The sequence below is a fragment of the Deltaproteobacteria bacterium IMCC39524 genome (assembly GCA_029667085.1).
In the GTDB taxonomy this organism is placed as follows: domain Bacteria; phylum Desulfobacterota; class Desulfuromonadia; order Desulfuromonadales; family BM103; genus M0040.
Window position 1 is genome coordinate 230,686 of sequence record JARUHJ010000005.1, and the last position, 57,671, is coordinate 288,356.

Here is a 57,671-nt window from a genome sequence, read left to right on the forward strand (position 1 = left end):
GTGGATAACCAGAAAAGAGATATACAAAAGCGGGCTCGTCTTACATAGACAGAGCCCGCTTTTAGTTTCAGGGAAGAGCAAAAACTTTCAGGTGTGATTAAACTCAACCTTAACATCCTGGCGGTGTTCGGGGTCGATTTGCCACAAGGTACGCTTGGCAAAGTTAAAGAGGCTGGCAATGATGACATCGGGGAACTGCTCGATGCGGATATTGTAGATATTGACCGACTCGTTGAGGAATTCGCGACGATCGGCAATCTGGTCTTCAAGTTCGGTGATCCGGTAGCCCAGCTGTTGGAAAGACTTGTCTGCCTTCAATTCAGGATAACGCTCGACCACCATAAAGAGAGACTTCAAGGTATCGGTCAGCATGTTCTGCGCCTGCATTTTCTGCTCATCGGTCCGCGCCTGCCCCGCCATGGAGCGCGCCTTGATGACCGCCTCCAGGGTTTTCTGTTCGTGCTGCATGTAGCCTTCACAGACCTTGATCAGTTTGGGAAGTTCATCATAACGCTGCTTGAGGAGCACATCGATGTTGCTCCAGTTGCGCTCAATGTTGTTCTTCAGGGCAACAAAACCGTTGTAGATGGTGATGACATACAACACCAGGCCAACCAGGATAAAAACCAGAACACCGAAGACAATCCAGCCCGTCATAATGAAACCTCCTGAAAGAGAACTACACGTTTATAAATTTGAGTAATTGATACAGAGCGAAACCTGCCAGGATCAGCCCTGCAGCCATAAGTGGGAGGCTGAACAAGCCATAGTTACGAACCAGGTGAGCTTCCGAAACCGCTTCAGCGATCACAAAAGGCATAGTGCGCTGAGGGGGGTGCGTGATCACAACATGCTCCTCCTGGCGTTTGCGCTGCGTCCCTTCAGCCAGGTGCTCCTTGAGCGCTGTCTGCTCTGCGTCACTTCGCGCCTGCTGCCATTCGTCCTCGCTGATCTGGCCGTCGCCATCTGCATCGTAACGATGCAGAGCCTTGCGGTCAAGTTTGAGTTCACGCAGTTTCTCAACCGTACGTTCACGCAAGCTCCGCCGCTCCGCCCTCAGCGGTTGGGCAAAGCCAAGGATATAGAGGGTCGTTCCTTCGTAGATAATATCTTCAACCCACTTTTCATTTTCATCCGTGTTGTTGACCGCAGTGAACGTCAAGGGTGACTGCCCAGGGGTGCCACTCTGACGAGTCTTTGCCTTCACCGAGGCGCCTTGTGGCGCGACAACCACAGACCCTGTCCCGTCGTCGACGTGAAAAGACACGTGACTGCTGTCGACATCTTTCACCAGCTTCCACTTGTTATTCTTGTCGCGTCGGTATTTACGCAAACGATAATAGACACAAGCGGCCTGGGTCATCGGGGCAACCAGCGCGTACTGTCGCCTGGCCCGCCCATGCACTTCCACCATCCCCATCGCCAGTGAACGAACCTTGCTTGTCGGGGTGTTCTCTATTTTGCGTTTCAGTCGGATATAATGAAGGCCCGACCAGAACAGAAAGGAAGCGACCAAGCCTGCTAAAATGCCTGTCCCGACTCCGTACTGAACAATGGAGCCCAGCAGGGAGTTGTTCCCCTTAAGCGCCAGAAAAAAAATCCCGAAACCGAGAAAGGTTCCAACGGTTGCCAGCATTCGGCCCAGAGACATTCTGTTTTCTGGCCGTTCCGGTGGTGGAGGGAGATCTTTCTTTACAGGCTTGTCCACAGCCCTTTCGGCAGGACCTCCTGCTCCCTCTTCAGCAACAAAAGCGTCCTCTATCTCCCGGGCAACTTCTTTCAACCCCGGGATAGACCCGGCAACACCATCGGCCCCCATAACCGCGCCAAGCGCCGGTTGGCCAACAAGAGCTGCAGCTGCGACTCCAGCGACCAGGGATGCCTCATCGACACCTGACAAAGAGGCCTCTTGCGAGTGGCCGTTTCCCTGCAACCGGGCAAGCAACCAGCCATAATGAGTCAGACTCTTGAGATTATCCTCGATCGCCGAGGGCGAGTCTTCGAGACGCTGCACCTGGCATTTAGGCAACTGGCTCAAACCAAAGTCACAATGCAATCGAAAACCCTGTGCATATTCCTCAACAAGACCCAGCATCGCTTCCAGGTTGCCCCTCGCGCTAAGGGAGCTTCTCTCTCCCAGGCCCGCATGATTAAACCGGCCGGGCAACACCCTGACCGCCTGCTGAGGCTGCCCCAGGTTGTCGAGCAGATAAAAATCAAAAACGGCTAGGCCCTGAAAGATGGCAGTAAGGAGTTCTTCATGAGAGAGCGGTTCAAGAGCATCACGCCCCCGGTAGGTATTCTGGCCTAACAGGCGCTTGACGTGCTTGTCGATCAGCGCCCCTGAGATGTCTGCAAAAACCCCAACCGTCGGAGTGCCCCGCTCCAAACGCACCGTTTCACCCTGACACTCGAAGAGGACGTAGTCGTTATGAATTTCCAGACTATGCAGACGGGACGGTTTAAATTTGGGAGGCTCGGACAATGTCTGCCAACAGGCAAAACCATAGCGGTGCAGAAGGGTTGCAATCTGGCCGGTTTTTTCAAGACTCCCCTTGCCAAACAGCACCAGGCCCGGGCCGATCAATCGTTGCCTGGCAGTGTAGGCATCAAGGCCAAATTGATGCTGAAGTTCCTTCAGCAGGGACTCCAGTTCAGAGACGGCAACAGGGATCTGGCGAACGATCAGCTGGTAGATTTTGGTTTCTTCTGACATAGAAAATTAAGGTAGTGCGTAAGTAAGTAGCGAGAAGGAAGCCCCCTCCAGGCTAAGGGTATTTTGATTTTTCAGAACCATCCTGCTGCCAGCCAGCTATTTGCCATAGACTTTTTTGTGGGCGCCGTGCAGCGGCAACCTTTTCAATGTGTCTTCACTGTACCAAGCATATTCACCCGCCTCAGCAACGGTCGTTTTCTTCTCAATCTCAACGCTGAAGACTGTCAGTTCCAGTTTAAAGTGGCTGTAGGCATGGCGGACGGCATCGGCTTCACAGACTTCACCGATCAAGCCCAGGTCGGCGAGCAAAAACTCGGCAGACTGGCGATGGTTCTGCTCAGGGCTCACTTCAACCACGGGAAACTCCCAGAGCCCTCCAAGAAACCCCTCGGTCGGTCGCTGCCTGAGCAAGTAATCACCTGAGCTTTTCACCAATAGAGCAACCTGCTGCCGAACGGGGAGCTTTACCTGCTTGCGCGCGACAGGCAACAGCGTTGCACAGCCTTGCTTAAAAGACTGACAAAGCTCTCGCAAAGGGCAGCTTTCACAAAGCGGCGTTTGCGGCACACAGACAGTGGCGCCAAGGTCCATAATCGCCTGAGCATAATCGTGCGGGTGTTTATCCGGCGTCAAAGCTTCAGCCCATTGCCATAGTTGCTTTTCGGCGCGACTGCTGCGAGGATCTTCTTGCCAGGCAAAGAGGCGCACAAGGACACGGCGCACGTTGCCATCAAGAATTGGCGCAGGCGTGTCAAACGCAATGGAGAGGATAGCACCGGCCGTTGATCGCCCAACGCCGGGCAACGCCAGTAGGCCTTCGAGAGTGTCGGGAAAAGAAGCGTGTTCCGAAACAATCTGCCGGGCAGCACGATGAAGATTACGGGCCCGGGAATAATAGCCAAGCCCGGCCCACAAACTGATGACATCATCAAGCGAAGCGGCAGCAAGGCTTTCGATTGTCGGGAAGCTCTGCAGAAAGCGTTGGTAGTAGGGAATGACCGCAGTGACCGTGGTCTGCTGCAACATGATTTCGGAGAGCCAGATCCGATAAGGGTCGCGGTTTTCACGCCAGGGCAGAGTGCGACCTTCCTTGCCGTACCAGGAGAGCAGACGCTTCGAAACTTCAGCAGGGCTGAAAGGAAGGTTCATAACAACCCCTCCAGAACACGCAACGAAGGACTAGAACCTGACCCAAGGCCTGTTTGCCTCGAACCACACGCCCCACGCCACGCGCACCCTTTTTTCACCCTATCTCTCTCAATGCTTGGAGAGTTGTTTCCATTTCCTCACGGGTACCGATGGAAATACGCAGGCCATGAGAGAGGACCGGATCGCTGAAATAGCGCACCAGGATTTTACGCTCGAAGAGCGCCTCATAAACACGCTTGCCGTAGCGATCAGGAGGAGTGACAAAAAGGTAGTTGGCGCTCGAAGGGATCACCTGATAGCCCAACTGATTGATTCCGGAGCGAAACCATTCCCGGGTCGCGCAGATGCGCTGGACACAATCCTTGAAATAGCCCTGGTCGATCAGAGCCGCCGCAACTGCAGTCTGGGCGAGACGATCAAGGTTGTAGTGGTCGCGGATCTTATCCAGAGCTACGATGATTTCGGGCCTTGCAATCGCCAGACCGAGGCGCATTCCAGCCAGAGAGTAACTCTTGGACAAGGTTCGGGTGACCACCACGTTCGGCTTCTGCCTGACCAGCTCCAGGCAATTGCCTTCAGCAAAATCGGCATAAGCTTCATCAACAACCAGTAACCCTTGGCAACGGTCAGCCAGGGCAGCGACCTCTTCGATACCCCAGCGTATGCCAAGAGGTGCGTTGGGGTTGGTCAGGAAGAACAGCTTTCCTGTGTAGCGTTCAGGGAAATCTTTTATCTCGCCATTCTCCAGCAAGGCAAAAGTCTTGACCCTGGCACCCTGAATCGCTGCAAGAGTTGCATAGTATGAATAGGAAGGATGCAGATAGGCGACTTCTTCACCCTCACCGACACAGGCTCGTATCAGGTTATTGAGCAGTTCATCAGAGCCATTGGCCATGATTACCCAATCGATCGGATAGTCGTAGACGGCTGCTGCCGCCTCGCGACCGGCGCGACTTGGAGCATCTGGGTATTTACGTAAATCATCACCAGTTGCCGCCCGTATCGCCTGAATCACCTGCGGTGACGGCGGATAAGGGTTCTCGTTGGTATTCAGCTTAATCCACTGGTTCTCGTCGGGCGGCTGAAAACCGGGCACGTATCCGGCCATATCGGAAATATTATCACGCAGGTAGCTCATACCGTCTCCCAGAGCAAAGGGTTCTTATTATCTTCTCAAAAACCGAGCGGAGAATGACGTTCCCGGTTGAGAAATTCGTTAATCACCCTCTGTTCCTCTTTGGACAAGTAGGGCGGCTTCATTTGCAGGATATCCTCAAGCTCGGGCACAACCACCAGCCGGAATTCGCGTTTCCAGTCGCTGGCTTTCGGCAGGGGCTTCAAGGTCAGGGTCAGCCTCGGCAGGTTTTTTTCAAGTCCGAAGCTGTCAAACTCCCGGGGCGGTAATTCTTTCCATGAAACCTTACGGGTCAACAGCAGATAACCGGGAACTATGACGCGGACTTCAGCACCGTCACTTTTTACCTCCACCTGATACTCAGCCAGGCCGGCAGCGCTTCCTGTGATAACGTCGTAAAAGTGAACAGGTTCGACGCTGCCCTCAAAATGTTTTGCTTGTTTAATAATGACAATCGGCTGTGAAAGTGCTGCGCCACTGTCGGCATCGACAATTTTAAAGGCAACAGATCTCTCCCAGCTGGTCGTTATGTTGGCGGCGGAAAGATCAGACCTCCATGAGACCAGCAAAAAGCTCACCATGGCCAAAAGCAAGGCGCCTCGCAAAGCGTTCATAACCTGACTCCGATCAATACTCCTCAAGCACTTGGTAGCCTGTGGTCCGTCGACACGGCGTGAACCCTGCCGCTCTGACCAGGTCAACGATCTCCTCCTGGCTCAAGCGAAAATCAACGCCTGCCGCGGCAACAACATTTTCTTCGAGCATGGTTCCGCCCAGGTCATTGGCACCAAAGTAGAGAGCGATCTGCGCCATGCGCGCGCCCTGGGTCACCCAACTGGCCTGAAGGTTCTGGATATTATCAAGAACAAGCCGCGCTAAAGCCAGCACTTTCAGATACTCGACTCCGCTCGCCTGTTCTCCACCGAGTTCGGTATTGCCGGGCTGATAACTCCAGGGGATGAATGCCGTAAAGCCCCCCTGTTCTGCCTGCAGCTCACGGATACGGAACAGATGCTCGACAATATCCTCGGCCTTTTCACGCACACCGAACATCATAGTTGCCGTTGTCGCCATCCCCAGGCTATGGGCCTCGCGCATCACGCCTGCCCAGTCCCGCCAACCAATCTTGCTCGGTGAAATCTCCTGACGGATTTCATCAACCAGGATTTCGGCACCACCACCAGGCAAGGATTGCAGTCCGGCAGCGTGCAATCGAGCAAGACAATCGGCCATCGACAATCCGGACAGCTTGGCGATATGCACAATCTCGGCAGGAGAGAGTGAATGTATCTGTACGGATGGGAAGCGATGCCGTAACTGGCGGAAAAGATCTTCGAACCAGCCGATCTTCAAATCAGGATGCAACCCGCCCTGCATGAGGAGCTGCGTACCGCCGTGATCGACCAGCTCCTGCACCTTACCGAAGATTTGCGCATAGCTGAGCACGTAGGCATCAGGATGCATCTCATCACGGTAGAAGGCACAGAACTTACACTTGGTGGTACAAATGTTGGTGTAGTTGACGTTGCGGTCAACCACAAACGAGACGCAACCTTGCGGATGCATGCGACGGCGAACAGCATCAGCCAACTTACCCAAAGTAAGCAAATCAGCATCGGCCAACAGGAAGAGTGCCTCTTCTCGGTCCAGAGGCTGACCAGCATCGATCTTTTTTTCAATTGCAGTCATCATTATCAACCATGAAGAACAGGAACTCGTATATAGAGAGAACCATTCCCAACAAGCCCATCGAGAGGTTAAACATCAATAGGTTTTGATCTCATTATAGAGCGTATCGCGCTCCACTGGCTGCTTCCCCGCCTTATGAATCAGACCAACGAGTTGCTCCTTGCTCAATTGCTGGGGTGAATCGGCGCCAGCGTCGTGACCGATCTGCTCTTCGACCACCGTGCCGTCAATATCGTTAACGCCAAAGGCCAGCGCAACCTGCGAGACCTTCATTCCAAGCATCACCCAGTACGCCTTGATGTGCTTGAAGTTATCGAGGTAGAGCCGGCTAATAGCCAGTGTCTTGAGGGCATCAACGCCCCCGACTCCCTTGGCCCCCGGCACCCGGGTATTGTCAGGCTGAAAAGCCAGGGGGATAAAGGCCTGGAACCCGCCGGTACGATCCTGTAGCTGGCGCAACCTTGAGAGGTGGTCAACACGGTCGGCATAGCTTTCGACATGACCGAAAAGCATGGTGGCATTCGTCTTCAGCCCCGCCCGGTGAACCTGCTCGGTGACCTCAAGCCAGCGCTCACCAGAAATCTTTTCGGGACAAATTTTCTGGCGTACTTCAGGAGCAAAAATTTCGGCACCACCGCCCGGCATCGAATCGAGCCCGGCAGCTTTCAGCTCTTCAATCACTTGCTGCGGAGACTGTTCTGTGAGGGTGGCGAAATAATCGATTTCAACCGCGGTAAAAGCTTTGATGTGCAGTCCAGGACTGTCGGCCTTGATGGCAGCCATAATCTCCAGGTAAAAATCGAATGGCAAATCAGGGTGCAGGCCACCCACCATATGGATCTCTGTAGCTCCCGCATCCTGTGCTTCAGCTGCACGTTCGAGGATCTCGTTTAAAGCCAGGGTATAGCCACCCTCATCCTCTTCATTCTCGCGGCTGAAGGCACAAAAAGTACAACGGTTGACACAGATGTTGGTGTAATTGATATGACGGTTAACATTGAAGTAGACCTTGTCACCATTGAGCTGACGATTTGCCAGAGCTGCCAGCTCGCCAACGGCAAGCAGATCATCACAAGCAAACAGTGCCAGAGCCTCGTCATCCGAGATCCTGGCCCCGGTTTCAATTTTTGCACCTATGTTTTGTATCAGATTAATCATAGTCAGTTATCGATCGCGAAGGACACAAGGTGAAAGAAAGGATCAAAGCCTTGAGGGGAAACTTCCGTTAGTCACAATCCTCGCCCCAGCGGGTGAAAAGTGAGTGCTGGACATCGAGTTGGTCGAGGATTTTACCAACGACGAAATCAATAAGATCCTCAATCGTTTCCGGGCCATGATAAAACCCCGGCATGGCCGGAAGGATAATAGCCCCTGATTGAGAGAGCCGTAGCAGGTTCTCCAGATGAATATTGTTGAAAGGTGTTTCCCGGGGCACCAGGAGCAGGCGTCTTCGTTCCTTGAGCATGACATCAGCAGCCCGCTCCAGGAGGTTGCCGCTCAAACCGGCGGCTATTCTGCCAAGGGTTCCCATGGAGCAAGGCGCAATGATCATGGCGTCCGCTGCGGCCGAACCGCTGGCGGCGCCGGCCCAAAAATCATCTATCGCCAGGCAATCAACGGCGATACTGGCAAAATATTCCTGAACCTGTTGGCGCTGCACCTTAATCTCTGCAGACCACTCGAGCCCCGTCTCATGATTCATGACCTGGCGTCCAGCAGAGGTCAAAATCAGACTGACCCTCTCCCCGGAGCGCAGGAGTTCACTGATCAGCCTCAAGCCATAAACAGAGCCTGAGGCGCCGGTTATGGCGACAACGAAATGTCTTATCTGAGGGTTGTCTGCAGTCATAGTTTAATTACACCAGCGCATCGACAAGGGTGAACAGGAAAATCGTCACACTGATGTAGCCATTCATATTAAAGAAGGCCGCATCCAGTCGCGACAGGTCGCTGGGCTTGACCAGCATATGCTCATAAACCAGTAACCCGGCGACCACCAGGACACCGACCAGGTAAATCATCCCTAGCCCCTGGCTGAAAGTCAACAGAAGCAAAAGCAGAATCATGACGATGTGAAAGACACGGGTGATCTGAAAAGAACGCTCGACGCCAAACCGTGACGGGATGGAAAAAAGCCCCTTCTCACGGTCAAACTCATAATCCTGCAGGGCATAGAAAATATCAAACCCGGCGACCCAGAAGAGGACCGCGAGCCCAAGCACCATAACCGGCCAACCGATATCTCCGCGCAGGGCAATCCAGGCACCAACAGGCGCGGCGGCAAGACAGACTCCCAGAACGATATGGGCCATCGAGGTAAAGCGTTTGCAGTAACTGTACAGCACCAGAAAAAAGATGGCTACGGGAGAGAGCTTAAGGCAGAGGGGGTTAAGCATCCAGGCGGCCAGCAGGAGAAGGACAAAAGCGCCCACCACCATCATCCAGGCGTCACGGGACGAAACCCTGCCAGAGGGCAGATGTCTTGCAGCTGTACGCGGATTTTCAGCGTCGATACGGGCATCGATAATTCGGTTCAGCCCCATGGCCACGGTACGTGCACCAACCATAGCGATGCAGACCCAGAAGATCTGTGCGAAGGTAGGAGCGGTTCCGTTTGCCAACGACGCCAGAACCACACCCATCAGGGCGAAAGGGAAGGCGAACACGGTGTGAGAGAATTTGATCATCTCCAGCAGCGTCGTTAACTTGCCCCATGCTGTATTCGTTAAAGAAGTATCCATATCTTCGTCAGTCTACAACGCCCTGTCAACAGGTTCAAGCATAGCCGGCCATCCGGCATCATGGCAGGCGATTTTTAAGGGAAAACATCAGAATCAGTCGAGATCAAACTCGGCCCAGATCGGCGCGTGATCCGAAGGTTTTTCCATGGCCCGGATATCGTAATCGATACCGGCACCGACACAAGCGGCCGAAAGAGGAGCGCTGGCCAAAATCAGGTCAATCCGTAAGCCTCGTTGCGGGCTGGCTTCAAATCCCCGGCTACGATAATCGAACCAGCTGAATTGATCATCTGTCTCCGGGTGACATTGACGGAAGGTATCGACCAGTCCCCAGTCAATCAATCGTCTCAACCAGTCCCGTTCCTCGGGTAGGAAGCTACATTTACCTGTTCGGAGCCAGCGTTTGGCGTTGTCAGCACCGATGCCTATGTCGAGGTCCTCGTTGGCAACATTAACATCACCGACCACCAGCAACAGCTCTTCAGGATTTTCGTGATCAGACAGCTGTGCGAACAAATCTTCGTAGAATCTCGACTTGGCAGGGAACTTTGTCGGATGATCGCGGCTTTCGCCTTGTGGGAAATAACCGTTAATGACGCGAACTTTTTGCCCTGATTCGAGGGTGTAGCCTGCAGCAACAAACCTCTTCTGAGCCTCATCAGTATCCGATAAAAATCCATATTGAACATTGTCTGGCTGACGTTTACTCAGGATCGCCACACCATAATGCGTCTTCTGCCCGAACCAGACAGCATGGTAGCCAAGCTTTTTAATATCGGCCTCTGGAAAATCCACATCCTGCACCTTAGTTTCCTGCAGGGCAATGATCTCAGGTTGATGCTTATCAATAACCGCAGCCAGTTGGTGTAATCGAGTCCGGATGCTATTGACATTAAAGGAAATAATTTTCATCTATCATGAAGACCTTTTGAGAATAGTCATATTAAATCGGTTCGGTTTAAATCATACAAATTCAAGAGATTGAATCATAACTGCTCAGCCGTTATTTGGCTATGAGTAAGGCACGAATAACCTGTTTAAGCGGTTAGAATATGATCGGATTTCTTTTTCTTGATTTTCTGGCGTCAATCATCCGCCCTTCAAATAACTCACTTCTCTCCCAACAGTCGGCATTTATGACTTGCCAGTACACCTGCCTGATATCATGTAAATCACAATCTTTATCCAACAGGATGATCATGCGTGCATTTTTCAGTAACTTTGATTGCCGAAGTGACTGATTAATTTTTGAAGCGGTCTCGCCATAGTCATCGATAGAGACAAGCGCAGCGCGGTGGAAGATGCCCTCCAGCGGCAGATGAACGTCGACAACCCAAGGCAAATCGTGCTGTAACAGGGCAAGCAATATTCGTTCATTGGCTAGCGCCAGATAAACGTTTTCCATGGGAGGGGGGCCAACCACCGTACAGGGATAGACTGCGCTCTCTTTTCTATAGACGCTTTGTATCTTCACGACAGGAGCTGGCGATACCTCTGAATAATATCCGGTGTGATTGCCGAAGGGACCCTCATCACTGGTGTCATCAGGAGAAACCAGTCCCTCTATAACAATCTCAGCGTTTGCAGGAACGAGAAGGTCCGAGTGTCTGCACCTTACCAGGTCGATGGAATGTCCGGTCAAGTAACTTGTAAAAGCAGTTTCAGTTACACCGGTGGGCAATGACAGCCCTGCGCACCAGGTGAGCGCTGGCGGACCACCCAAAGCAATCGCTATTGGCATAGCCCTTCCGTAGGCGTGCCAGGCCTGCATATGGTCACCACCCCCGGATCCTGGATGGAACCTGATCAGTGCGGTCTCCTCATCTACGACCTGAAGCCGATACATCCCACAATTTTGTTTTTTGCTGTCCGGGTCTTGGGTGAAGGTCTGCCCCATGGTGATGTATCGCCCACCATCTTCCGGCCATGAATGTAAAACAGGAAGATCGTGTAAACCTTTTCCACAAGTAACGCAGGACGGCAGAGAACGATCGTCGAGATGTTGTCCCTTGCCCGCAGCCTGGGTCAAGCCAAGGAGTGCTTGCCCTGAGTCTTTCTCTGGGCTTCCTTCGAGATCAATTTTCAATTTATTAGCAAGGGTCTCGACACGATCAACACCAAGAGCAGTTGCTGTTCTATGCATCGATCCAAAACTATTAACAACCAGAGGAATACTTGAGCCCTTTACCTTCTCAAAGAGCAGAGCACAGTTATCAACTGAATCCTTGCAGGCTCTGTTCACGATTCCAGCGACTTCCAGGTAAGGATCAACTTGATCTTTAACCCGCTTCAATTCGCCTGTTGTTTGGAGATGATTGATAAAATTTTGCAGGTCAGAGAAATACATAAACACCCATAGGAAGATTTGTTGAGACTTTACTCTGTCAATAATACTTTCCGTAAAGAAGAACGCCAATGACTTTCAAGAAAGAAACCCAAATCAAATAAAAAAGGCTCCGATCAAATGATCGGAGCCTTGATATTGAATCTAAGATATTTCTAGAAGATGGCCATCTTGGCCAACTCCATAACGTCACCAGGAATGATCCCGAGGTAGAAAACACCTATCAAGGCGATCACGATGGAAATCACTGCTGCTGCAGGGAGGGAAACCCATGCGTAATCTTCCTCGGCATCACGGAAGTACATGTAGACCATGATACGAAGGTAGTAGTAAAGCGATACGGCTGAGTTCAGGACACCGATAACGGCCAACCAGATGTAACCAGCCTTAACAGCACCCGCAAAGATGTAGAACTTGCCAGCGAAACCGGCTGTTGGGGGCAGACCCATCAGAGAGAAGAGGAAGACGGTCATGGCGACGCCCAGGAAAGGCCGTTTAAGACCGAACCCTGAGAAACCATCCAACGTCAAATTCTCTTCGCCTTTCTTGCCGGCCAGAACCAGCACAGCAAAGGCACCGATGTTCATGAAAGTGTAAGCGAGCATGTAAAAGAGGATACCTGAGTAACCAATTTCATTCGCTGCAACCAAACCGACCAGAGCATAACCAGCGTGGGCGATCGAAGAATATGCGAGCATACGCTTGAGGTTGGTCTGCTGAATGGCAATCACGTTACCGATGACCATGGTCAGAACAGCGAGGACCCAGAGCATTGCTGTCCACTCAGGCTTGAGGCTGAAGAAGCAGTATTCCATGATGCGCAGGAAAGCAGCAAAGGCAGCAGCCTTGGGGCCAGCGCTCATGAATGCAGTAATAGGAGTCGGAGCACCTTCGTAAACGTCAGGAGTCCACATATGAAACGGTGCTGCTGCGATCTTGAAAAGGAAGCCGGTGGAGAGCAGGACAAGTCCCGCCAGAGTCATCGGATTTTCCAATAAAGAACCATGAGCGTTCAGGTAAATGCCAATCTCTGTCAGCTTGGTAGAGCCCGTTACACCATAAATAAGAGCGATACCATAAAGCAGGAATCCTGTGGAAAAAGCGCCTAACAGGAAGTACTTAAGGCCTGCTTCGTTAGAGCGCAACTGACCACGAAAGAAACCCGCCAGGACATAAAGGGCAATGGACATAACTTCCAGACCGAGGAAGATCGTCAACATGTCGGTGCCTGAAGCCATCCACATGGCTCCCGCTGTGGCAAAGAGTATCAGCGGATAATACTCGCTGACAGGATACCCTTCGCGCGTCAGGTAATCATCAGACACGAGAATCGTCAGACCTGCAGCAAACAGGAAGATCATACTGAAAAAGGCAGCATAATTATCATTTGCAACAGCATCGTTAAAACCATATTGAGGATTTCCCCAACCGGTATAGACGAAGAATCCCGTTACCACGAGGCCGACAACACTGATCCAGACAGCATGCCGCGTGGTACCACGAGGCAGGAATACATTTATCAGCAGTAGTCCCATGCCGAAGCAGGTCAGTACCAGTGACGGTAAAATGGCCGCCATATTGACGTTCTGCAAGGCGATTTCCACCAGGTTTTCCATTGAATGGCTCCTCAGACGCTATAGATAATTATTTAATCGTTGACCGTAATTTGCGTGACGGCTTGGTCCATATCTTCGACCACCATGGCAATCTGCTGCTTGCCCTTGACTTCTTTGATCATGTTTTCAAGAGCGGGGTTCATCTTGTCCAAGAAGGTGTTTGGATAGATGCCGATCCAGAAGATGAAGATCAACAAAGGCATCATGATGGTAACTTCACGGGCTGACAAATCTTTGAGGTTTTCGTTCTTCGGATTCGTCAACTTGCCCATCATGACCCGCTGGAACATCCACAGCATGTAAACAGCTGCGAGGATGACGCCAGTTGTGGCAAACACTGTGAGGACCCGCAGCTCGCTCTCAAAAGCTCCAACCAGGATCAGGAATTCACCAACAAAACCATTGGTTCCCGGCAGGCCGATTGACGAAAAGGTCACAATCAGGAAGATCGTAGCGAAAACCGGCATGACCTTGCTTAAACCTCCGAAATCTACTATCAGGCGCGTATGACGACGCTCATAGAGGAAGCCGACGATGAGGAAGAGTGCTCCGGTTGAAATACCGTGGCTGATCATCTGCAGCAAACCACCAGAGAGACCTTGCAGATTCATAGCAAAGACACCCAGCATAACAAAACCGAGATGAGACACTGAAGAGTAAGCAACAAGCTTCTTAACATCATCCTGCATCATGGCAACGAGGGCACCGTAGATAATACCGATAACGGCCAGCAGTGCCAGGAACGGAGTGAACTGCATCGTCGCTACCGGGAAGAGCGGGAGAGCGAAACGGACGTAACCATAAGTACCCATCTTCAACAGAATAGCGGCCAAGATAACGGAGCCCGCTGTCGGTGCCTCGGTATGTGCATCAGGCAGCCAGGTATGAACCGGGAACATTGGTACCTTGATGGCAAAGCTGAAAGCAAAGGCAGCAAAGAGCCATGTCTGCAGATGTGCAGGGATATCCAATTGAGCAAAATGAGCGATACTGAAGCCATTTTCAAAAGGGACACCCGCCTGAACCGAGTAATAGTAAACATAGATGATGGCAACCAGCATCAGGAGAGAACCGACTGCGGTAAAGATAAAGAATTTAACCGCTGCATAGATGCGGTTCTTACCACCCCAGATACCGATCATGAAGTACATCGGCACCAGCATCAACTCCCAGAAAACATAGAAGAGGAAGAGGTCAAGAGAGATGAATGCGCCGAGCATGCCGGTTTCGAGAAGAAGGGCCAGAGCCATAAAGCCCTTGGTGTTCTTATCGACCGCGTGCCAGGTCGAAAGAATGGCGATCGGCATAATGAAGGTTGTCAGCATTACCAACCAGAGACTGATGCCGTCAATACCGACATTGTAGTTCATCTGGAAGTAATCGCCGACACTGATCCAGTTAGCGAATTCTGTATAGTGCATCGCCGACGAGCTTACAAAAACATCGTCGAACGCCAACGGCAGACTGATGAAGAAAACGATGATCGTTACGACCAATGTAACCGTCTTGATCAGTCGGTCGGCTTCCCGAGGCAGGAAGAGGATAATCAACATCCCCACCAACGGGAAAAATGTCATCAGGCTAAGAAGATGGTCATTCATGGGTCACTGCTCCTTATATCAACGCTTGAACGTTATACCCTTATTTGAGAATAAAAATGGCCAACATGACCACTGTGCCTAGAACCATAGTCAGGGCATAGTTCTGGAACAATCCGGACTGCGTATAACGCAACACTGATGACAGAGCACCGACCAGCTTGGCAACACCATTAACAATGCCATCGACCACCTTGACGTCAAAGCCCCTCCAGCAGAAGATGCCGAGCTTCTTGGTGGTGTTCACGAAAAGCGCGTCGTAGATCTCATCGACATACCATTTGTTAAAGACTGCACGATGCAGTGTAGAAAATTTAGCAGTGAACTTACCTGGCAGCGAAGGATCCTTCATGTACATGACTGTAGCGAGGCCGATACCAGCCAAAGCAACAGCAACCGAGAAGACCATCAGGATGATCTCAGTACTGGCAGAACCATGCGCTTCTATCTTGTAGAGTTCCTGACTGTGATGGAAGACCGGCGCCAGGAATGCGTTCAACTTATTGCCGACATGGGCAATATCAATTGCATGCGGGATACCGATCAGGCCACCGACTGTCGCCAGACCTGCGAGAACGACCAGGGGTAGAGTGATGACCCATGGTGACTCATGGACATGATCCTTCGCTTTAGGATTGGTCTTCTGCTCTCCGTAGAAAGTCATGTAGAGACAGCGGAACATGTAGAATGCGGTCATAAAGGCGGCGACCACCACGATCACCCAGATCACCTTGTTGCCACGGGTCGAGGCGAAAGTCCACCAGAGGATCTCGTCCTTGGAGAAGAATCCGGAGAAGAAAGGCAGACCTGAAATAGCCAGACATGAGATGCCGAAGGTTGCCCAGGTAACAGGCATCTTCTTACGCAGTCCACCCATGTTGCGCATGTCCTGCGCGTCATCATCAAGATGCGCGTGGTGCAGAGCGTGATGCATGGCGTGAATAACAGAACCTGAACCAAGGAAGAGACAAGCCTTAAAGAAAGCATGAGTCATCAGATGGAAGATACCCGCGGTAAATGCGCCGACACCCATTGCAACGAACATGAAACCAAGCTGGGAAACTGTCGAGTATGCGAGAACTCGTTTAATGTCGTTCTGAGCAAAACCGATGGTCGCGGCGAAGATCGCCGTTAAGGCACCAACCAGAGCAACAACGAACATGGTGGTCGGACTCATTGCAAACAGGAGGTTCATACGGCCGATCATGTAAACACCGGCCGTAACCATGGTTGCCGCGTGGATCAGAGCAGAAACAGGGGTCGGGCCTTCCATTGCGTCAGGTAGCCAAGTGAAGAGCGGCAGCTGAGCCGACTTACCGGTTGCACCGAGGAAGAAGCAGAGGGTTGCCACGGTGGTCACGCTGGCACCAAGGACCATGTCTCCGGAGAGCAGGTGAGCATTCTCTGTGATTTCGACAAAATTAATTGTCCAGACACCATGGCTCCCCAGCGCCCAGAAGATGGTAAAGAGACCGAGCAGGAAACCGAAGTCACCAACACGGTTCATAACAAACGCTTTCTTCGCGGCATCACCGGCACTCTTCTTTTCGAAGTAGTAGCCGATCAGCAGGTAGGAGCAGAGACCGACACCTTCCCAACCGACAAACATGACCAGTGCGTTGTTACCGAGCACCAGCATGAGCATGGAGAAAACGAAGAGGTTCAGGTAACTGAAGTAACGGTAGAAACCTTCTTCACCATGCATGTAACCGATGGAGTAGAGATGAATCAGGGTACCCACACCAGTGACAACCATGATCATCAGGGCAGAGAGTGGATCGAGCAAGAAGCCCCAGTCCACCTGCAGGTTGCCAACCGACATCCAGGATGCAATAACATTCTGGTGAGACTTGACGGAATCGCCAAGCAGCTGGATAAAGTACTTGCAGGAGACCAGGAACGAAAGGAACAACATACCAGTACCAATCGCACCGATCAGCTTTTCGTTCTTGATGAACCGCTTGCCAAGCAACCCGTTAATAATTGAGCCGAGTAACGGGAAGAATGGTATAAGCCACAGTTTATCGTACATCTATCTCTCCTCCGAACGAAGTAATCTTCTTAGGGGAAGTGAACGGTTCACACCGCTCACAATTTCATCAGGTTAATATTATCGACGTCGATTGAATCACGGTTCCTGTAGAACGCGATCATCAATGCTAGGCCAACTCCCGCTTCAGCTGCCGCAACGGCCATGACAAACAAGACAAAGACCTGTCCATCCATGTTTTGCAAATGACTGGATAATGAGATGAAGGTCAGGTTGACCGAATTAAGCATCAGTTCGATACACATGAAGATGACAATCGCATTCCGCCGGGTCAGAACACCGTAGGTGCCCATGGCAAAGAGGATCGCGGCAACAGTCATGTAGTGGTAAACAGTTATCATTGGTATGTCTCCCGTAGTCCGCTACGCTTTAAACTTCTTTTTTGGCGAGAACTACCGCACCGACTATCGCCACCAGTAACAGGATGGAGGCAATTTCAAAGGGCAGCAGGAACTCGGTGAACAACGCCTTACCGATCAACTCAACATGACCGAAGCTTTCAACCATGTAAGGTGTGACGTCTCCTTCAGCGCCGGTCACGCGACCGCGCTTTATGAAGTACATCACGTTGAACAGTACCAACAGGCTGGCAATTGCTGACCAGACAATCCCGTGGGTATAACGCTTACGCGCTTCCGTACCCAGGTTGAGCAGCATAATGACAAACAGGATCAAAACCATGATCGCCCCTGCATAAACCATGATCTGGATCGCCGCCATAAAGGGGGCATGCAGCATGACATAAAAAATGGCCAGGCAGAAAAAGGTATTGACCAGACCGAGGGCGCTATTGACTGGGCTTTGACAGCGGATTACCAGGAATCCGGAGCCAATGGCAACCAACGCAATCAGATAGAAAAAAATGAGTTCCATGAAATTTATGCTCCCCTTGGCTTACTTCAGCAGCCGCTCTTTGGTGAACTGAAAGTCTTCACGCTTATAATTGGCCAGTTCGTAAGCACCCGTCATTTCGATCGCCTCTACCGGGCAGGCTTCTACGCAGTAACCGCAGAAGATGCAACGCAGCATGTCAATCGTATAAACTTTCGGATACTTCTCGCCCTTCTCGTTTTCCGCCGATTCAACCGTGATGCATTTGGCAGGACATACCGTCGGACAAAGGTAACAGGCGACGCACTTTTCGCGGTCCTGAGAAGGAACCAGGCGGTGCAGGCCACGGAACCGATCGGACGGCTTGAGTTTAACTGTCGGGTACTGCACGGTCGTTGAGTGACCCGGCAGCAGGTGCTTGAAGGTGATGCTCAGACCTTTGGCAAATTCTTTGAACATGATCAGACCTCTTAAAGACTCAAAGGTAACGGTTATTAGAAAATCACGACCACGAGGCCGGTAATCACAACATTAGCCAGGGCCAGCGGCAACAATACTTTCCAGCCCATGCGCATCAGTTGGTCATAACGGACACGAGGGAAGGTGGCGCGCAGCCACATGAAGAAGAACATCATCGAGAAGATCTTCAGCAGCAACCAGACAAAACCGGGGATCATGGTAAAGATACCGATATTGAGAGGAGCGCTCCAGCCACCAAGGAAGAGTGTAGAAGCAATCGCAGCAATGACGATCATGTTAGCGTATTCAGCCATGAAAAAGAGTGCGTACTTCATGGACGAGTACTCTGTACAGAAACCGGAGACCAGCTCGCTCTCAGCCTCAGGCATATCAAATGGAGTTCGGTTGATTTCAGCCAGGCCGGTAATCATAAAAAGGCCGAAGGCCAGTGGCTGGCTAAAGATGTACCAGTTCGGCACGAAGGAACAGACACCCCAGAGATCCTGCTGCTGCAATGCAACAATTTCACGCAGGCTGAGTGTTTCCGAGAGCATGAAGACTGCAATGATCGACACGCCAGCCGCCAGTTCGTATGAGATCATCTGGGCTGAGGCACGTACGCCGCCGAGCAGAGAGTACTTACTGTTCGATGCCCAGCCGGCAAGAACAATGCCGTAGATCCCCAAACCCGCGAAAGCAAGGATGTACAAGATACCGATGTTCAGATCGGTAATCTGCTGGGGAATCAGGAAACCACCCACGCTCAGATCCGGTCCGAAGGGGATTACGGCAACCGTAATCAGAGCCGGAACCAGAATCATCATTGGGGCCAATAAAAACGGCACCTTAGTTGACTCAGACGGGATGATGTCCTCCTTGAAGAACAGCTTGATACCGTCGGCTATCGGCTGTAGTAATCCGTGCCAACCGGTACGCATTGGCCCAAGGCGGGTCTGCATATGACCGATGACTTTTCGCTCACACCAGGTTGCGTAAGCAACGATGAGCATAGTCACGCCAAAGACAACTACAAGTTTCACCAGCATTATCCCGACAAACAAACCAGGACTGTTAGAGAGGCTCAGCATTTCAGGCGTCATGATCTTCCTCTTCCTCGTATCAGATTGATCTTAGTGTTGCGATTCTATTCACACCGTAGTGCGCTCAAGTACGCAAAAACGGAGCATATCCATAAATTCTATTTGCTGACGGTAACGACGATTACCGGCTCACCTTTATAGAGACGATTCACATTGGCCTCGGCAAAGTGATAAGGAGCGAAAACAACCCCTTTTGGTAGTCGATTGCCAACTTTTACTTTCAGTTGCAGTTCAGTCCCGTTGCCAGCCACCTTGACAAGGTCACCGTCAACAACGCTCAACGTTTTGGCATCTTCACGGCTGACTTCGAGATAAGGCTCAGGAAGAACGGCCATTGGACCTTTAGCCTTCGTGGAAACCGTCCCGCTGTGGTAGAGGGCACTGCCGGTTACCAACTGGAAATCACCTTTGACAGAACTGCATCCGGTAACAGCAATGACTTTTTTGCAAACAGGCTGCAATATCTCGCCACCCCAGACAACGCCTTGCGGCCCAATCTCATTGAAGTTGAACTCAGCGTAAGCTGTTGCGATCTTACCAATCTCGGCGAAGATGGCTTCAGGGCCAGTGAAAGTAACTCTACAACCGAGCTTGGCGGCCAAAGCGGAGAAGATGTCGCCGTCGGTTCGTGCTTCACCAGGGCTCGGAATGCCAGGACGCACCCTTTGAATGCGGCGCTCGGCGTTGGTAAAAGTTCCATCCTTCTCGGCAAAGGAAGCTGCGGGCAGAACCACGTCAGCCTGCTCGGCGGTGGGCGAGAGGAACAGATCCTGAACCACCAGGAAAGGAACTTTATCAAAAGCTTTAGCGATCTTGTCTCGATCGGGGTAACTGCTCAGTGGATCTTCAGCGACAACGTAGAGACCGTCCAACTTACCCTCAGCGGCTGCGTCGAGCATCTGCTGAGCACCTTTACCACCGTTTTGCGGCAGGATGCCGAGGTCAATCGCCCCCTGGCTGTTTGACTTCTCACCGCAGAGATACAAGCCACTGCCTTCGCGACCAGGGATACCGACAAGCAGAGCCAGGTTGGCTGCAGCTATTGCCAGTTCTTTATTAAGACCTTGATACGGCATGCCGTAGGCCATCAAGATTGCACTGTTTTCAGCGCCCGCCAGTTGTCTTGCTGTCGCCTGCAAAGTTTCGAGGTCAACACCAGTACGCTCTGCAACCTGAGCCGGCTCAAAGTCAGCCAGGGCAGCTTTGAGCTCTTCAAGACCTTCAATGCCTTCAGTCTGAGCCAGGCCTTCATCGAGAAGAAGCCTTGCCATAGCATTGAGAACATCAAGCTCAAGACCGGGGCGACTCAGAAGTGTTTTGGCGCCAGGAAGTTTATCAAGCTTGCCTTTTTTGTCAGCGACAATAGCGAGCTTCGCTCCATTGCGACGAATGGCCTGATTGACCACCATGCCGACAACAGGATGGGTTTCGTAAAAGTCTGAACGAATGGCCAGAATGATGTTTGCTTTTTCAATTTGCGGGAAGGCTGCGGTTGAGGCGGCAACACCGATAGTCTCTACCAGGCCTTCGGTGACACCTTTGTAACACTCGCCGCCGGAGTGATCGAGGTTCTCTGTGCCAACCTCTTTCGCGACCTGTTTGAGAAGATAAAGCTCCTCATTGGTCAGGCGTGCTCCCGACAAAATGCCGGCACCTTGTCCCTGCTGCGCTTTGGAAAGGCCATCGGCCACCACCTGCAGCGCCTCATCCCAATCAGTTTCAACCAGCTCTCCGTTCTTACGAACCAGCGGCTTGGTCAGGCGGTCTTCATGGTTGACATAGGAGTAACCAAAACGACCACGCACACAGAGATTGCCGTCGTTGACGCCAATTTTGTCATTGAAACGGATCGTCTCAACCTTATTGTCCTTAACACCCAGGGTAACGGTACAACCATTACCGCAGTAACCGCAGACCGAATCAACTTCCTTGAGTTGCCAGGGGCGGGCCTTAAACTTGAAGGGCCGTGGCAAGAGAGCACCAACCGGGCACATGGAGAGACATTGACCGCAGAATTCACAGTCCAGGCCACGATCATACGCTGTGGCAATTTTGGTCTCAAAGCCACGATTGATAAATGAGTAGGAACCGTAACCAACGATTTCGTCACAGACGCGGACGCATTTGCCGCAGAGTACGCAACGGTTCATGTTGCGTTCGATCAGTGGATTGACTTCATCTGTTGGCAGATCGAATTTCTCACCTTCGAAGCGGTTGGAGATCGATTCGAATTCATACGCCAGATCCTGCAGATCACATTCACCGCCCTTGTCACAAACAGGGCAATCAAGAACGTGGTTAACCAGCAGGAACTCCATCACCGTCTTACGGACCTTCTTGATCTCATCCGAAGTAGTGATCACGACCATACCTTCACTAACCGGTGTCGTGCAGGAAGGAATCAAACGCCCCTTCATCTGCTCAACCTCCACCAGGCAGACCCGGCAGGCGCCATAAGGCAGCAACTTCTTGGCATAGCAGAGAACCGGAATATGGATTCCAGCCTCTTTGGCAGCTTCGTAAATCGTCGCTGTCTTGCTGACCGTGACCTGTTTACCGTCGATTGTCAGGTTAACCATCGTGTCCTCTTATCGTCAGTGATAGACTTAAAATAGTGACTATTCAATCGCCATGAAGCGGCAGGCGTCGTAGCAGGATGTACACTCAGTGCATGCCTCACGGTCAATCACTGCAACCTGGCCCTTTTCCCACTGGATACAGTCAACCGGGCAGACCCGCGGGCAGATACCGCACTTTTTACATTTCTCTTCAATAACTTTGAAATGCAGCAGCGGCTTGCATGCATGAGACGGGCACTCTTTCTCTTTGATATGAGCCTCGTACTCGTGACGGAAATATCGAAGGGTGGAAAGTACCGGGTTTGGTGCTGTTTGACCGAGGCCGCAAAGCGAGCTTTTCTTGATGTCGTAAGCCATGCTTTCCAGCAACTCCAGATCGCCTTCACGACCCTCGCCCTGAGTGATCCGCTCGAGAATTTCAAGCATAATCTTCAGACCGATACGGCAAGGGATACATTTGCCGCAGGACTCTACACGGGTAAAATTGAGGAAGAAGCGGGCAATGTCGACCATGCAGGTGGTCTCATCCATAACAACCAGACCACCGGAACCCATCATCGCACCAGCTTTGATCAGCGAGTCGTAATCGACTTCGGCGTCAAGGGCTTCAGCGGGAAGGCAACCACCCGAGGGGCCGCCGGCCTGAACGGCTTTGAACTTACGGTTATTGAGAATGCCGCCACAAACATCGTAGATGACTTCCTTCATCGTGGTTCCGGCAGGAACCTCGACCAGACCCGTATGCTTGACCTTACCGGTCAGGGCAAAGATTTTGGTGCCCTTGGTGCCTTCGGTACCGATTGAGGAATACCAATCGGCGCCGTTGTAGAGGATATATGCAACGTTGGCGAACGTCTCAACGTTATTGATATTGGTCGGCTTGCCCCAGAGACCTTTGACTGCAGGAAACGGAGGGCGAGGACGTGACATGCCGCGCTCACCTTCGATTGAAGCCATCAGAGCTGTTTCTTCACCGCAGACAAAAGCACCGGCACCAGCCTTGATCCGCATCTCGAATTCAAAGCCAAGACCCATACAGTCCTTACCGAGGAAACCCTTCTCGGTGCAGACGTCAATCGCTTTTTGCAAACGCTTGATCGCCAATGGATATTCAGCTCGGCAGTAAACATAGCCAAACTTACAACCGATAGCATAAGCGGCGATCATCATGCCTTCAATCAAGCCGTAGGGGTCGCCTTCGAGAACCGAGCGGTCCATAAACGCGCCCGGATCACCTTCGTCAGCGTTGCAGATCAGGTACTTGTTCTCACCTGGAGTGGCCTTACAGAAAGACCACTTGACGCCGGTGGGGAAACCACCGCCACCACGGCCGCGCAAACCGGACTTCTTGACTTCCTCAATAACTTCATCGGGAGTCATGGTCACAGCTTTTTTGATGCCGGTAAAACCTTTATTGGCGAGGAAATCATCAAGACTCTCGGCGTCAATCGTACCGCAACGGGAGAAGATGATCCGCTGTTGCTTCTCAAGGAACTTGTTATAGTATTTTCCCGCTATCTTCTTTTCAACGGCCTCGTTCTTGAGCATGTGCTCTTCAACGATCTGCGGCACCAGCTCAGCAGTCACAAAGTCGTAGGTCACAGCTTCCTGGCCAGGCAAGATGACATCAACCAGAACGTCGTTGGCGCACAGGCCGCGGCAACCGGTCTTCTTGATGTCGCAACGCTTGCCAATCTTGGCTTCTACGCCCTGCTTCTCAAACTCTGCTTCAAAAGCGTCTATGACACTCTGGGCGCCAGAGGCGTAGCCACCGGTTCCGGTGCAGATAAGTACTTGGATATTTTCAGCTGTTTCGGCCATAAAATCCTCGGTGAGTTATCAATCCAGCTCTTGGTATTTTTTGATGACTTCGTCCGTCTTCTGGACCGTCAAAGAACCGTAGGTTCCATCATTGACCATAATGACCGGCGCCATACCGCAGGCACCAATACAGGCCACATATTCAGCGGTAAACTTAAGGTCTTCTGTGGTTTCGGCATGACCGACACCCAGGCGCTCCTTGATGATGTCTGCAATCCGACCTGCGCCCTTAACGTGACAAGCCGTCCCCATACAGACACGAATAATGTATTTTCCACGAGGTTCCAGATGAAACTGAGCGTAGAACGTCAGCACCCCGTAAATCTGACTGGTATAGACGTTCAAACGTTCGGCGGTGAGATGTACCGTTGGCTCGGGGATATAACCGTAGAACTCCTGGATTTCCTGAAGTGCCGGCATCAGAGCACCTGGAAAATCAACATACTTGTCGAGAATCTGGTTCGCTCCGGTCAGGTCTGTATCCTGCTCTGCAACAGTTGCTTCGACTGCTTCACTCATGGCTGATTCCTTATCCTCGCAGCAGGTTAGCGGTCGATCTCACCCAGAACGATGTCTAGAGTTCCGATAACCGCAACAACGTCTGCAATCATCGAACCTTCGCACATCTTGGGCAAGGCCTGGAGGTTAATGAAAGAAGCCGGGCGAATCTTCATACGATGCGGCCGGGGCGAACCGTCAGAAACCAGGTAAAAGCCGACTTCACCTTTGGGGTTTTCCACACCGACATACACTTCACCGGCGTCCGGCTTAAAGCCTTCGCTGATAATCTTAAAATGATGAATCAAACCTTCGATTGTATTCACAGTGTCTTGCTTGGACGGAAGAACAATTTTAGGCGCATCAGCCAGCACTGGGCCGGGCTTCAATTTGTCGAGAGCCTGGTGGATGATTTTGCAGGACTCACGCATCTCCCTGAGACGAGCGACATAACGAGCCCATGTGTCGCAGCCCTCTTCGACAACAACCTCAAAATCGTAATTTTCGTAGCCGGAGTAAGGCTGATCACGACGCAAGTCCCAATCAACACCGGAACCGCGCAAGGAAGGACCGGTGACACCGAGATCAATCGCGTCCTCAGCACTGATGACACCGACATTCTGAATACGCTTTTGCCAGATCTTGTTGCCGGTCAACAGACCCTCATAAGTATCCAGATGACCAGGCATCGTGTCGATGAAGTCACGAATCTCTTTATCAAGCCCCTCGGGCAAATCAGCAGAGAGACCACCAACGCGGAAGTAGTTCGAGGTCATCCGAGCGCCCGAAACCTTCTCGTAGATATTCATGATGTGCTCACGCTCGCGGAAGGCATAGATGAAAACGGTCATGGCGCCGATATCGAGAGCATGGCATGCCAACCAGACCAGGTGACTCTTGAGACGGGTCAATTCGGCGAGCAGAACCCGGACAACCTGCGCACGCTCTGGAATCTCATCCGTTATACCAAGCAACTTTTCCACGGCCAGTACGTAGCCGAGATTGTTATGCATGGGAGCCAGGTAGTCGAGTCGATCGGTCAGGGGCAACACCTGGTGATAAGTACGGTGTTCCGCCAACTTCTCTACACCGCGGTGCAAAAAGCCAATATGCGGTGTCGCTTTGCGGACAATTTCGCCATCCAACTCGAGGACCAACTGCAACACCCCGTGAGTTGAGGGATGCTGTGGACCCATATTGATGGTCATGGTTTCATGATTCGCCATATTTCTGCCTCGTCTATATTCAGATACGTGCTTGAGTTTACGCGAAAAGTCTCTTACTGCAGACGACCCTGGTAAGGCTCGCGATCCGGGCCCTGAACCGGGTAGTCCTTGCGTAGCGGATGGCCTTCCCAATCAGCCGGCAAAAGAATGCGTCGTGGATCCGGATGGTTATTGAACGTAATCCCCATCAGGTCCCAGCATTCGCGCTCCAACCAATTGGCCGTTGCCCAGACACCGCTTACGGTATCGATCGTTGTATCAGACTCTTCAACCGGTGCCTTTACGCGAAGACGCGTGTGGGTCCCGATATTGTAGAGCTGGTAGACCACCATAAAGCGGGGGGCCTGACCCATGTAATCAACACCACAGAGATCGGTCAGAAAGTTAAAGCCGACGTCTTCCTTGAGGAAGGTGCAAACAGCTACAATTTCCTCTTTCTTGACAACAACAGTAGTCTCACCGCGAAACTCGATGACCTCGAGCACTGTCTCGCCAAACTTGGCTTTCAGCTTATCAACAGTAGCCTGTACACTCATAACGGTTGTATCCTGTCTATCTGGGTTAAAGTTGCCAGTCAGTCGAAGCGTTTCAGCCAGCGATCCGCTCGCCTACGCCGATAGAAGCACCAAAGCTATTGCGCTCTTTCATGATCTGCTCCTGAAGCTTCATAATGCCGTAGAGCAGACCTTCCGGACGAGGGGGGCAACCAGGCACATAAACATCAACCGGCAAGATCTCATCAACGCCCTGCACCGTGCTGTAGGTATCAAAGACACCACCCGAACAAGCACATGCGCCCATTGCAATAACGTAACGCGGCTCCGGCATTTGCTCATAAACAGTCTGGATAACCGGCACCATTTTCTTGGTCACAGTTCCCGCAATAATAATGACATCGGCCTGACGCGGTGAGGCGCGGAAGAGCACACCAAAGCGGTCGAGGTCGAACCGAGCAGCACCCGTAGCCATCATCTCGATAGCGCAGCAGGCAAGTCCAAAGGTCAGCGGCCAGAGAGATCTGGCACGGGACCAGTTGACGATCGTGTCCAGCGACGTGGTAATAACGTTATTACCTAGAGTTTCCTCTACTCCCATTCCAGAGCTCCTTTTTTCCAAACGTATGCGTAGCCAACGAGAAGAATCAGAATAAACACGCCCATCTCCACGAAACCAAACAGACCGAGACGTTTAAACATAACCGCCCAGGGGTACATGAAGACCACTTCGATATCGAAGACGATAAAGAGCATGGCGATAATGTAGAACTTGATCGAGAACTGCTCATGGGCGGAGCCAACGGGAGGCATCCCGCACTCGTAAGGCGCCAGCTTGACCGCCGAGGGCTTATTCTCTCCGACCAGACGTGAAAGGACGATCACCGCGACAGAAAAACCGAGCGCGATGATGATCAGGGTGAGAATTGGTAGATAACTGTCCAGCATTGATATAATCCTCCTGCCAGGTGAGATTACAAAATCCAATAGTCGCAGGTATAGCTTTTTGGCTTTTTAGCCGACAGCAAGTTAGGACAATTCCACCTCTTTGTCAAGGGAAAAATACAGTATACTGTATGCAATCCAATCGGCCATAAACGCCCGATTTCTGTGGCTTTATGAGTATTTTAGTCAGGAACTTGAAAAGATAAGAAAGCCGTGATAATTGGCTGTCTTAGAGACGATTAATGCACACAAAGGCAGTGTATTAAATGGGCGCAAAGAGGGGGAATTGTTTACTGCTTACGTGCGTCAAACAGGTTCATTCCAGCCAACAAAAGACCCATTGCGATGAATGCCCCCGGGGGGAGGATCATCAAGAGCAACGGCTGATAGGCTTCCCCGAAGACGCTGTAGCCGAGGAGGGTGCCGGAACCAAAGAGTTCACGGACCGCACCGAGGACAAAAAGCGCCAGTGTGAAACCGAGCCCCATGCCAACACCATCAACGACTGCGGGGACAAGGCGGTTCTTTGAAGCAAAGGCTTCCGCACGCCCTAGGATGAGGCAGTTAACAACAATCAGGGGAATAAAAATCCCCAGGGCCTTGTAGAGATCGTAGAAATAAGCTTCCATACAGAGCTGAACGACAGTCACAAAGGACGCGATGACAACGATAAAGGAAGGGATCCGAACCTTCGGCGGGATGACTTTCCGTAATAACGAAACGACGATGTTGGAGCAGACCAGAACAAAGGTCGTAGCCAACCCCATGCCCAGGCCATTCTCAGCGCTGGTCGTAACCGCCAGGGCCGGGCACAAACCCAACAGCAGCCTGAATACAGCATTCTCGCGCCAAAGGCCTTTACGGAATTCACGGCTTAACGTCATTGGCCGCCCCCTTGAGCATCGGCAAGGATCTCGTCACGGTGCTCGTGGTAAAACTCCAAACCTCTCCGCACAGCACCAACAACGGCCCGGGGAGAAATCGTCGCACCAGTGATCTGGTCGAACTCACCACCATCCTTCTTCACCCGCCAGTCAGCATTCTGCAGATTTTTCCCGGTGAAGATATCCTTGAAGCCCGGCAAAGTGATCTTGTCTCCCAAACCGGGTGTTTCGCTATGGTTCAGGATTTCTATGCCGTCGACCGTACCTTCCGGGTCCACACCGACCATCACTGCAATATTGCCACTATAACCGTCCGGGGCAACAACCTGAAAGGCAACCCCGCTCAGCTCAGCCGCTTGTCTACCTCGGTAGAAAGTCCGCAGGACATCCCGACCACGCCTGTCCTGCCCCGTCAGCAACTGAACAGTGTCCTGGTCCGGAGAGTTGTCGCCCGGCGGCAAGACGGCCCGCAAAGCACGCAGGGTTGCCAGGCGACGCTGCTCAGCTATCGGCTCACGTGTCACAGCTTCCACCATAGACAGGATCAAACCGGCGCCAGCAGTAATCAGAGTCAGCACCAGGGCGAGACGCAACATACTGTTCATGACCTCACCCCCTGCCGTGAAGTGCCAAAAGTCTTGGGACGGCTATAGCGATCGATCAACGGAGTCGCGGCGTTCATGAGCAGAATAGCGAAAGAGACTCCTTCCGGATAACCACCAAAGAGACGGATCAGAACAGTCAACACACCGCAACCCACTCCAAAAAACAGCATGCCTTTGGTTGAAACCGGCGTGGTTACCATGTCTGTTGCCATATAAAAGGCCCCCAGAACCAGGCCGCCGGTCAATAGGTGAAAAAGCGGGTTGGGGTACTTGTCCGGGTTGACCAGCCAGAACACACTCGAAAAGAGAACCACCGTACCGACAAAAGTAGCAGGAATATGCCAGGTCAGAATTCGTTTGTAAAAGAGATAGCCCGCTCCTAGCAGCAACGCCAGAGCAGAGACCTCACCTATACAACCGGCCATATTACCAAGGAAATAATCCGCCATCCCAGACTGCAGTTCAGGCGGCATCTGTCCGGTGAGCATGACGGCATTCTTCCACTCCCCCAGAGGGGTTGCGGTGGTAACAAGGTCAAGCCCAGAGCCGAAAGGTGTCGGTGATGACCAGGTTGTCATCTGCACAGGGAAAGAGATGAGGAGCACAACCCTGGCCACAAGGGCCGGATTAAAGGGGTTTGAGCCGAGGCCGCCATAGACCTGCTTGCCGATCGCAATGGCAATCACCGCACCGAGCAAGGTCAACCACCAGGGGCTTGAAGGCGGCAGGTTGAGAGCGAGCAGAACGCCGGTAATGGCTGCACTGCCATCAGCAATAGTCACCGGCTGCCCCATCAAACGCTGACAGACAACCTCCGTGGCAAGACACCCCAAGGTTGCAATCAACAGGACTGTCAAGGCTGCCGGCCCGAAAAAATAGACCGCCACGGCGCAAGCGGGCAGCAGGCTGTAAAGCACAGCACGCATGACCTTGGACGTGGAATCGCCGGAATGTATATGCGGCGAAGAAGACAGGTAGAGTTGCTTGCTCACGGGTTTTATGAGCTCCTCTTTTTGGCAAGGATGGCGGCCTTACCGTAGCGGATCGCCTGCACCAATGGAATCGTCGCAGGACAAACGTAGCTGCAACAACCGCATTCAATACAATCCATAGCGCAATACTCGGAAGCTTCTGCCAGAAGGTCCCGACGCGAGTATGCGGCAATCGTCGTCGGCAGAAGGTGCATCGGGCACGCTTGCACGCAGCGAGAGCAACGAATACAGGGGCCCTCTTCCTGGCGATCAACATCCTCATCACGCAACAACAGCAGACCAGAGGTTCCCCGGGTTGCAGGGACATCAAAATCGAGCTGGGTAAAGCCCATCATTGGCCCGCCAAGCACGATCTTGCCCGGATCTTCAGTCAAGCCACCACAGACTTCAACCAGGTGAGACAGCGGGGTACCAATGCGTATCCGCAGGTTCTTGGGCTCGCGGATAGCAGGCCCTGTCACCGTACAGACTCTTTCGATCAGAGGCCGCCCAAAAAGGACCGCATCCGCAACAGCTGCCGCGGTCGAGATATTATGTACGGCAACACCTATATCCATAGGCAATCCGCCCGAAGGGACCTCGCGTCCAGTCACCGCAGCGATCAGTTGTTTCTCAGCCCCCTGCGGGTACTTGACCTGAAGAGACAGTATCTCGACTGGCGCACCAGCACACTCTTTCTCAAGCAAGGCAATCGCATCGGGCTTATTCGCCTCGATACCGATCACCACCCGCTCGGCACCAAAAACATACTGTAGCAAGGCAACGCCCTGCAGAATGCGCTCGGGCTCTTCAAGCATCATGCGGTGATCAGCCGTCAGGTAGGGCTCACACTCGACGCCATTGAAGATCAGGGTGCTGATTTTTTTCTCCGGTGGAGGCGACATTTTGACATGCGCGGGAAAAGCGGCGCCACCCATGCCAACGACGCCTGCCAAGCGTACTTTTTCAACGATTTCATCTACAGTCAGGCTGCCCGGGTCTCCGGGCTGCAAATCCGTCGACCAACAATCTTCACCATCCGGCTTGATCACAACCGCCGGCAATGAAGTTCCCCAGGGGTGTGGACGGCTTTCGACGGCAACGACCTCTCCGGAGGTTGGCGCATGCACCGGCACTGAGACAAAACCCTTTGCAGAGCCTATCTCCTGGCCTTTGGACACCGATTGACCGACCTCTACAGAAGCAACGGCAGGAGCACCTATATGCTGCGCCATAGGCACGACAAACTCTGCGGGCAAGGGGCAGTCTTCTATCGCCTTGTGCGATGACCACTGCTTGTTGTCCGGAGGATGTATGCCCCCTGTAAAGGTTTTTAATTTCACCAGTCTCTACCTTAAATCAGGCCGCGTGTGGTTTGTCTACAGCGACAGTCAAAAGTTTGCTGCCTTCAGGATAGCCATCGCTGAAGTCCCGAATGCACTTGGTCGGACATTTGCCAATCGCCTCAATCGCTTCTTCATCCTGCCCATAAATAACGGTAGCGAGAAAGTCTTCGACCTTATATGCCTCGGGGATGGTTTTCTTACAGATATGGCAACCAATACAACCAATCTGGCAGTACTTGCGCACTATGGCGCCCTTATCGTGACTGTTGCAAAGCACGTGAATTTCTGACTCATAGGGCGTCATGCGGATCACATTCCTGGGGCAGACAGCCACGCACTTTCGGCATCCGGTACATTTTTCACGGCTGATCACCGCCAGACCGTCATCTGTCATTTCGATTGCGTCAAAGGGGCAGGCACGCTGGCAGGAAGCAAGGCCCAGGCAGCCACCGGGACAAGCCTTTGGCCCGCCTGCGATCTTTTGTGCCGCCGTACAATCGGCCAAGCCCAGGTACTGGTATTTGACCTGCGCCCTGCGATTATCGCCCTGGCACAAGACAACGGCAAGCTGTCTTTCTGAAGCCGAAGCCTCGACACCAAGAATCCGCGCCAACTTTGCCACCACATCGGCGCCGCCGGGAGGACACTGGTTCAAATCGATAGTGCCTGCAACCAGGGCCTTGGCATAGCCGGCGCAACCGGGAAAGCCACAGGCTCCGCAATTGGCTCCGGGCAGAACCTCCATTGCAGCAAGTTCACGTGGGTCAACCTCCACGGCAAACTTCTTGGCGGCAAAGCCAAGCGCAATCGCGGCAACCAGACCGATGCATCCGAGACTTAATATAGCTGCAAGCATAAAACTACCTTGGACGTCATATTATAAGGCCTACCCTTTGACCAGACCGGCAAAGCCCATAAAGGCCAGGGACAGAAGGCCAGCCGTCACCAGGGCAATGGCGGTGCCGCGAAAACTCTGCGGCACGGCACAGAGTTCAAGCCGCTCACGCAAACCGGCAAAAAGGACCAGGGCAAGGGTAAAACCGAGAGCGGCGCCGATAGCAAAGACGATACCTTCCAAAAACGTGTAATCTTTTTGAATACTGAGAACAGCCAGGCCAAGAACTGCGCAGTTAGTGGTAATCAGCGGCAGGAAGATCCCCAGAGACTGGTAGAGTACCGGGCTGACCTTCTGGATAACCATCTCCACCAACTGAACCAGGGAAGCAATCACCAGGATGAAAGCAATCGTCTGCAGGTATTCGATACCGAAAGGAATCAGGACAAAGTACTGGACAAACCAGGTCACCACCGTAGCTACAGTCATGACAAAGGTAACCGCCATCCCCATCCCCAGAGCTGTTTCCACCTTCTTGGAAACGCCGAGAAATGGACAGATGCCGAGGAAGCGCGCCAACACGAAGTTGTTGACAAAGATTGCGCTTACCAAAATGACGAGAAGATCAGCCATACACCTTAAATACCCTACCCTGTAAATTGGTCAGACCAGCGTTTATAAAGCAGTTAACCAGCAAAGTCAAACAGTATACAATAAGAATCTTTTAGTTTTACTTCAAAAGAGAAGAGAAGGCAACCGGCACGAGAATGGGCAAGATTAAAATAAATAAAGGCTTATTTTTACAGATGGCTACAAACCTCACGGAAATATTTTAGTTTGACTAAAACATTAAGAGCTAAGCCAGACCAACCGTTGACCCTATGCGAAAAAGGGCGTTTTCTTGACAGGCTCTGGTTGCTATGTTAACAGGTGTCACCTTGATATAGAGGAGCAACCAGGCCATACGTTCAGACACGTCGAAACGGCAGCTAGGGAACGACCCTAAGGAACCCGCAGCCACCGAACAAAGACCTGTCGAAGCTGTCAACCTTCCCAACGCAAGCAAGTTCTTTAAGGAGCCGCTATGAACCACCAGAAATCTTCCAACCTTTTTGCCAAGGCAAAACAAGTGATCCCGGGTGGTGTTAACAGCCCGGTTCGGGCATTCAAGTCTGTTGGCTGTGAGCCAATCTTCATCTCCCGGGCCGCTGGTTCGAAAATTTTCGACGCCGACGATAACGCCTATATAGACTATGTCGGCTCCTGGGGCCCAATGATTCTAGGCCATTGCCACCCCAAGGTTGTTGAAGCCATTCAGAAAACAGCAGCAACGGGCGCTTCTTTCGGGGCACCTACGGCCCGCGAGACACAGCTTGCTGAGATGGTCTGCGACGCCTATCCGAATATTGAAATGGTGCGCATGGTCTCCTCCGGTACCGAAGCCACCATGAGTGCCATCCGCCTGGCTCGTGGCTACACCGGTCGTGACAAGATTCTCAAGTTCGACGGCTGTTATCACGGTCACGCCGACTCACTGCTGGTAAAAGCCGGCAGCGGACTGGCCACCTTCGGAGTACCGACTTCCCCCGGCGTTCCCGCGGATTTCGCCAAACACACCCTGACAGCCACCTACAACGACCTTGAAGAGACGAAAGCGATGGTGGCCGCCAACAAGGGCGAAATCGCCTGTATCATCCTCGAACCAATTGCCGGCAACATGGGCTGCGTAGCACCAAGAGCAGGCTTTCTCGAGGGGTTGCGTCAGCTTTGCGATGATCAGGGCATTATCTTAATTATCGACGAAGTCATGACCGGCTTCCGGGTTGCCTACGGTGGTGCCCAGGAGCGATTCAAGGTGCGCGGCGACCTGGTCTGCCTCGGCAAGATCATCGGCGGCGGCTTACCTGTTGGCGCCTTCGGTGGCAAGCGAGAGATCATGGAATCGCTCTCTCCTGGTGGTGGCGTTTATCAAGCAGGAACCCTGTCCGGCAATCCGCTGGCCATGAGCGCGGGCATCGCCACCCTGGAGCTACTTAAACAAGACGGCTTCTACGAAACACTCGAAGAAAAAAGCGCCTACCTCTGTAAAGGTCTGCAAGAAGCAGCCGCTGAAGCCAATGTGCCGACGTCACTGCAACGCGTTGGTGCCATGTTCTGCACTTACTTCCAGGCGGAAGAGGTGTTTAACTTCAGCGACGTCAAACCGGAAACGCCTGAGATCTTCTCCAACTTCTTCCGCAGCATGCTCGACCAGGGCATCAACATTGCACCCTCGCAATACGAATCCGGCTTTATGAGTATCGCTCACTCACAGGAAGATCTCGACAAGACGATCGAAGCGGCAAGCAAGGCTTTCAGAGCACTTTAAAAGACATTTATAAGCAATAACGAAGAGAGCCCGACTTCATTTATGAGGTCGGGCTCTCTTCGTTTGCAACAGGGCTACAGAGTTATCCGCTGGCAGAACAACCGCTTTAATAAATCCATCCTTAAAAAGGACGCTGGCTTTTGCCGGGCTGATAAGTTCCTTGAAAGGGAGTCATTTTGATGTGAATCTCTTCGACAAAACTGTCTGTAACTACCTCAATCGGCTCAGGAACCTCTCCACCGTAGATACCGTACGGCTCACCATTAGTCGGCATGTCCCAGGCCTGAATACGGGCCCCCAAGTAATAGGTCCCTCCTTCAGGAAGGTAGAGCGTGAACTGGCCCTGCTCGTCGGAGAGGGTGGAGATAAAATCGGGGAGCCGCTTCATCTCCTGGTTCACATATGCCATGGCAAAGCCTCCACGTACCGGTTGCCCCGCCTGATTCACCAAGACACCTTTGACCCCGGTTTTCGTCTGCTGATCCGTCTGTCGGCTATTAAAGAACATCGGCGCCTTCATCATAGCCACCGGCAGCTTAACCACCACAATTTTACCTTCCTCAACCTTGGTCACCAACCGCTGATGCTCAGAATAATAATCCCCTGGAGACAATGGTCCAGTGGGTTGGCCACTCAGCCGTTTACGAGCGACGACATAATAGACCCCCGGCGACACATCCATTTGGAAATTACCAGCATTATCGGTTGGGATTGACATGAACTTGGAAGGACCAAGCAAATTAGTGACTGCATCAGGATAGATGTTGACATATGCTCCGGGGAGGGGATTACCACTGGCTTCGACATAGACATGGCCACGAATACCTGTTCCTCCCTGACCGTCAACGTACTCTCCGACCCATTCTGCTCCGGGGGCACTCGCCACTACCGGCGGACTCGAAGGCGACATGCCCGACTGGCATGCCAGCAGAGAAACGGACAAGCAAAAAATTAAAGCAACCCGCAAACAAAATTTAAAGCTAAACCTCAACATCGAAACCTCCTGAAGCCATAAGACATGGAAAACCCGAATAATAGTTTAGCTTCCTGAGAGAGAATGTCAAAATCTGAGAGGAAAAAGCAGACACGCCGCGACAATGCATTGAAGGTCCAAAGAGTCGCCAATCAGTTCGCTTTGTTCGGGGCCAATTTTTCGAGATTTTCAATTTGTTGCTTCGCTGTCTTAATTGCAACGTTAGAAGGGGAGTAATCCGGGTAAAACGGGGAAATTTTTTCCCAAACAGCCACAGCTTCAGCCAAGTCGCCTTCACGATAAGCAACCAAACCGCTTTTCATCAGTTCATCCGCGCACTCATCAATCTTCAGCTTGATCGCTTCTTCAGTCATAACTAAAGCTGTTCGAAGTTGTGAACTCTGCGGATAGAGGCCTAAAGTCATGCGGTAGAATCTGCCCGCCGTATCAAAGTGACCTTCCCCCTCAGCTCGGGCAGCCTCACCCAAAAGACGATTCGCCACTTGCGTGTAAAGATCCACCAAAGAGGCTTCCGTGGCGCCACGACCTAAAGCATCACGAAGAGCATCGTGGGCTTTCACCGGGGAGCCTTCGGCCAATAGCCGTTCGATGGTCTTACGGGCCTCCGGGATTAGTTTGTCGGCCTTACGGCCATCCTGGCTTGAGTTGTCCTTCTCAACCACCACAGGGTCAGAGACATTGGTCACGGCAGAACAACCGGAGAACAGCAGAGTGAGGGTCAGGCAACAAACACCTGTAAAAGTTACGATGCGCATAGCGACTCCAGTGGCAACCGATCGTCCACTAACCTGGCGGAAACAACAGGGACGATATCGATAAAGATTTCAGCAAGCTTGGGGTTAAACTGGCTACCGCTACAGCGCCTGATTTCTGCAATCGCCTTTTCCTGGCTGAGACCCTTTCGGTATGGCCTCGAACTTGTCATGGCGTCATAAGTATCTGCCAGAGCAAGGATCTGGGCGTGCAATGGGATCTCGTCGCCACTAAGCCGGTCAGGGTAGCCTGTTCCGTCAAAACGCTCGTGGTGGTGCTTTACACCAGGAATATATTTATGCAACGAAGGTGCAAGTTCAAGGATCTGTGAGCCCAGCAATGGGTGTTGAGCGATCTCCAGAGACTCTTCCTGATCAAGGTTACACTGCTTATTGAGTACAGCGTCTCTGACATGGATCTTGCCTATGTCATGAAGCAAACACCCCATCTCCAGTTCCTTTAATTCCTCGCGGGTAAACTCAAGTCTCTCGGCGACAGCGATAGCAAAACGCGCAACACGGGCCGAATGACCATAGGTGTAATTATCCCGGGCATCGAGAGCCGCGGCCAGAATTCTTACGATATCATTATATGACGATTCCAGATCCTCTGCATAGCCCTGTAAGCTTGCTTTCTGTTGCTGGATCGTCCTTGCCATCTTGTTGAAGTTGCGAATCAACATTCCCAGTTCATTACGTGAACGAACCGGAACATCGCCAACATACTCATCTTTCTGCAGCCTTGAAACGCCGTCGGCCAAACGCTCGATGGGGCGAGTGAAAACCATTGAAATCAGAATCGCGCCGAGCAAGGCCAGGATAGTTACAAATGTGGCGACCGTAAAAATTTGTCGGTGCGCCAAAGCCTTCGAGGCCATTAACTTACTGGCGCTGACAGCAACAACGACACTCCCCACATGCTGGTCTGCAAAATAAATCGGGCGCCTGAATTCAAAGCTATCAACCCCTTCATATTGCCCCCTAACAATGGCAACATCATGAGCCTGTGCTATCGGCTTTCCTGTCAAAGAAGGGAGTTGTTCGCCAACCCGGTCCAGTCGATCATGTGCAAGGATATTTTTTTCAAGATCCAGAATGGCGACATACACCAGCTCTTCCTGGGAGGCTTTTATCTGGGCAACGAGATTATCCATTGCCAGACGATCATTCTCCAACAGGCTGAATCCGGCGGGGACGGCAGCGGCCTGTGTGATAGCACTTCCCCGCTTGACGAGAGAATCCAGCAGGGCGGAATCCAGGATTTGCATAACAATAAACGAGACGCTGAAAGTCGTAACTACAAGCAACGACAGAACGAACGAAACGAGACGGAAACGAATACCCCTGAAAAAATCAGCAGAGGAGCTTTCACTTTGCAACGCGCCGGAGCGCCTGGAGAATAAGGATTGAACGGCTTTAACTAATTGACGCATGACAGTTCAGGGCTTCCAGATACGGAGATATCCTGGGAACAACCATTCAGACCGGGAAGATAGTTTGAAGAGACAGTCTAGAAGAGAACATATCCCAGAAACCGAGACAAGCGCAACCGGGAAGTGCTCATCCCCCATTGAATTAGTAGCTCAGGGAGCACTCGGCAAGAGACTGCACAGATAACGAGTTTTCACAAGAGACGGACCAGAGGAAAGAGAGGAAGGGCGCTTAAGTTAAAAACCATATATACAACTAGCCAAAAGCTAAAAACCCGCCTATCATTATCATCAACGAGAAAAGTCTGAATTCATTAGCAAGGAGAGTTATTAGATGGACATAAAAATTCGTAAATCGTCTCCGCTACAAATAAAAACTTCATGCTTGGTCATCGGTCTCTGCGAGAAGGACTTTGCCTCACCGCTCATGAAAGAGCTTGACCAAAAACTCGGTGGACTGCTCCTCAAGGCAAAACGCAATGGCGAATTCTCTGCCAAAGAGGATGAACAGATCCTCTTTCAACCCGCAGGACATCTGCCGGCAGAGCGGGTTCTCCTCATCGGTCTTGGCCAAGCAGAAAAGATCTCCGACGAAAAGGTTCGTCGGGCAGCTGGACAGGCCGTGAATAGGGTCACAGAGAAAAAGTTCGGGCAGATGGCCTTCGCTTTACCTTTTCAGCGCGAAGAGCGCGAACAGTCCGCTCCGTTCCAGGCTTTGGCAGAAGGGCTTCTCTTAGCCAGCTACCGCTACGACTTGTTCCTCGGAGAAGAAACGAAAAAGGCTCGCAAATTGCCAAAGACCGTCACTCTGGTAATCACAGCGGAACAAGATAAAAAAAGCTGCGAGGTTGCCGTTGAAAAGGCGCGTAAAATCAGCCAGGCGGTCATACTGACGCGAGATCTCGTCAACGCTCCCGGCAACATCAAATCGCCTGAGCACCTCGCCGAACAGGCGCAGTTTGCAGCGCAGCAGAGCACACTGAGTTGCAAAGTCCTCGGCCAGAAAGAGTTAACCGAAGAAGGTTGCGGTGCTCTTCTCGGCGTGGCCCAGGGTAGCGCACGCGAGCCGCGCCTTATTATTCTCGAGCATAAGGGCGGCCACAAAGACGAAGCACCAGTGGCCCTGGTGGGCAAGGGCGTCACCTTTGACTCAGGCGGGATCTCGTTGAAGCCGGGCGAAAAAATGGATGAGATGAAGATGGATATGGCCGGTGGGGCGGCCGTCATCGGCACCATGTTGGCCGCCTCCCTTCTGGAACTGCCGGTCAACCTGGTGGGCATCGTTCCCGCAGTTGAAAATATGCCCTCGGCAACCGCCTACAGGCCAGGAGACATCCTCACCAGCCTCTCCGGCCAGACAATTGAAGTCCTTAACACTGACGCCGAAGGCCGCCTGATCCTCGCCGACGCCCTGACTTACGCAAAACGCTACGAGCCGAGGCTGGTCGTTGACCTGGCGACCCTGACCGGCGCCTGTATCATTGCTTTGGGCCATCAGGCGACAGCGGTTCTCGGCAACGACCAGGAACTCGTGGACGCATTACTGGAAGCCGGCGATGATAGCGGCGAGCGACTTTGGCAGCTGCCGCTCTGGGAGGACTATGACCAGCAGATCAAGAGCGACGTGGCCGATGTAAAAAACACGGGAGGTCGTCCGGCTGGAACCATTACGGCTGCGGCCTTTCTGAAGAAGTTTGCCAAGGACTTCAACTGGGCTCACCTCGACATCGCCGGCACGGCCTGGCGCGACCAGGCAACCCCTTACACACCCAAGGGTGGCACAGGTGTCGGCGTGCGTTTACTGATCGCATTTCTAGAGAATTTGTCGAATACAAACTGACGTCGATTCAGTCATTTACCGCTCCAGCCTTTCACCTTGACAGAGGAGGGGTCGATTGCTAGGTTACTATGTTGTCTTACACTTAAGTATCCACCTCTTCCAAACAGCTATGGGTCTGCGCCATGAGAGTACTCGTTTCTGACAAATTTCCCAGTGAAGGGCTACAGGTTCTCGAACAAGCCGAGGGGATAGAACTTGACTACCAGCCAGGCCTGACGACAGAACAACTTCTGGGAGCCATTGCCGAAGTTGATGCACTGATCGTACGCAGCGGAACGGCTATCACCGAAGAGATCTTTCATGCGGCCAACAGACTGCAGGTTATTGGCCGCGCCGGTGTAGGCACCAGAAACCTCGATCTGGAAGCGGCCAACCGCAAGGGGGTCGTGGTCATGCACACCCCGTTCGGCAGCACCACCACCACTGCCGAGCATACGATCGCCATGATCTTTGCCCTGGCCAGACAGATCCCGGCGGCCAGCCATTCAACCAAGAAGGGCGAATGGGAATCTGATCGTTTTCTCGGCATCGAGGTCGCAGGAAAAACACTCGGCGTTCTGGGCGCAGGAAAAATTGGCCGAATGGTTATTGAGCGAGCCCTTTCCCTGAAGATGAAGCCAATTGTTTACGATCCATATCTGACGGAAGGCACGGTCCGCACACTTGGTGCAGAGCAGGTCGATTTTGAAGGCTTGCTAAGCCGCTCCGACTTTTTAACCCTGCACACTCCGTACAATGCGGAAACCGCCAATATCCTCAACAATGAAACACTGGCACGCATCAAACCCGGTTGTCATGTCATCAATTGTGCAACCGGAGGCCTGATCGACGAAGCCGCCCTGGCCGAGTCAATCAAGGCAGGACGCGTCGCCGGAGCTGCGATCGACGTTTTCAGCAAAGAGCCACCGGGAGCTGACAACCCCTTACTGCAGCTTGAGCAGGTCATCTGTACGCCGCATCTACGCACCGCGACCCGCGACGCACAGGTAAATGTCACCGTACAGGTCGCCAATCAGGTGGTTGACATGCTGACCAAAGGCATCATCATCAACGCGGTTAACGTCCCCTCGATCAGCGCCGATCTGCTGGCAACATTACGTCCCCACCTGGATCTGGCCGAGCGTCTTGGCTCGTTCCTGGCACAACTCTACGGCAAGGGTCTTACAGAAGTTCGCATTGAATATGCAGGGACTGTGACCGACAACCCGACCGAGCCTTTGACCATGGCCGCCCTGAAAGGCATCCTCACGCCGATGGTCGGCTCCGAAGTTAACTACATCAACGCTCCGTTTCTGGCCAAAGAACGCTGCATTCGCGTCACCGAGACCCGCAGCCAATCGACCCGCGGCTTTTCCAGTTTGATCCGCCTCGAAGTGGTCGGCGCTGACGGCGAGAATTCTGTTTGTGGCGCCCTTTTCGGAGAAAACGACTACCGGATCGTGCGTGTTAACGGCTGTAACGTCGAGGCGCTGCCCAACGGCCACCTCCTGGTCCTTTTCAACGAGGATCATCCCGGCATCATCGGCTTTATCGGCCAACTGCTCGGTGAAGCTAAAATTAACATCGCAGGCATGAACCTGACCCGTCATTCGATCGACGGTCAGGCTGTCTCTTTGATTAATGTTGACAGTTGCATTCCAGATGAAACTCTGGAAAAATTGCGCGCCCACGAGCATATCGTCGCCGCACACCAGATTGTTTTATAAATTTCTAGAAGGACGTGAAAGTGCCTAACATCATAGAGACACGACTGCCAACCGGCGTGAAAGACTTCCTGCCGGTTAAAGCGGCCAAACTGGACTACCTGCAAAACACTTTGCGTAGCATTTACAAGGCTTGGGGCTTCCGCCCCGTAGCTCCGGCAATCCTTGAGGACCTGGCCGTTCTTGAGCTCGGGCTGGGAAGTGATCTGCGCGCCAACACCTTTCGCTTTGATGACCGACAGACCGGCCGCCTGGTCGCCTTTCCACCAGACATCACGCCCCAGGTTGCAAGAATTGCGGCGACCCGCATGCGTGAGATGCCCTTGCCATTTCGTCTCTGCTACAACGGCCGCGTTCTAAGGCATACCGAGCAACGCCTCGGTAAGGACCGCGAAATTTTCCAGTCCGGAGTCGAGTTGATCGGGCTCAGCGGTCCGGAAGCCGATGCGGAAATGATTGCCATGGCTGTGAAGTGCCTGCAGTCTGTCGGCGCTACCGAGTTCACTATCGATATCGGCCAGGTCGAATTCCTGCGTGGCGTTCTGAACGACCTGCCCCTGGATGCGAGCCAGGCCCTGGCTCTGCGCACCGCGATCACGGCAAAAGATCTTTCCGGCCTGCAGCAACTGCTCAAGACTCTGCCTCTAAACGATCAGCAACGCACTGAGCTTCTCGCTTTGCCCAGGCTTTACGGTGGCCGCGAGACTCTTGATCAGGCACGCAAGGCGATCTCCAACCCCGCTTCACAGAAGGCTCTGGATGAGCTGGAAAAAGTTCTGGAAGTCCTCACCGTGTACGGTGTTGAAGAACATATCACTTTAGACCTTGGTGAAATGCGCGGTTTCGATTACCATAGTGGGCTGGTATTTCAGGGTTTCCTGTCTGGCTTTGGCAGAGCGGTCTGCTCCGGCGGCCGTTATGATGGCCTGACGGAACGCTACGGCTTCTCATCGCCGGCCACAGGGTTTGCTTTCAACCTGTACAACCTGCTCTTTGCTCTCGACAGGGAGCTTGACGAACGGGCAGAAGAAGGCACGGACTTCCTGCTCTTCTCCTCGGAGCAGGACAAGGCGCCGGCGCAAAGGCTCGCTGCGACCTTGCGCGACCAGGGCTTTTCAGTCGCCCGTGACATAATCGAGCGCGGCCAGGCGGCCAGTCTCGACTATGCCAAACGCATGCATTACCGTTACCTGCTGGTGCTCGAAGCATCACAGGAAGAGCTGACCCTGATCCGAACAGCAGATGGTGAGTCGAGCAGCGTGACTCAAAACGCGATCGAATCGGGACAATTTACAATTTAAAACAACTCGGAGAACAACATGGCAAACGTCGTCATTGTCGGCGCCCAGTGGGGCGATGAAGGTAAAGGTAAAGTTGTTGACATCTACACCGAACATGCTCAGCAGGTTGTTCGCTATCAGGGTGGCAACAATGCAGGCCACACTCTCGTAGTCGGTGATGAAACCATCGTTCTGCACCTGATCCCTTCAGGCATTCTGCACCCTGGCAAACGTTGCATCATTGGCAACGGTGTCGTCCTCGACCCAAAGATTTTCCTAGGGGAGATTGAAGGGTTAAAGAAAAGGGGCTACATGCAGGACGACTCGCAACTGGTCGTTGACAGTAACCTGCATGTCATCATGCCCTGGCACAAGGCGATTGATCTGGCCCGTGAGAAGCACGCTGACCGCAAAATCGGCACCACAGGTCGCGGCATCGGCCCTACCTATGAAGACAAGGTCGGTCGTCGCGGCATCCGCATGAGTGATCTGGTCAAACCCCAGGTTTTCCGTCGCAAGCTCAAAGAGATTCTGCCGGAGAAAAATTTTCTGCTGGAGAACTTTTTTGGTGAGGCTCCTCTCGACGAAGAACAGATCTTTGCCGAGTACTCCGGTTACGCTCAGCAGATCGAAAAATACATCGGCTGCTGCTCGCGCTCACTGAACAAGGCCATCGAAGAAGGAGCGAACCTGCTCTTCGAAGGTGCTCAAGGCACCCTGCTCGATATCGACCACGGCACATACCCCTACGTCACTTCATCATCGACTTGTATCGGTGGCGTCTGCACCGGTTCCGGCGTCGCCGCACGTCACATCAACGGCGTTATCGGCATCACCAAGGCCTACTGCACCAGAGTCGGAGAAGGCCCTTTCCCCTCGGAGCTGCACGATGAGATGGGTGAGAATTTGCGCAAAGCCGGCAGTGAGTTCGGAGCCACGACCGGACGCCCGCGTCGCTGCGGCTGGTTTGACGCCGTCGCCCTGCGAGAGGCCGTCCGCCTAAATGGCATGACCGGTCTGGCGATCACCAAGCTTGACGTGCTGAGCGAGCTGGACAGTATCAAGATCTGCACGGCATACTCCTACAAAGGCGAACTGATCGAGGATTTCCCCCGTGATGCCGACATCCTGCAGGAGTGCACCCCGGTTTATGAAGAGTTCCCGGGATGGGGCAGCGACATCTGTGAGGCCAAGTCAATGGCCGACTTGCCTGATGCTGCCAAAGCCTACCTGGCCAAGCTCGAAGAGCTGGTCAACTGCCCGGCGGTTCTGATTTCTGTCGGTCCTCGCCGAGACCAGACGATTCAGGTCAGCAACCCCTTTGCCTGAGCAAAGAGCGTCTACATAAAGGCACAAAAAACCGGACCGCATTTGAAATTCGGGGCGGCTTGACAGTATGAAAACTTTCTTTTAGCTAACTCGCCTTATCTCACGATTGCAATTTGCATATGAAGCGTCCAACAAAGAAACCCCGCATTTATGAATGCGGGGTTTCTTTGTAGCTTGTGCACAACAACGAGCTGGGCTCATTTGTTAAGGAGAAGAGCTCTTAGAGGACCTTCTTCAACAAATCTTCCAACTGATTCTTTGGTACCGCACCAACAACCTGATCAAAAACCTCACCGTCTTTGAAGAGGATCATCGTCGGGATACCACGAACACCGAATTGCCCCGGGGTCGCAGGGTTCTCATCAACATTCAGTTTGCAGATCTTGACCTTGCCATCATAGTCTTCGGCGACCTGGTCGACAAGCGGGCTGATCGCCTTACATGGCGCACACCAGGAGGCCCAAAAATCAACGAGGACGGGAACCGAGGATTGCTTGACTTCACTCTCAAAAGAATCATCCGTTACATGGACGACTTTATCACTGGACATAAGATTTTCTCCTTTTGAATTGGATCTTTAAAACATTCAGGTTTCATAATAATCCTCCTGCTCAAAAAATCAAGGGCTTATCCTCACTCTTGCCTTGAAAGTTACAACTCTTGACACTTCACACCCCTCCCCCTAAGATGACCGCAAATCTCCAGACGAGGGCGCTATGACTCAGGACAAAATAAGTGCAGCAGTTGAGCAGCAGATTAGCGTGCTCGACCCTTTCCTGCTCACCCAGAAACCTCTTTTAAACAGCCTGGCCGAACACCTGGTGGCAACCTTTCACCAGGGCGGACGGCTCTTTCTTGTCGGCAGTGGGCCCTTCGGTGCTATTGCCGGGATTATCGGTCAGTCCTTTCTGCACAGACAAACCCTCGAGCGACCGGCCCTGCCAGCAATCTCCTTGAGCAACGATGCCGGACTGGCAACATTTCTGGCCAGCGATGAACAGGGCAGCCAGCTCTTCAGCCGCCAACTACGCGCCCTTGCCACGAATCAGGATACGATTCTGGTGCTCGCCGGGACCAACCTGAGCCAGGCAGACCGTGAAGCTTTAAACACCGCAAAGCAGTTAGGTTGTCGCACCATATTGATTTCCAGCGAACAGGCCGAGATCGCCGGGTCTCTGCCGAACACAAGCCTTGCACTGCCCAGCGATTCATTACCAAGGCTGCTGGAAAGCACCCTCTTTATCGGCAACCTGCTCTGCACTCTCGTAGAGGGCGAGCTTTTCGGCACCTGACCCTCGCAAACACAGACCAGTTCGCCCGGGACTGCTTGCCGAGACGATATCAGCATCTCTTGCAAGGAGCAGCCCCTCGTGTTTCCGCGGGATTGACAACTTTTTCTGCGCAGAGCCAAATGTCCTTAACAACCTCGGGCTTTTATCAACAAGAAATTTGACAGACAAGTGTGAAAAATCGTATCCTCACAGGGTTTGATAAGTTTTATAAAATGGCGCTGGCAGAGACGATTGCCGGTGGTCGATTAACAGATTAACAACTTGCTGCTCCGGGTTTCTGGCAAACAGCTTATTGCCCGAAAATTCAGGACTGGTCCTCGAGACGTTTCATCATGACTGCGAATCTGCTGCTATTCAAAATCACCCTGCTGGTCTACTTTGTTGCCACCATCTGCTACCTGATCGGCGTGATCTCGCGCAAGGAGGGGTTCCGGCAGTCAGCCGTCTGGATACTGATCAGTGGTTTCGGTGTGCATTGCGTCACCATCGTTGTCCGTTGGTGTTCAACCGGAGCAGTTCCGGTGGCCAGCATGCATGAGTCGTTGTCCTTTTTCGCCTGGGCGCTGGTCGGCACTTACTTGCTTTTTTATTGGCGCTATCGCACTGTGATGCTTGGAGCTTTTATTACCCCCCTGGCTCTGAGCCTGATGATCATCGGCACCAATCAGTCCGCACAAGCACCAGCGCTCAATCCGATGCTCGATAGCTGGTGGTTTCCGGTACACGTCACTCTGGCTTTTCTCGGCCACGCGGTCTTTGCGATTGCAGCTGCCGCTGGAATCATGTATCTGCTCCAGGAGCGCATGCTGAAAAGCAAGAAATTCTCCGGTCTCTTTTACCGGCTTCCCTCCCTCGACACCCTCGATAGCATGAACTACAAATGCCTGACCTTCGGGTTCCCTCTCATGACGATGGGAATTATTTCCGGAGCCATCTGGGCCAACTCCGCCTGGGGCGGCTACTGGCGCTGGGACCCTAAAGAGACCTGGGCACTGATCACCTGGTTCATTTACGCCGCCCTCCTGCATGGCCGGCTTACCATCGGATGGCGAGGCCGTCGGGCGGCCATCGTCGCCATCATTGGCTTCTGCTTGCTGCTCTTCACCTTCTTTGGCGTCAACATGTTCCTCTCCGGGGAACACAGCTTCCGTAACTTTACGGGGCAATAGCGAAAGACGGAGAGGATAACGCCATGCATATCGTCATAATCGGCCTGAGCCATAAAACAGCGCCGGTAGAAATTCGAGAGAAACTCGCCTTTGCGCCGACAGCCATGGAACGGCCGTTGCGACAGATGCTCGAGCTGTCCACCATCACCGAAGGGCTGATCATCTCGACCTGCAACCGGGTTGAACTCTGTGCCGTCACCAAGGAACCGGATGCTGCGATCGCCGAGTTACGTCGTTTCCTGGCGGAATACCACGAAGTCTCCCCGGAAGAGATCAACGAGAACCTTTTCGACTACCAGGGAGAGGAAGCGATCCGCCACCTCTTCCGCGTCTCCTCCAGCCTCGACTCGATGGTTCTGGGTGAGCCGCAGATTCTTGGTCAGATCAAGACCGCCTACGGCTATGCCGCCGAGTTCAAAACCGCCGGGCTCATCCTCAACCGTTTCCTGCACAAAGCCTTCTCTGTCGCCAAGCGGGTTCGCACCGAAACCGCGATCGCCAGCAACGCTGTCTCAGTCTCTTTTGCGGCCGTAGAACTGGCGCGCAAAATCTTTGATCGCCTCGACAACAAGGGCGTCATGATCATCGGCGCCGGAGAAATGTGTGAACTTGCGGCCCGCCATTTTGTCGCCAACGGCATCTCAAAAGTTCTGGTCACCAACCGGACCTTTGAAAGAGCGGAAAAGATGGCGGCCGAGTTTGACGGCAAGGCCGTCCCGTTTGACAGCTTTGTCGATCATCTTGCCGAAGTCGACATCATCATGACTTCGACCGGCGCGCCGAACTTCATCCTCGGCAAGCGCCAGATGGAAGAAGTCCTTAAGCGTCGCAAGAACCGCCCGATGTTTCTGATCGACATCGCCGTACCGCGCGATATCGATCCTAAGGTCAACGACATAAGCAACACCTATCTTTACGATGTCGACGACCTCCAGGGAGTCGTTCAGGCCAACCTCAAGGAGCGCCAGAAAGAAGCCGGCAAGGCTGAAGCGATCGTTGAGCAGGAGATTGGCCAGTTCCACCTATGGCTGGGCAACCTCGAAGTCAAACCCACAGTCATTGCTCTGCGTCGCAAGCTTGACGAGATTCGCCAGCAGGAGCTGGAAAAAACTTTCGGCAATCTCAAGGATCTCACAGGCAAGCAGCGCAAGAGCATCGAAGCGATGGCCGGAGCAATCATCAACAAGATCCTGCACAAACCGACAGCGATCCTGAAGAATTCGCAGAATGATATGAGCGGTGAAGACTATGTCGACGCCATACGCACGCTTTTCGATCTCCCCGCACCCTCAGACGATGATCAAGAAATCAAACCCCTGGACGATCCTGACCAGGCATAAAGGAGTTAGATAGATGGCTAAACAGCAAATGCGCATTGGCACTCGCGCCAGCGCCCTGGCACTCTGGCAGGCAGAGTGGGTAAAATCCGAGTTGGAAAAACGTTACCCCGAGATGGAAGTCTCCCTGACCAAGATTAAAACCCAGGGCGACAAGATCCTCGATGTTCCCCTGGCCATGGTCGGCGGCAAAGGCCTCTTCGTCAAGGAGATTGAAGAAGCGATGCTGCGTGGCGAGATCGACATCGCCGTGCATTCAATGAAAGACGTACCGACCATCTTTCCTGAAGGACTGGCCCTGCGCTGCATCACCGAGCGTGAAGACTGTCGCGACATCGTCATTCTGCGCCCCGGCGTAAAAACCTGGAGAGACCTTCCTCAGGGTGCCCGTATCGGCACCAGCGCCCTGCGCCGCAAGGCGCAACTGCTGCACATTCGCCCCGACCTGCAGATGGTCGATATCCGCGGCAATGTTCAGACCCGCATCAAAAAGCTGACCGATGAGAACCTCGACGCCATCATTCTGGCTGCAGCAGGCATGCACCGTCTCGGCTATACCAAGCAAATCGGTGAGTACCTCTCGGTCGATGTTTCGATCCCTGCCATCGGCCAGGGAGCCCTCGGCATTGAGAGCCGGATTGACGATGACAAGACCAACGCGCTGATCGATTTCTTCAATCACGCCGAAACCGACTGGGCTGTCCGCGCCGAACGTTCGTTCCTCAAAACACTTGAAGGTGGTTGCCAGGTACCGATCGCCTGTCACGGCACAGTAGAAGGTGAAGCCCTCACCCTGACCGGTTTCGTTGCCGATTGTGAAGGTGTGCAATGCCTGAAGAAAACCATCTCCGGCTCCGTCAACGATGCTGAGAAAATGGGCGTCTCACTCGGCGAAGACCTGCTCATCCAGGGTGCCGGCAAGATTCTCAACGAGGTCTACCAGCACGAGACTTTCAATGTTGACAAAGAGGACGTCTGAAAAGACCTCCCCATCAGGGAAAAAAGTTCTGGTCACCCGCGCGGGTGACCAGGCGACAGCCCTGACGGCGGCGCTGGCTGAGATCGGTGTCAATCCCGTTGTGGTCCCGACCATAGAGATCATTCCGCCCGCCTCGTTTGTTGAGCTCGACCAGGCCATCGCTGATCTCGATCAGGTTGACTACCTGATCCTGACCTCGGTCAACGCAGTCAACGCGTTCTTTGACCGTCTTGTCGCGCAAGGTCGCAACCCTCAAACCTTGTCTGCCATACAGACGGTGGCCGTCGGACCCAAGAGCGCTGAAGCCCTTGTCGAGCACGGCGTCACCGCAGACCTGATTCCACAGGATTACCGTGCAGAAGGGGTGGTCGCGCTCCTCAAGGATCGTGTTTCAGGAAAAAGACTGCTCTATCCGAAGGCCGCTCTTGCCCGAGATCTGATTCCGACCGAACTGACCGCGGCCGGCGCCAAGGTCATCGCACCTGTAGCCTATGCCAGCGCGCCACCGGTCGATGCCACCCAAAAGCTGCAGCAAGCACTCGCCGAGGGTCTGGACCTGCTAACATTTACCGCTTCTTCAACGGTGCAGAACTTTGTTGACCTGCTTGATGATCAAGACCTGGTTCTCGCAAAAAGGATCCCGGTCGCATCAATCGGACCCTTGACCAGCGCAACAGCCAGAGAGCTGGGTTTTAATGTTATTATTGAACCTGACAACTCGACGTTAGAAACGTTGGTCACTGCAATCAGAACATACTTTTCCGGAACGTGATAAAGTTCCTGAAGCTTTTCCCGTACCACGTTCCTCGTACCAAGCTTTTAGGAGATTTTTATGTTTTTCCCCGAATTTCGTGCCCGTCGACTACGCCGCAACGACGCCATGCGCCGCATGGTCCGTGAGACATTTCTGCGCCCCGAAGACATGATTTACCCGATGTTCTCAGCGTTTGGCAAAGATATCAAAAAAGAGATCGTCTCGATGCCCGGCATCTACCAGCAGTCGATCGAGCATATCGTAACCGAGGCCAAAGAGGTCTATGAGCTCGGCATCCCGGCGGTTATCCTTTTCGGTATCCCTGAGACGAAAGACGCCCTCGGCCAGGACGCCTATTCCGACACCGGGATTATCCAGGAGACCATCAAAGCGATCAAGGCGGCAGTGCCCAAATTGCTGGTGATTACCGATGTCTGCATGTGCGAGTACACCGACCACGGCCACTGTGGCGTGATCAGGGATGGCGATGTCGACAACGACGAGACTCTCAAGCTGCTCGCTGCAGAAGCGCTCTCCCATGCCCGCGCTGGAGCCGATATCGTTGCACCATCCGACATGATGGACGGCCGCGTTGCCGCAATTCGCGAGGTTCTCGACGCCAACGGCTTCACAGATATCCCGATCATGAGCTACGCCGTCAAGTACGCCAGCGCCTACTACGGGCCTTTCCGCGATGCAGCGGAATCGACACCGCAGTTCGGCGACCGCCGCAGCTACCAGATGGATCCGGCCAACCGCATCGAGGCTTTCCGCGAAGCAGAACTCGATATCCAGGAATGCGCCGATTTTCTCATGGTCAAGCCGGCACTCGCCTATCTCGACATTCTGCGCGACCTTAAAGAACGCTACAACCTGCCTCTGGTCGCCTACAATGTTTCCGGGGAATACTCGATGATCAAGGCCGCCGCTGCAAAAGACTGGATCGACGGCGATCGCGTGATGATGGAAACCCTGGTCGGCATGAAACGCGCCGGTGCCGATCTGATCATCACCTATCACGCCAAGGAGGCCGCCAGCCTTTTGAAGGGCTGAAAGCCAACGGGTTCAACAAAGTTTAATAGCCGGGGACAGGCATCTGCGGAGCCTGTCCCTTAATTATTTGAATGTCTTTTATCAGTGAAGAGCCCCCATCAACCAGAAACGGACCCAATGACTGAGTACTCATGCGACACTCTCGATAACGGCCTGCGCGTCATCAGCGTACCTATGCCACATCACCACAGCACCGAGGTGATGATCTACATCGGCGTCGGCAGCCGTCACGAATCGACCAGAACTGCTGGAGCGTCGCATTTCCTCGAGCACATGCTTTTTAAAGGCACTGAGGAATTTCCCACCGGGCTGGCACTGGAACGTGCCTTCGAAGCCGTCGGCGGCTCGGCCAACGCCGCCACTGATTGTGAAACAACCTGCTTCCATTCCCGCGTCCACCCCGACCACTTTCCCGAAGGGATCGCCCTTTTTGCATCAATGATGCAGCGCCCTCTCTTCAACGACATCGAAATGGAACGCCGGGTTATCCTCGAGGAGGCCATGGGTGACCTCAATGAAACCGGGCGCCAGATCAACTCGGACAACATCGTCGCAAGCCTGCTCTTCCCGAAACACCCTCTGGGCATGCCGCCGGTCGGTAACCGACCGGCGATCGAGCGCCTCTCCCTGCGACAGCTGAAACAGCACCACGCCACCTACTACACGCCGCAGAACGCTGTCCTGGCGATTGCCGGGCCGGTCGAACACGCCAAAGTTGTTTCAGCTGCCAAAGAACATTTTGGCCAGTGGCAGGGCGCTGCAGCTCCTTCGCCAAAGGCATGGACCGATTTCTCAGGGAAAGATAAAACCCTGCGCTGGGTTCGTGACGCCGGCTCCCAGGTCAATCTGCAATTAGCCTTTTTGCTGCCGGGGCGCGACAGTGAACATGCAGTAAACTTGCGCGTACTGCGACGCCTACTCGGCTGGGGAGGAATGAGCCGTCTGATGCTCCGCCTGCGCGAAGAACTGGGCCTAACCTACGCTGTTGACGCCGCACTCGCCCTCTACGCTGACGCCGGAACCCTGTCGATTGACCTGGCCGTCTCGGCTGACAACCTTGGCAAAGCGACCACCGCAATTCTGGAGATCGTTACCGAACTGTACAACAGTGAAGTGGGCGACGACGAACTCGAGCATATCCTCAACTGCTATCGCTGTGACCTTGATTATTCCCGCGACCAGGTCGACGAAATGGCTCTACGCTACTCTTGGGGAGAACTCACAGGCAGTCACCGCACCATCGCCAACGATCTCGCCGGGATCGAAACAGTTACAGCGACAGGGTTGCGGCAGACAGCAAAAGAGCTTCTTAGCCCACACAATCTACGTGGCGCCATTGTCGGGCCTTATCGCACCGGAGACCGTAAAGAAGTAGAACAAATTATTGCAAAATGGAAACTGACGGCTGTCGACTAGTCTATCTAAAAGAACCTCTTTGAGCCTTGACCCTGTTAGCCTTCTGTGTTGATCTTTGGTGTATCAAATATCCTCAGGGCTTCTGTGAACGACTTGCTTTAACAGCTATAAAAAAGCCCCAACCGGCGAAAGCAGGTTGGGGCTTTTTTGTCTTGAATATCGTGACTTATGAGAAATGCTGAGGTAACTGACTCGCGATTATTTAGAGACCAAATTACACACCATGCTTATTGTATAATTCTTTTCGTGTCGGACAATGGCACATGACGCCGTCACCGAAAGTGTCCTGGTAGGAGCAGGGCTCTTTATTTAGACACTTGATAAAATGGACCTTACCATTAATACAAGATTCGACGTGGCAAAGATCTTCGCGTTGCCCCGTAAGACACGAGAAACCCTTCTTGCATCTCTCGGTTTCTGCGATCGTTTCCTTAGAAACGGTATAACGAGACTTTTCATCCATCAAGTTGCCCCACGAGATACTCTTTGGCTGTTGGTATTTATAGCCGTTTAATATTATAGATTTGGCTCCAGCATTTAAGCCATCATCACAGCTTTATAGATTTCGCTGGCAATATAGCAGAGCCATCTCAAAATAAACTCACAGTGAAACTGTCAAGAAAAGGCCATCAAGGATCTAAGCCTGGTGGCTATGGTTTTATAGATTAATGTGCTGCCTAAATATTTCCTTCAAAAAGACACTTTTTTCTTCTCGAAAGGCGTAGTTTCTTGAGCTGTTTTGAGGGGGCAGAAAACCGTTCTTTTATTAACGTTTCTTGTTACACCCCTGAAAAAAATCTTGCAAAAGACGCTCCTCTTCGATGCAAAGGAATTCTATACCCATGCCTGCGGGGTGATCACCTCTGATTGGGGAGATCGAAGAGTTTACCCAAGCAACACAGCCCTCGCAATGGACAACACAGTTGTTCTCAGGGAGCTCTAACTTGAGCTTCAAGGCCTCACCTAGAGGCAAAGGGTTCTTAGTCTCCAGAAACAGTCCCCCTACACTCACATTAAAGGTAAAACTCACCTTATAATCAGAAAGAACTTTGTCCTGGCCGTAAGAAACTTCAAGCCTAAAAGGCATTCGAGGAGCTCTACGCTTATTGAGGGTAATTTGCAGTATTGTTTTGAGTTGTTTTTCGTTGAGAGGTTTGCTGAGAAACGTTGAAATACCGACTTTTCTGGCCTCTGAAATCTTATCCTCATCTTGCTCACTTGAAAGCATTACCACAGGAACAAATTTACAGCTTGGGTACTTTTTTATCTGCCTCGTAAATTCTATTCCATCCATGACGGGCATGTTCATGTCCGAAATAATCATGTCAAACCGTGTAGATTCGGCCTTTTGACAAGCTAACCGTCCACTCTCAACCGTGGTGACTTCATAACTGAGGTTCGTCAACATGTCTCCAATTACTTTCAGCATAAAAGGAGAATCATCTACAACAAGAATCTTTTTTTTCATAATTATTGCCAAACCGCTTTAATAGAACACATTCAATTCTGGGCACTATAGCAAACGCAACTCACAATATTCTCACAAAGCCCCCGCTACAATTTAACTTCGAGATTCCGCAGAGAGCGAATGATTCCTGATAGACCTGCAGCACAGGAAAAGCCTAAGGGCCAGGGCCTCTCTGAAGCGTGGCAATTGCCCGTCAGGAGCAAATCAGCGCAAAAATCTAACAGAGTTTAAGCGATTACCCCTCTCAATACCAGCCGTTTAACATCCTTCTGCTGACCTCTGTTCATTTTGCCCCAATCAGATGTTATAATGCTTGGTAGAGAAATAATTCCAGAGTCTTGCCCTTGTTCAAAGGGTATGACTTCAGTCGTTTTGGTTCAATTTCTTCATCGGACATTAAGTGCCCATGCAAACCATCGTAATCTGCGGTTTCAAACGGTCCTCACCGATGCGGGCAGTCATTGCCCACACCCTCTTCCTTGCCTTCTTTCTGATGTTCACGGTGTCGCCACTGCACGCCGGGGACCAGCAGCTCGACTCTACCCGTAAAAGCATCACCGCCCTCGATAGCGCCAGGCAGACGGCTCTAGAGGAGCTCGAAGAGGCGACGATGCCTGCCAGCGAAGTTTCCGATTACAAGGACTTTGTTGTCTACCTCAACACCCGGATCGTCAACTACTGCATGGATCTCGCAGAGAGGGGAGGCGCCACCGCTCTCGAAGGTCTGCCCTGCCCTGAAACGCCTGCAATGGGCGGTGCCAGCGAGACCTCCTCCTCTGATCAACGTATTTTTCATACGACCGGCTCGGACTTCGGGGAAGCCAAGAGCCAGGCTGAAGAAACTGCCGAACTGGAAGGGGCTTTTCTCTCCTCCCTGGGAGACTTCGACGATAGCTTGCTGAAAGAAGAAGAAAAAGTTGCGACCAGGGTTCCCAGCCAGAGAGAATCCGGCAGCTCCAGTGCTTCTGGGAGCAGCACCCGAACGAGCGCAACAGGCGATACCGGCTCCGGAGAGAGCGGCGCCAGCGAAGAGCTGGGCGAAGGGACAATGGAGGGCCAGGGGCGCGAAGGCCAAGCAGGGACAGCCCAAAGCTCAACGAGACGTTCAGGATCTCAGGGTAGCGGCGTGGAGCAATCCACATACGGCGCCCCCGGCGGTAACTTGCCACCTCCGGAGGATGACGATATCGTTGCCCGGCAGCTGCGCGAAGCCGCCGAAAAGGAGCCCGACCCGGAGTTGAAAAAGAAACTTTGGGAAGAGTACTGGAAGTACAAGGGCGTAAACAAAAAGAGGAGTGATAATTGATGAACAGGTTGTTCCTGCTGTTTTCCTCACTCCTCATCCTTTCCGGATGTGCCTCCCTCAGCAACAAGGTTGCGGACGGGGTACAACCGATCGTCGCGACCCACGAACTGGACAGCTCGGAACTGCTCGATGTGGCGATCGCTGTTTTTGATTCCGAGGAATTAACCGACAAGGAGATCCGCGAGCTCGGATTGTCCGAGGAGATTCGTCGCGCCGAAGAGCGCTTCATACCGATCCACCTCAAGTACACCATGCAACGGACCGGTCATTGGGGAGCCGTGCGGGTCGTTCCTGAAGAAAACGCCGCCCATGTCCAGGTCCGCGGAACCATCATCCATTCGGACGGTGAACAGCTGAGCCTCGACATCGAAGCCTATGATTCTCGCGGCGTTTCGTGGTTTGAAAATTCCTACAGCGAAGAGCTCAGCCTGGTTGATTTCTACGGCACCTCGCCCGGAGAAAAGGATCCGTTCCAAGATCTTTACAACACCATCGCCAACGACCTTGTCGAGCATCGAAGCCAGCTGCCGCCCACCGCGATTCGGGAAATTCAGCAGATTTCCGAACTCCGCACAGCCCAAGACATGGCCCGTGACGCTTTTGCCGGGCATCTCTCCCGCAATGAAGAAGGTCGTTATTCGCTGATCCGACTCCCTGTTGAAAGTGACCCCATGCTCAAGCGGGTGCGGGCCGTTCAGGTGCGCGATGATATGTTGCTCGACACCATCAACGGGTATTACGAAATCTACTACAATGATCTCTGGCAGCCCTACGGAGACTGGCGGAAGCTCTACAACGAAGAGCTCGCAGCGCTCAATGAAGTCAAGAAACAGGCTCTGACCCGACAACTGCTTGGCCTTGCCTCTATTATCGGTGGCGTCGCACTCAGTACCGGCAATAACAACCTCTCATCCTCCAACCTCCCCGGGGTCATGGTCATGGGTGGTGCCGCAGCGATTTACAGTGGTTTCCAGAAGCAGGAGGAGACCAAAATTCACAGGGATGTCATCGAAGAGCTGAGTATTTCCTTCTCCTCCGAAGCAGACCCCCTGGTCGTGGAGGTTGTCGGCGAAACGGTCCGGCTCACAGGGTCAGCCGAAGAGCAGTACCAGAAATGGCGCGATATGCTTCAACAGATCTACGCCGCGGAGACAGGCTTGCCACCCGAGCCCACTGGGGATGACCTCGGTCAATCGGGAGGCTCTGGCTCCGAGCCAGACGAGCTCGACCAATGACCGAAGACTCCACCCCCAAACAAGACAATGGCGAAACGCCAAGCAGGACTCCGAACCTGATTCCTCCTGATGCAACCGCAGGAGAGGAGCAGAGACCTTCCCGCACCCCGTTGCTGATAGTGGTTGGTGGCTTGTTGCTGGTGACCGCGGCCCTTCTGGTTGTTCTGCTTCCGCTTATGAGTGAGAACCGAACGGCACCGACAACCGCGCTTGAAACCGACACACTCAAGCCACAGGCTCCAATCCAAAAGCAGGCGGCCACAAGTCCGGAAGCGACGGATCAGGCGGCAACCGAGATCGAACAACTGATCGGAACCTGGTTGCGTAAGCAGGCTGAAGGCGAAGCTGAGAACGTCGCAGCATGGGGTGGTGAAAGCTATGTCGCGGCCACGACCCGGGGCAAAGAATGCAGCCAGTTGCTGCAAAAAAAACAGTACCTTCCGGCGAGAGAAGCTTGCAATCAAGCGATCGATAAACTGAGCGCTCTCATGGCGTCAAAAGAGGCGCTTCTCGAAGAGACCGTTGTTGCGGGACTGCTGGCTCTTGAGCAGGGCAACCCGGAGCTTGCAGTCGAATATTTCCAGCAAGCTCTCGCCATCGATGCCGATCAAGAAAAAGCCTCAGCGGGTCTGCGCAGAGCAAAGCAACTGCCCACGGTGCTGCGTTTCATGCAAGACGGCGAGACCATGGAAACCGCCGGTGATCCGGAAGGCGCGCTTCGGGCGTTTTCAGAGGCCGCAACTCTTGATCCCGACTATGCGTCGGCGCAGCAGGCTCTGGCCCGGGTCAAAGCAGCGATCGCCGAAAAAGAGTTTCAGCTGGCCATGAGCCGTGCCCTTCAGGCGATGGCCGAGGGCAAAAACCTGGCCGCCAGGACAGCTCTGCAAAAAGCCGAAACCATCAAGCCCGGAGATCGTGCTGTTCACGATCTCAAGCAACAGCTTTTGCTGAACCAGCGTGCCGCCAGACTGTCCACCCTGCGTCAGAACGCAGAGCGCATGGAGCGGGAAGAGCGTTGGCCGGAGGTCTTAAAAACCTGCACGGAGGCGCTCAGCCTGGATTCAAATGCGGCCTTCGCCTCCAGTTGCAAGGAACGGGCGAGGTTGCGGGTTGAGTTGGACAATCAGTTTGCAGCGATTTTCGCCAAGCCGGAACGTCTCTTCACCGAGGGACCCAGGAAAGAGGCCCGACAAACGTTACGCTATGCCTCGCAATTCTCTCCCCGCGGACCAATTCTCGCGTCACAGATGGACCGGCTTGACGTGTTGGTCACCGAGGCCGAGGCCGAGATTGAAGTCGTGATTATTTCGGACGGGCTGACGGATGTGGCGATCTATCATGTCGGCCGTCTGGGCCTTTTCCAGGAAAAACAACTTGTTCTGCGCACAGGCAATTATACCGCCACTGGCAGCCGTAACGGCTTCAGGGATGTGCGGCAGACACTCAAAGTTCGACCAGGCTCCGGCAAAATGGTCTTCACCCTGCGCTGCGAGGAACCGATTTGAACCGTCTGATCGAAATAATCGGCAGAGAAGAGACTCTCAAATTTGATGAGACCAGCCTGCCTCTGCTCATCGGTATGGACGCCACCGCCCATGTTCGTCTGGATGGCAACGGGGGCATCGTCGCTTATATTGCGGAGTCCCGTAACCATCTCTTTCTGCAGCCTGCGGACACCACCGCACCGAGTTCTTTTTTTCATAATGATGAACCGGTGACCGGTTCGGTCTGGCTGAAAGCTGGCGATACGACCCGCATCGGGGATACCCTCATCTCCTGGCATCTTTCAGGACAGCGTGTAGAGATCCATCTCTCCAAAACCTCGGCCCAGATGCTGCGCCCCCCTGTTGAGCCCCCGGAGGAAAGCGGCGTTGAAGAACTGATCCTGCCGGTTGTCGAGGCGCCAAAAACCAATGGACACAGGCTTCGGAACCTGGTCGTTATGCTCTTCCTGCTCCTTTTAACCGGAGCGGCCTTTGTGCTGCTGGCCAACCCCCTCTCTGTCATGGTCACACCCGTTCCGGACAACCTCTCGGTGTCCGGCTTTCCACCACCACTGAAATCCGGCGACAGCTACCTGGGGATTTCCGGTCGTTACACCCTCCATGCCGAGAAGAAGGGCTACCTCCCCTTAGAAGAGACCATTGAAATTACTGACCGCGGCAGTCACTACAGCTTCACCATGGAGAAGCTGCCGGGTCTGCTTGACCTGACCAGCAACCCCTCTGGAGCCACCGTACTGGTCGATGGCCTTGCGAGGGGAGAAACCCCTCTCCAGAGTGTGGAGATGCCTGCTGGTAGCCTTAGCATAGGCTTCGAGCATGAACGCTACCT

General features: G+C 53.0%; 52 protein-coding genes (1 of these 52 running past the window's edge). 16 read left to right on the forward strand and 36 right to left on the reverse strand.

Annotation, left to right across the window (positions count from 1 at the left end; genetic code table 11):
• Window positions 1-87 precede the first annotated feature (87 nt).
• From P9J64_13685 to rsxA, 31 genes are all read right to left on the reverse strand, one after another.
• Complete coding sequence (locus P9J64_13685; GenBank protein ID MDG5469375.1) at window positions 88-657, reverse strand: LemA family protein; 570 nt, start codon at window positions 655-657, stop codon at window positions 88-90.
• Window positions 658-679: 22 nt separating this feature from the next.
• Window positions 680-2,716 (reverse strand): hypothetical protein, encoded by a 2,037-nt coding sequence (locus tag P9J64_13690; GenBank protein ID MDG5469376.1) that lies wholly within the window; start codon window positions 2,714-2,716, stop codon window positions 680-682.
• A gap of 96 nt (window positions 2,717-2,812) precedes the next feature.
• The gene (mutY, locus tag P9J64_13695; protein MDG5469377.1) at window positions 2,813-3,865 is read right to left on the reverse strand and encodes an A/G-specific adenine glycosylase; all 1,053 of its coding nucleotides are present in this window, start codon (window positions 3,863-3,865) and stop codon (window positions 2,813-2,815) included.
• A 94-nt stretch (window positions 3,866-3,959) separates the two neighbouring features.
• Window positions 3,960-5,003, reverse strand: a complete 1,044-nt coding sequence (gene hisC, locus P9J64_13700) for a histidinol-phosphate transaminase (GenBank protein MDG5469378.1) — start codon at window positions 5,001-5,003, stop codon at window positions 3,960-3,962.
• Between the two features lie 35 nt (window positions 5,004-5,038).
• Window positions 5,039-5,614, reverse strand: coding sequence for a hypothetical protein (locus P9J64_13705; GenBank protein MDG5469379.1), 576 nt, complete (start codon window positions 5,612-5,614; stop codon window positions 5,039-5,041).
• A gap of 13 nt (window positions 5,615-5,627) precedes the next feature.
• On the reverse strand, window positions 5,628-6,692 hold the full coding sequence (gene mqnC / locus P9J64_13710; protein ID MDG5469380.1) for a cyclic dehypoxanthinyl futalosine synthase: 1,065 nt from the start codon (window positions 6,690-6,692) through the stop codon (window positions 5,628-5,630).
• A gap of 72 nt (window positions 6,693-6,764) precedes the next feature.
• Complete coding sequence (gene mqnE / locus P9J64_13715) at window positions 6,765-7,847, reverse strand: aminofutalosine synthase MqnE (GenBank protein MDG5469381.1); 1,083 nt, start codon at window positions 7,845-7,847, stop codon at window positions 6,765-6,767.
• 67 nt (window positions 7,848-7,914) lie between these two features.
• Window positions 7,915-8,538, reverse strand: coding sequence for a UbiX family flavin prenyltransferase (locus P9J64_13720; GenBank protein ID MDG5469382.1), 624 nt, complete (start codon window positions 8,536-8,538; stop codon window positions 7,915-7,917).
• A 7-nt stretch (window positions 8,539-8,545) separates the two neighbouring features.
• Window positions 8,546-9,430, reverse strand: coding sequence for a 4-hydroxybenzoate octaprenyltransferase (locus P9J64_13725; GenBank protein MDG5469383.1), 885 nt, complete (start codon window positions 9,428-9,430; stop codon window positions 8,546-8,548).
• A 93-nt stretch (window positions 9,431-9,523) separates the two neighbouring features.
• A complete protein-coding gene (gene xthA, locus P9J64_13730) occupies window positions 9,524-10,342 on the reverse strand; it encodes an exodeoxyribonuclease III (protein MDG5469384.1) in 819 nt (272 codons plus the stop codon).
• Window positions 10,343-10,475: 133 nt separating this feature from the next.
• Window positions 10,476-11,846: a UbiD family decarboxylase gene (locus P9J64_13735; GenBank protein ID MDG5469385.1), complete on the reverse strand. Its 1,371-nt coding sequence runs from the start codon at window positions 11,844-11,846 to the stop codon at window positions 10,476-10,478.
• 83 nt (window positions 11,847-11,929) lie between these two features.
• Window positions 11,930-13,390 carry an NADH-quinone oxidoreductase subunit N gene (locus tag P9J64_13740; GenBank protein MDG5469386.1) on the reverse strand — a complete coding sequence of 487 codons (1,461 nt, stop codon included), beginning with the start codon at window positions 13,388-13,390 and terminating at the stop codon, window positions 11,930-11,932.
• Between the two features lie 32 nt (window positions 13,391-13,422).
• Entirely contained in the window at window positions 13,423-14,991 is a 1,569-nt protein-coding gene (locus P9J64_13745; GenBank protein MDG5469387.1) for an NADH-quinone oxidoreductase subunit M, read from the reverse strand.
• A 40-nt stretch (window positions 14,992-15,031) separates the two neighbouring features.
• The gene (gene nuoL, locus P9J64_13750; protein MDG5469388.1) at window positions 15,032-17,020 is read right to left on the reverse strand and encodes an NADH-quinone oxidoreductase subunit L; all 1,989 of its coding nucleotides are present in this window, start codon (window positions 17,018-17,020) and stop codon (window positions 15,032-15,034) included.
• A gap of 56 nt (window positions 17,021-17,076) precedes the next feature.
• Window positions 17,077-17,379 carry an NADH-quinone oxidoreductase subunit NuoK gene (gene nuoK, locus P9J64_13755; protein MDG5469389.1) on the reverse strand — a complete coding sequence of 101 codons (303 nt, stop codon included), beginning with the start codon at window positions 17,377-17,379 and terminating at the stop codon, window positions 17,077-17,079.
• A 28-nt stretch (window positions 17,380-17,407) separates the two neighbouring features.
• On the reverse strand, window positions 17,408-17,911 hold the full coding sequence (locus tag P9J64_13760) for an NADH-quinone oxidoreductase subunit J (GenBank protein MDG5469390.1): 504 nt from the start codon (window positions 17,909-17,911) through the stop codon (window positions 17,408-17,410).
• Window positions 17,912-17,932: 21 nt separating this feature from the next.
• Window positions 17,933-18,328, reverse strand: a complete 396-nt coding sequence (locus tag P9J64_13765; GenBank protein ID MDG5469391.1) for an NADH-quinone oxidoreductase subunit I — start codon at window positions 18,326-18,328, stop codon at window positions 17,933-17,935.
• Window positions 18,329-18,363: 35 nt separating this feature from the next.
• Window positions 18,364-19,428 carry an NADH-quinone oxidoreductase subunit NuoH gene (gene nuoH / locus P9J64_13770; protein ID MDG5469392.1) on the reverse strand — a complete coding sequence of 355 codons (1,065 nt, stop codon included), beginning with the start codon at window positions 19,426-19,428 and terminating at the stop codon, window positions 18,364-18,366.
• Window positions 19,429-19,526: 98 nt separating this feature from the next.
• Window positions 19,527-22,007, reverse strand: a complete 2,481-nt coding sequence (gene nuoG / locus P9J64_13775; protein MDG5469393.1) for an NADH-quinone oxidoreductase subunit NuoG — start codon at window positions 22,005-22,007, stop codon at window positions 19,527-19,529.
• A gap of 39 nt (window positions 22,008-22,046) precedes the next feature.
• A complete protein-coding gene (gene nuoF / locus P9J64_13780) occupies window positions 22,047-23,828 on the reverse strand; it encodes an NADH-quinone oxidoreductase subunit NuoF (protein ID MDG5469394.1) in 1,782 nt (593 codons plus the stop codon).
• An 18-nt stretch (window positions 23,829-23,846) separates the two neighbouring features.
• Window positions 23,847-24,347 (reverse strand): NAD(P)H-dependent oxidoreductase subunit E, encoded by a 501-nt coding sequence (locus P9J64_13785; GenBank protein ID MDG5469395.1) that lies wholly within the window; start codon window positions 24,345-24,347, stop codon window positions 23,847-23,849.
• Window positions 24,348-24,373: 26 nt separating this feature from the next.
• The gene (gene nuoD, locus P9J64_13790; protein ID MDG5469396.1) at window positions 24,374-25,552 is read right to left on the reverse strand and encodes an NADH dehydrogenase (quinone) subunit D; all 1,179 of its coding nucleotides are present in this window, start codon (window positions 25,550-25,552) and stop codon (window positions 24,374-24,376) included.
• 53 nt (window positions 25,553-25,605) lie between these two features.
• Window positions 25,606-26,088 carry an NADH-quinone oxidoreductase subunit C gene (locus tag P9J64_13795; protein MDG5469397.1) on the reverse strand — a complete coding sequence of 161 codons (483 nt, stop codon included), beginning with the start codon at window positions 26,086-26,088 and terminating at the stop codon, window positions 25,606-25,608.
• Between the two features lie 52 nt (window positions 26,089-26,140).
• Window positions 26,141-26,647, reverse strand: a complete 507-nt coding sequence (locus P9J64_13800) for an NADH-quinone oxidoreductase subunit B (GenBank protein ID MDG5469398.1) — start codon at window positions 26,645-26,647, stop codon at window positions 26,141-26,143.
• A complete protein-coding gene (gene ndhC / locus P9J64_13805) occupies window positions 26,638-26,994 on the reverse strand; it encodes an NADH-quinone oxidoreductase subunit A (GenBank protein MDG5469399.1) in 357 nt (118 codons plus the stop codon). Before ndhC ends, P9J64_13800 begins: the two co-directional genes overlap by 10 nt.
• A gap of 287 nt (window positions 26,995-27,281) precedes the next feature.
• The gene (locus P9J64_13810) at window positions 27,282-27,875 is read right to left on the reverse strand and encodes an electron transport complex subunit E (protein MDG5469400.1); all 594 of its coding nucleotides are present in this window, start codon (window positions 27,873-27,875) and stop codon (window positions 27,282-27,284) included.
• On the reverse strand, window positions 27,872-28,480 hold the full coding sequence (locus P9J64_13815; GenBank protein ID MDG5469401.1) for an RnfABCDGE type electron transport complex subunit G: 609 nt from the start codon (window positions 28,478-28,480) through the stop codon (window positions 27,872-27,874). The genes P9J64_13810 and P9J64_13815 overlap by 4 nt, the downstream gene beginning before the upstream one ends.
• Window positions 28,477-29,472 (reverse strand): RnfABCDGE type electron transport complex subunit D, encoded by a 996-nt coding sequence (locus P9J64_13820; GenBank protein ID MDG5469402.1) that lies wholly within the window; start codon window positions 29,470-29,472, stop codon window positions 28,477-28,479. The genes P9J64_13815 and P9J64_13820 overlap by 4 nt, the downstream gene beginning before the upstream one ends.
• A 5-nt stretch (window positions 29,473-29,477) precedes the next feature.
• Window positions 29,478-30,794, reverse strand: a complete 1,317-nt coding sequence (gene rsxC, locus P9J64_13825) for an electron transport complex subunit RsxC (protein MDG5469403.1) — start codon at window positions 30,792-30,794, stop codon at window positions 29,478-29,480.
• A gap of 16 nt (window positions 30,795-30,810) precedes the next feature.
• A complete protein-coding gene (locus P9J64_13830; GenBank protein MDG5469404.1) occupies window positions 30,811-31,653 on the reverse strand; it encodes an RnfABCDGE type electron transport complex subunit B in 843 nt (280 codons plus the stop codon).
• 30 nt (window positions 31,654-31,683) lie between these two features.
• Window positions 31,684-32,265, reverse strand: a complete 582-nt coding sequence (rsxA, locus tag P9J64_13835; GenBank protein ID MDG5469405.1) for an electron transport complex subunit RsxA — start codon at window positions 32,263-32,265, stop codon at window positions 31,684-31,686.
• A gap of 451 nt (window positions 32,266-32,716) precedes the next feature.
• Between rsxA and hemL the strand changes: the two genes are divergently transcribed.
• Window positions 32,717-34,000: a glutamate-1-semialdehyde 2,1-aminomutase gene (gene hemL, locus P9J64_13840; protein MDG5469406.1), complete on the forward strand. Its 1,284-nt coding sequence runs from the start codon at window positions 32,717-32,719 to the stop codon at window positions 33,998-34,000.
• 121 nt (window positions 34,001-34,121) lie between these two features.
• Here the strand turns inward: hemL and P9J64_13845 are convergent, their stop codons facing one another.
• The 3 genes from P9J64_13845 to P9J64_13855 form a co-directional block, all read right to left on the reverse strand.
• Window positions 34,122-34,910, reverse strand: a complete 789-nt coding sequence (locus tag P9J64_13845) for a carboxypeptidase-like regulatory domain-containing protein (GenBank protein MDG5469407.1) — start codon at window positions 34,908-34,910, stop codon at window positions 34,122-34,124.
• Window positions 34,911-35,125: 215 nt separating this feature from the next.
• Window positions 35,126-35,749, reverse strand: coding sequence for a hypothetical protein (locus tag P9J64_13850; GenBank protein MDG5469408.1), 624 nt, complete (start codon window positions 35,747-35,749; stop codon window positions 35,126-35,128).
• Window positions 35,737-37,179 (reverse strand): HD domain-containing protein, encoded by a 1,443-nt coding sequence (locus P9J64_13855; GenBank protein ID MDG5469409.1) that lies wholly within the window; start codon window positions 37,177-37,179, stop codon window positions 35,737-35,739. The genes P9J64_13850 and P9J64_13855 overlap by 13 nt, the downstream gene beginning before the upstream one ends.
• Window positions 37,180-37,510: 331 nt before the next feature.
• Between P9J64_13855 and P9J64_13860 the strand changes: the two genes are divergently transcribed.
• From P9J64_13860 to P9J64_13875, 4 genes are all read left to right on the forward strand, one after another.
• Window positions 37,511-39,016: a leucyl aminopeptidase gene (locus P9J64_13860; GenBank protein ID MDG5469410.1), complete on the forward strand. Its 1,506-nt coding sequence runs from the start codon at window positions 37,511-37,513 to the stop codon at window positions 39,014-39,016.
• 122 nt (window positions 39,017-39,138) lie between these two features.
• The gene (gene serA / locus P9J64_13865) at window positions 39,139-40,722 is read left to right on the forward strand and encodes a phosphoglycerate dehydrogenase (protein ID MDG5469411.1); all 1,584 of its coding nucleotides are present in this window, start codon (window positions 39,139-39,141) and stop codon (window positions 40,720-40,722) included.
• A 20-nt stretch (window positions 40,723-40,742) separates the two neighbouring features.
• Entirely contained in the window at window positions 40,743-42,020 is a 1,278-nt protein-coding gene (gene hisZ, locus P9J64_13870) for an ATP phosphoribosyltransferase regulatory subunit (GenBank protein MDG5469412.1), read from the forward strand.
• An 18-nt stretch (window positions 42,021-42,038) separates the two neighbouring features.
• Window positions 42,039-43,328, forward strand: coding sequence for an adenylosuccinate synthase (locus P9J64_13875; GenBank protein ID MDG5469413.1), 1,290 nt, complete (start codon window positions 42,039-42,041; stop codon window positions 43,326-43,328).
• Window positions 43,329-43,548: 220 nt separating this feature from the next.
• Here P9J64_13875 and trxA read toward each other — a convergent pair whose 3' ends face one another.
• A complete protein-coding gene (trxA, locus tag P9J64_13880; GenBank protein MDG5469414.1) occupies window positions 43,549-43,878 on the reverse strand; it encodes a thioredoxin in 330 nt (109 codons plus the stop codon).
• Between the two features lie 166 nt (window positions 43,879-44,044).
• Here trxA and P9J64_13885 point away from each other — a divergent pair, with 166 nt between their 5' ends.
• The 7 genes from P9J64_13885 to P9J64_13915 all read left to right on the forward strand — a co-directional run bounded on the left by P9J64_13885 (window position 44,045) and on the right by P9J64_13915 (window position 51,328).
• Window positions 44,045-44,620 (forward strand): SIS domain-containing protein, encoded by a 576-nt coding sequence (locus P9J64_13885; GenBank protein ID MDG5469415.1) that lies wholly within the window; start codon window positions 44,045-44,047, stop codon window positions 44,618-44,620.
• Between the two features lie 332 nt (window positions 44,621-44,952).
• Complete coding sequence (gene ccsB / locus P9J64_13890; protein MDG5469416.1) at window positions 44,953-45,789, forward strand: c-type cytochrome biogenesis protein CcsB; 837 nt, start codon at window positions 44,953-44,955, stop codon at window positions 45,787-45,789.
• A gap of 23 nt (window positions 45,790-45,812) precedes the next feature.
• Window positions 45,813-47,129, forward strand: coding sequence for a glutamyl-tRNA reductase (hemA, locus tag P9J64_13895; protein MDG5469417.1), 1,317 nt, complete (start codon window positions 45,813-45,815; stop codon window positions 47,127-47,129).
• 13 nt (window positions 47,130-47,142) lie between these two features.
• Window positions 47,143-48,105, forward strand: a complete 963-nt coding sequence (gene hemC, locus P9J64_13900; protein MDG5469418.1) for a hydroxymethylbilane synthase — start codon at window positions 47,143-47,145, stop codon at window positions 48,103-48,105.
• A complete protein-coding gene (locus tag P9J64_13905) occupies window positions 48,083-48,877 on the forward strand; it encodes a uroporphyrinogen-III synthase (protein ID MDG5469419.1) in 795 nt (264 codons plus the stop codon). Before hemC ends, P9J64_13905 begins: the two co-directional genes overlap by 23 nt.
• A gap of 60 nt (window positions 48,878-48,937) precedes the next feature.
• Window positions 48,938-49,912 carry a porphobilinogen synthase gene (hemB, locus tag P9J64_13910; GenBank protein MDG5469420.1) on the forward strand — a complete coding sequence of 325 codons (975 nt, stop codon included), beginning with the start codon at window positions 48,938-48,940 and terminating at the stop codon, window positions 49,910-49,912.
• A 117-nt stretch (window positions 49,913-50,029) separates the two neighbouring features.
• Window positions 50,030-51,328: a pitrilysin family protein gene (locus P9J64_13915; GenBank protein MDG5469421.1), complete on the forward strand. Its 1,299-nt coding sequence runs from the start codon at window positions 50,030-50,032 to the stop codon at window positions 51,326-51,328.
• A gap of 766 nt (window positions 51,329-52,094) precedes the next feature.
• On the opposite strand, the gene P9J64_13920 is transcribed toward P9J64_13915, so the two are convergent.
• Window positions 52,095-52,796: a response regulator gene (locus P9J64_13920; GenBank protein ID MDG5469422.1), complete on the reverse strand. Its 702-nt coding sequence runs from the start codon at window positions 52,794-52,796 to the stop codon at window positions 52,095-52,097.
• A gap of 406 nt (window positions 52,797-53,202) precedes the next feature.
• On the opposite strand from P9J64_13920, the gene P9J64_13925 reads away from it, so the two are divergent.
• The 4 genes in view from P9J64_13925 to P9J64_13940 are tightly spaced (each overlapping or abutting the next) and all read left to right on the forward strand, a layout consistent with a single transcriptional unit that may run on beyond the window.
• Complete coding sequence (locus tag P9J64_13925; protein MDG5469423.1) at window positions 53,203-54,102, forward strand: hypothetical protein; 900 nt, start codon at window positions 53,203-53,205, stop codon at window positions 54,100-54,102.
• On the forward strand, window positions 54,102-55,337 hold the full coding sequence (locus tag P9J64_13930; GenBank protein ID MDG5469424.1) for a hypothetical protein: 1,236 nt from the start codon (window positions 54,102-54,104) through the stop codon (window positions 55,335-55,337). The genes P9J64_13925 and P9J64_13930 overlap by 1 nt, the downstream gene beginning before the upstream one ends.
• On the forward strand, window positions 55,334-56,842 hold the full coding sequence (locus P9J64_13935) for a hypothetical protein (GenBank protein MDG5469425.1): 1,509 nt from the start codon (window positions 55,334-55,336) through the stop codon (window positions 56,840-56,842). The genes P9J64_13930 and P9J64_13935 overlap by 4 nt, the downstream gene beginning before the upstream one ends.
• A protein-coding gene (locus P9J64_13940; GenBank protein MDG5469426.1) for a PEGA domain-containing protein crosses the window boundary here: on the forward strand, window positions 56,839-57,671 show its 5' end (the start). It continues 1,564 nt past the right edge of the window; the window shows 833 of its 2,397 coding nt (coding positions 1-833); its start codon is at window positions 56,839-56,841; the stop codon falls past the right edge of the window. Before P9J64_13935 ends, P9J64_13940 begins: the two co-directional genes overlap by 4 nt.

Excerpts from the sequence above, each read along its gene's own strand:
- P9J64_13685 (MDG5469375.1), bottom strand. The coding sequence starts at position 657 with ATGACGGGCTGGATTGTCTTCGGTGTTCTGGTTTTTATCCTGGTTGGC.
- P9J64_13690 (MDG5469376.1), bottom strand. The coding sequence starts at position 2,716 with ATGTCAGAAGAAACCAAAATCTACCAGCTGATCGTTCGCCAGATCCCT.
- mutY (MDG5469377.1), bottom strand. The coding sequence starts at position 3,865 with ATGAACCTTCCTTTCAGCCCTGCTGAAGTTTCGAAGCGTCTGCTCTCC.
- hisC (MDG5469378.1), bottom strand. The coding sequence starts at position 5,003 with ATGAGCTACCTGCGTGATAATATTTCCGATATGGCCGGATACGTGCCC.
- P9J64_13705 (MDG5469379.1), bottom strand. The coding sequence starts at position 5,614 with ATGAACGCTTTGCGAGGCGCCTTGCTTTTGGCCATGGTGAGCTTTTTG.
- mqnC (MDG5469380.1), bottom strand. The coding sequence starts at position 6,692 with ATGATGACTGCAATTGAAAAAAAGATCGATGCTGGTCAGCCTCTGGAC.
- mqnE (MDG5469381.1), bottom strand. The coding sequence starts at position 7,847 with ATGATTAATCTGATACAAAACATAGGTGCAAAAATTGAAACCGGGGCC.
- P9J64_13720 (MDG5469382.1), bottom strand. The coding sequence starts at position 8,538 with ATGACTGCAGACAACCCTCAGATAAGACATTTCGTTGTCGCCATAACC.
- P9J64_13725 (MDG5469383.1), bottom strand. The coding sequence starts at position 9,430 with ATGGATACTTCTTTAACGAATACAGCATGGGGCAAGTTAACGACGCTG.
- xthA (MDG5469384.1), bottom strand. The coding sequence starts at position 10,342 with ATGAAAATTATTTCCTTTAATGTCAATAGCATCCGGACTCGATTACAC.
- P9J64_13740 (MDG5469386.1), bottom strand. The coding sequence starts at position 13,390 with ATGGAAAACCTGGTGGAAATCGCCTTGCAGAACGTCAATATGGCGGCC.
- P9J64_13745 (MDG5469387.1), bottom strand. The coding sequence starts at position 14,991 with ATGAATGACCATCTTCTTAGCCTGATGACATTTTTCCCGTTGGTGGGG.
- nuoL (MDG5469388.1), bottom strand. The coding sequence starts at position 17,020 with ATGTACGATAAACTGTGGCTTATACCATTCTTCCCGTTACTCGGCTCA.
- nuoK (MDG5469389.1), bottom strand. The coding sequence starts at position 17,379 with ATGATAACTGTTTACCACTACATGACTGTTGCCGCGATCCTCTTTGCC.
- P9J64_13760 (MDG5469390.1), bottom strand. The coding sequence starts at position 17,911 with ATGGAACTCATTTTTTTCTATCTGATTGCGTTGGTTGCCATTGGCTCC.
- P9J64_13765 (MDG5469391.1), bottom strand. The coding sequence starts at position 18,328 with ATGTTCAAAGAATTTGCCAAAGGTCTGAGCATCACCTTCAAGCACCTG.
- nuoH (MDG5469392.1), bottom strand. The coding sequence starts at position 19,428 with ATGACGCCTGAAATGCTGAGCCTCTCTAACAGTCCTGGTTTGTTTGTC.
- nuoG (MDG5469393.1), bottom strand. The coding sequence starts at position 22,007 with ATGGTTAACCTGACAATCGACGGTAAACAGGTCACGGTCAGCAAGACA.
- nuoF (MDG5469394.1), bottom strand. The coding sequence starts at position 23,828 with ATGGCCGAAACAGCTGAAAATATCCAAGTACTTATCTGCACCGGAACC.
- P9J64_13785 (MDG5469395.1), bottom strand. The coding sequence starts at position 24,347 with ATGAGTGAAGCAGTCGAAGCAACTGTTGCAGAGCAGGATACAGACCTG.
- nuoD (MDG5469396.1), bottom strand. The coding sequence starts at position 25,552 with ATGGCGAATCATGAAACCATGACCATCAATATGGGTCCACAGCATCCC.
- P9J64_13795 (MDG5469397.1), bottom strand. The coding sequence starts at position 26,088 with ATGAGTGTACAGGCTACTGTTGATAAGCTGAAAGCCAAGTTTGGCGAG.
- P9J64_13800 (MDG5469398.1), bottom strand. The coding sequence starts at position 26,647 with ATGGGAGTAGAGGAAACTCTAGGTAATAACGTTATTACCACGTCGCTG.
- ndhC (MDG5469399.1), bottom strand. The coding sequence starts at position 26,994 with ATGCTGGACAGTTATCTACCAATTCTCACCCTGATCATCATCGCGCTC.
- P9J64_13810 (MDG5469400.1), bottom strand. The coding sequence starts at position 27,875 with ATGACGTTAAGCCGTGAATTCCGTAAAGGCCTTTGGCGCGAGAATGCT.
- P9J64_13815 (MDG5469401.1), bottom strand. The coding sequence starts at position 28,480 with ATGAACAGTATGTTGCGTCTCGCCCTGGTGCTGACTCTGATTACTGCT.
- P9J64_13830 (MDG5469404.1), bottom strand. The coding sequence starts at position 31,653 with ATGCTTGCAGCTATATTAAGTCTCGGATGCATCGGTCTGGTTGCCGCG.
- rsxA (MDG5469405.1), bottom strand. The coding sequence starts at position 32,265 with ATGGCTGATCTTCTCGTCATTTTGGTAAGCGCAATCTTTGTCAACAAC.
- hemL (MDG5469406.1), top strand. The coding sequence starts at position 32,717 with ATGAACCACCAGAAATCTTCCAACCTTTTTGCCAAGGCAAAACAAGTG.
- P9J64_13845 (MDG5469407.1), bottom strand. The coding sequence starts at position 34,910 with ATGTCGCCTTCGAGTCCGCCGGTAGTGGCGAGTGCCCCCGGAGCAGAA.
- P9J64_13850 (MDG5469408.1), bottom strand. The coding sequence starts at position 35,749 with ATGCGCATCGTAACTTTTACAGGTGTTTGTTGCCTGACCCTCACTCTG.
- P9J64_13855 (MDG5469409.1), bottom strand. The coding sequence starts at position 37,179 with ATGCGTCAATTAGTTAAAGCCGTTCAATCCTTATTCTCCAGGCGCTCC.
- P9J64_13860 (MDG5469410.1), top strand. The coding sequence starts at position 37,511 with ATGGACATAAAAATTCGTAAATCGTCTCCGCTACAAATAAAAACTTCA.
- serA (MDG5469411.1), top strand. The coding sequence starts at position 39,139 with ATGAGAGTACTCGTTTCTGACAAATTTCCCAGTGAAGGGCTACAGGTT.
- P9J64_13875 (MDG5469413.1), top strand. The coding sequence starts at position 42,039 with ATGGCAAACGTCGTCATTGTCGGCGCCCAGTGGGGCGATGAAGGTAAA.
- trxA (MDG5469414.1), bottom strand. The coding sequence starts at position 43,878 with ATGTCCAGTGATAAAGTCGTCCATGTAACGGATGATTCTTTTGAGAGT.
- P9J64_13885 (MDG5469415.1), top strand. The coding sequence starts at position 44,045 with ATGACTCAGGACAAAATAAGTGCAGCAGTTGAGCAGCAGATTAGCGTG.
- ccsB (MDG5469416.1), top strand. The coding sequence starts at position 44,953 with ATGACTGCGAATCTGCTGCTATTCAAAATCACCCTGCTGGTCTACTTT.
- hemA (MDG5469417.1), top strand. The coding sequence starts at position 45,813 with ATGCATATCGTCATAATCGGCCTGAGCCATAAAACAGCGCCGGTAGAA.
- hemC (MDG5469418.1), top strand. The coding sequence starts at position 47,143 with ATGGCTAAACAGCAAATGCGCATTGGCACTCGCGCCAGCGCCCTGGCA.
- P9J64_13905 (MDG5469419.1), top strand. The coding sequence starts at position 48,083 with ATGTTGACAAAGAGGACGTCTGAAAAGACCTCCCCATCAGGGAAAAAA.
- hemB (MDG5469420.1), top strand. The coding sequence starts at position 48,938 with ATGTTTTTCCCCGAATTTCGTGCCCGTCGACTACGCCGCAACGACGCC.
- P9J64_13915 (MDG5469421.1), top strand. The coding sequence starts at position 50,030 with ATGACTGAGTACTCATGCGACACTCTCGATAACGGCCTGCGCGTCATC.
- P9J64_13920 (MDG5469422.1), bottom strand. The coding sequence starts at position 52,796 with ATGAAAAAAAAGATTCTTGTTGTAGATGATTCTCCTTTTATGCTGAAA.
- P9J64_13925 (MDG5469423.1), top strand. The coding sequence starts at position 53,203 with ATGCAAACCATCGTAATCTGCGGTTTCAAACGGTCCTCACCGATGCGG.
- P9J64_13930 (MDG5469424.1), top strand. The coding sequence starts at position 54,102 with ATGAACAGGTTGTTCCTGCTGTTTTCCTCACTCCTCATCCTTTCCGGA.
- P9J64_13935 (MDG5469425.1), top strand. The coding sequence starts at position 55,334 with ATGACCGAAGACTCCACCCCCAAACAAGACAATGGCGAAACGCCAAGC.